At 45.6% G+C, this 57,671-nt stretch carries 57 protein-coding genes and 2 pseudogenes (2 of these 59 cut by a window edge); 25 read left to right on the forward strand and 34 right to left on the reverse strand.

Features of this window, described 5'->3' with window-relative positions:
* Both BLS15_RS24855 and BLS15_RS24860 read left to right on the forward strand, forming a co-directional pair.
* Window positions 1–291, forward strand: partial view of a carbohydrate ABC transporter permease gene (locus BLS15_RS24855; RefSeq protein ID WP_021257436.1) — the end only. It extends 663 nt beyond the left edge of the window; only the last 291 of its 954 coding nucleotides appear in the window; its start codon lies off the left edge, out of view; the stop codon is at window positions 289–291.
* Window position 292: 1 nt separating this feature from the next.
* Complete coding sequence (locus BLS15_RS24860) at window positions 293–1,120, forward strand: carbohydrate ABC transporter permease (protein WP_021257437.1); 828 nt, start codon at window positions 293–295, stop codon at window positions 1,118–1,120.
* A 233-nt stretch (window positions 1,121–1,353) separates the two neighbouring features.
* Here the strand turns inward: BLS15_RS24860 and BLS15_RS24865 are convergent, their stop codons facing one another.
* Complete coding sequence (locus tag BLS15_RS24865; protein ID WP_021257438.1) at window positions 1,354–1,914, reverse strand: NADAR family protein; 561 nt, start codon at window positions 1,912–1,914, stop codon at window positions 1,354–1,356.
* A gap of 234 nt (window positions 1,915–2,148) precedes the next feature.
* Between BLS15_RS24865 and BLS15_RS24870 the strand changes: the two genes are divergently transcribed.
* The gene (locus tag BLS15_RS24870) at window positions 2,149–2,841 is read left to right on the forward strand and encodes a Dph6-related ATP pyrophosphatase (protein WP_021257439.1); all 693 of its coding nucleotides are present in this window, start codon (window positions 2,149–2,151) and stop codon (window positions 2,839–2,841) included.
* 70 nt (window positions 2,842–2,911) lie between these two features.
* On the opposite strand, the gene BLS15_RS24875 is transcribed toward BLS15_RS24870, so the two are convergent.
* Together BLS15_RS24875 and BLS15_RS24880 are read right to left on the reverse strand one after the other, a co-directional pair.
* Window positions 2,912–3,241, reverse strand: a complete 330-nt coding sequence (locus BLS15_RS24875; RefSeq protein ID WP_021257440.1) for a carboxymuconolactone decarboxylase family protein — start codon at window positions 3,239–3,241, stop codon at window positions 2,912–2,914.
* On the reverse strand, window positions 3,222–3,650 hold the full coding sequence (locus BLS15_RS24880) for a tautomerase family protein (protein WP_090514305.1): 429 nt from the start codon (window positions 3,648–3,650) through the stop codon (window positions 3,222–3,224). Before BLS15_RS24880 ends, BLS15_RS24875 begins: the two co-directional genes overlap by 20 nt.
* 115 nt (window positions 3,651–3,765) lie before the next feature.
* Here BLS15_RS24880 and BLS15_RS24885 point away from each other — a divergent pair, with 115 nt between their 5' ends.
* Complete coding sequence (locus tag BLS15_RS24885; protein WP_021257442.1) at window positions 3,766–4,668, forward strand: LysR family transcriptional regulator; 903 nt, start codon at window positions 3,766–3,768, stop codon at window positions 4,666–4,668.
* A gap of 71 nt (window positions 4,669–4,739) precedes the next feature.
* Here the strand turns inward: BLS15_RS24885 and BLS15_RS24890 are convergent, their stop codons facing one another.
* On the reverse strand, window positions 4,740–5,228 hold the full coding sequence (locus tag BLS15_RS24890; protein WP_021257443.1) for a cation:proton antiporter regulatory subunit: 489 nt from the start codon (window positions 5,226–5,228) through the stop codon (window positions 4,740–4,742).
* Between the two features lie 24 nt (window positions 5,229–5,252).
* Window positions 5,253–6,473, reverse strand: a complete 1,221-nt coding sequence (locus BLS15_RS24895; protein WP_021257444.1) for a cation:proton antiporter — start codon at window positions 6,471–6,473, stop codon at window positions 5,253–5,255.
* A 185-nt stretch (window positions 6,474–6,658) separates the two neighbouring features.
* On the opposite strand from BLS15_RS24895, the gene BLS15_RS24900 reads away from it, so the two are divergent.
* Genes BLS15_RS24900 through BLS15_RS24910 form a run of 3 tightly spaced genes read left to right on the forward strand, consistent with a single transcriptional unit; the run spans window position 6,659 to window position 9,525 of the window.
* On the forward strand, window positions 6,659–7,792 hold the full coding sequence (locus BLS15_RS24900; protein ID WP_090514308.1) for a DUF418 domain-containing protein: 1,134 nt from the start codon (window positions 6,659–6,661) through the stop codon (window positions 7,790–7,792).
* Window positions 7,793–7,807: 15 nt separating this feature from the next.
* A complete protein-coding gene (locus BLS15_RS24905) occupies window positions 7,808–8,923 on the forward strand; it encodes a sensor histidine kinase (RefSeq protein ID WP_090514311.1) in 1,116 nt (371 codons plus the stop codon).
* Window positions 8,920–9,525 (forward strand): response regulator transcription factor, encoded by a 606-nt coding sequence (locus tag BLS15_RS24910; protein WP_090514314.1) that lies wholly within the window; start codon window positions 8,920–8,922, stop codon window positions 9,523–9,525. The genes BLS15_RS24905 and BLS15_RS24910 overlap by 4 nt, the downstream gene beginning before the upstream one ends.
* Before the next feature lie 7 nt (window positions 9,526–9,532).
* On the opposite strand, the gene BLS15_RS24915 is transcribed toward BLS15_RS24910, so the two are convergent.
* The 4 genes from BLS15_RS24915 to BLS15_RS24930 all read right to left on the reverse strand — a co-directional run bounded on the left by BLS15_RS24915 (window position 9,533) and on the right by BLS15_RS24930 (window position 14,130).
* A complete protein-coding gene (locus tag BLS15_RS24915) occupies window positions 9,533–10,117 on the reverse strand; it encodes a GNAT family N-acetyltransferase (protein WP_090514317.1) in 585 nt (194 codons plus the stop codon).
* A 116-nt stretch (window positions 10,118–10,233) separates the two neighbouring features.
* Window positions 10,234–11,877, reverse strand: a complete 1,644-nt coding sequence (locus tag BLS15_RS24920) for a glycoside hydrolase family 13 protein (RefSeq protein ID WP_090514320.1) — start codon at window positions 11,875–11,877, stop codon at window positions 10,234–10,236.
* Between the two features lie 121 nt (window positions 11,878–11,998).
* Window positions 11,999–13,009, reverse strand: a complete 1,011-nt coding sequence (locus BLS15_RS24925) for a LacI family DNA-binding transcriptional regulator (RefSeq protein ID WP_090514322.1) — start codon at window positions 13,007–13,009, stop codon at window positions 11,999–12,001.
* A gap of 167 nt (window positions 13,010–13,176) precedes the next feature.
* A complete protein-coding gene (locus BLS15_RS24930) occupies window positions 13,177–14,130 on the reverse strand; it encodes a LysR family transcriptional regulator (RefSeq protein WP_081819955.1) in 954 nt (317 codons plus the stop codon).
* A 125-nt stretch (window positions 14,131–14,255) separates the two neighbouring features.
* Between BLS15_RS24930 and BLS15_RS24935 the strand changes: the two genes are divergently transcribed.
* A complete protein-coding gene (locus BLS15_RS24935; protein WP_090514325.1) occupies window positions 14,256–15,461 on the forward strand; it encodes an MFS transporter in 1,206 nt (401 codons plus the stop codon).
* 35 nt (window positions 15,462–15,496) lie between these two features.
* On the opposite strand, the gene BLS15_RS24940 is transcribed toward BLS15_RS24935, so the two are convergent.
* From BLS15_RS24940 to BLS15_RS24955, 4 genes are all read right to left on the reverse strand, one after another.
* Window positions 15,497–16,084: a chloramphenicol phosphotransferase CPT family protein gene (locus BLS15_RS24940; protein ID WP_021257453.1), complete on the reverse strand. Its 588-nt coding sequence runs from the start codon at window positions 16,082–16,084 to the stop codon at window positions 15,497–15,499.
* Between the two features lie 390 nt (window positions 16,085–16,474).
* The gene (locus tag BLS15_RS24945) at window positions 16,475–18,574 is read right to left on the reverse strand and encodes a TerD family protein (RefSeq protein ID WP_175460837.1); all 2,100 of its coding nucleotides are present in this window, start codon (window positions 18,572–18,574) and stop codon (window positions 16,475–16,477) included.
* 370 nt (window positions 18,575–18,944) lie between these two features.
* On the reverse strand, window positions 18,945–19,697 hold the full coding sequence (locus BLS15_RS24950) for a suppressor of fused domain protein (RefSeq protein ID WP_021257455.1): 753 nt from the start codon (window positions 19,695–19,697) through the stop codon (window positions 18,945–18,947).
* A gap of 144 nt (window positions 19,698–19,841) precedes the next feature.
* Entirely contained in the window at window positions 19,842–20,729 is an 888-nt protein-coding gene (locus tag BLS15_RS24955) for a LysR family transcriptional regulator (RefSeq protein ID WP_090514330.1), read from the reverse strand.
* 126 nt (window positions 20,730–20,855) lie between these two features.
* On the opposite strand from BLS15_RS24955, the gene BLS15_RS24960 reads away from it, so the two are divergent.
* The 3 genes from BLS15_RS24960 to BLS15_RS24970 all read left to right on the forward strand — a co-directional run bounded on the left by BLS15_RS24960 (window position 20,856) and on the right by BLS15_RS24970 (window position 24,283).
* The gene (locus BLS15_RS24960) at window positions 20,856–22,046 is read left to right on the forward strand and encodes a coenzyme F420-0:L-glutamate ligase (RefSeq protein ID WP_021257457.1); all 1,191 of its coding nucleotides are present in this window, start codon (window positions 20,856–20,858) and stop codon (window positions 22,044–22,046) included.
* Window positions 22,047–22,272: 226 nt separating this feature from the next.
* A complete protein-coding gene (locus BLS15_RS24965) occupies window positions 22,273–23,028 on the forward strand; it encodes a spr1630 family ClpXP-sensitive toxin (protein ID WP_021257458.1) in 756 nt (251 codons plus the stop codon).
* Between the two features lie 40 nt (window positions 23,029–23,068).
* Window positions 23,069–24,283 carry a spr1629 family repressor/antitoxin gene (locus tag BLS15_RS24970; protein WP_021257459.1) on the forward strand — a complete coding sequence of 405 codons (1,215 nt, stop codon included), beginning with the start codon at window positions 23,069–23,071 and terminating at the stop codon, window positions 24,281–24,283.
* A gap of 141 nt (window positions 24,284–24,424) precedes the next feature.
* Here the strand turns inward: BLS15_RS24970 and BLS15_RS24975 are convergent, their stop codons facing one another.
* Window positions 24,425–25,684 (reverse strand): MFS transporter, encoded by a 1,260-nt coding sequence (locus tag BLS15_RS24975; protein ID WP_139170721.1) that lies wholly within the window; start codon window positions 25,682–25,684, stop codon window positions 24,425–24,427.
* Window positions 25,685–25,805: 121 nt separating this feature from the next.
* On the opposite strand from BLS15_RS24975, the gene BLS15_RS24980 reads away from it, so the two are divergent.
* The gene (locus BLS15_RS24980) at window positions 25,806–26,384 is read left to right on the forward strand and encodes a TetR/AcrR family transcriptional regulator (RefSeq protein WP_021257461.1); all 579 of its coding nucleotides are present in this window, start codon (window positions 25,806–25,808) and stop codon (window positions 26,382–26,384) included.
* A gap of 267 nt (window positions 26,385–26,651) precedes the next feature.
* Entirely contained in the window at window positions 26,652–27,374 is a 723-nt protein-coding gene (locus tag BLS15_RS24985) for a DUF4386 domain-containing protein (RefSeq protein WP_021257462.1), read from the forward strand.
* Between the two features lie 7 nt (window positions 27,375–27,381).
* Here the strand turns inward: BLS15_RS24985 and BLS15_RS24990 are convergent, their stop codons facing one another.
* From BLS15_RS24990 to BLS15_RS25005, 4 genes are all read right to left on the reverse strand, one after another.
* Window positions 27,382–27,966, reverse strand: a complete 585-nt coding sequence (locus tag BLS15_RS24990) for a Crp/Fnr family transcriptional regulator (RefSeq protein WP_028533274.1) — start codon at window positions 27,964–27,966, stop codon at window positions 27,382–27,384.
* Window positions 27,967–28,067: 101 nt separating this feature from the next.
* Window positions 28,068–28,844, reverse strand: coding sequence for a CPBP family intramembrane glutamic endopeptidase (locus BLS15_RS24995; protein ID WP_021257464.1), 777 nt, complete (start codon window positions 28,842–28,844; stop codon window positions 28,068–28,070).
* Window positions 28,845–28,973: 129 nt separating this feature from the next.
* On the reverse strand, window positions 28,974–29,783 hold the full coding sequence (locus BLS15_RS25000) for a MerR family transcriptional regulator (RefSeq protein ID WP_021257465.1): 810 nt from the start codon (window positions 29,781–29,783) through the stop codon (window positions 28,974–28,976).
* A gap of 36 nt (window positions 29,784–29,819) precedes the next feature.
* Window positions 29,820–30,254 (reverse strand): Lrp/AsnC family transcriptional regulator, encoded by a 435-nt coding sequence (locus BLS15_RS25005; protein WP_021257466.1) that lies wholly within the window; start codon window positions 30,252–30,254, stop codon window positions 29,820–29,822.
* 160 nt (window positions 30,255–30,414) lie between these two features.
* On the opposite strand from BLS15_RS25005, the gene BLS15_RS25010 reads away from it, so the two are divergent.
* On the forward strand, window positions 30,415–30,903 hold the full coding sequence (locus BLS15_RS25010) for a VOC family protein (RefSeq protein ID WP_090514333.1): 489 nt from the start codon (window positions 30,415–30,417) through the stop codon (window positions 30,901–30,903).
* A gap of 57 nt (window positions 30,904–30,960) precedes the next feature.
* Here BLS15_RS25010 and BLS15_RS25015 read toward each other — a convergent pair.
* A pseudogene (locus tag BLS15_RS25015) lies at window positions 30,961–31,086 on the reverse strand (BBE domain-containing protein); the annotation flags it as partial.
* A complete protein-coding gene (locus BLS15_RS25020; RefSeq protein ID WP_090514336.1) occupies window positions 31,080–33,641 on the reverse strand; it encodes a discoidin domain-containing protein in 2,562 nt (853 codons plus the stop codon). The pseudogene BLS15_RS25015 and the gene BLS15_RS25020, both read right to left, overlap by 7 nt.
* A 311-nt stretch (window positions 33,642–33,952) precedes the next feature.
* Between BLS15_RS25020 and BLS15_RS25025 the strand changes: the two genes are divergently transcribed.
* From BLS15_RS25025 to BLS15_RS25055, 7 genes are all read left to right on the forward strand, one after another.
* Entirely contained in the window at window positions 33,953–34,555 is a 603-nt protein-coding gene (locus BLS15_RS25025) for a DUF4062 domain-containing protein (RefSeq protein WP_090514339.1), read from the forward strand.
* A gap of 134 nt (window positions 34,556–34,689) precedes the next feature.
* Window positions 34,690–35,202: a GNAT family N-acetyltransferase gene (locus tag BLS15_RS25030; protein WP_021257470.1), complete on the forward strand. Its 513-nt coding sequence runs from the start codon at window positions 34,690–34,692 to the stop codon at window positions 35,200–35,202.
* Window positions 35,203–35,218: 16 nt separating this feature from the next.
* Window positions 35,219–35,944, forward strand: a complete 726-nt coding sequence (locus tag BLS15_RS25035) for a response regulator transcription factor (protein ID WP_021257471.1) — start codon at window positions 35,219–35,221, stop codon at window positions 35,942–35,944.
* Window positions 35,945–35,963: 19 nt separating this feature from the next.
* Window positions 35,964–37,067: a sensor histidine kinase gene (locus BLS15_RS25040; protein WP_021257472.1), complete on the forward strand. Its 1,104-nt coding sequence runs from the start codon at window positions 35,964–35,966 to the stop codon at window positions 37,065–37,067.
* 147 nt (window positions 37,068–37,214) lie between these two features.
* Complete coding sequence (locus BLS15_RS25045) at window positions 37,215–38,150, forward strand: ABC transporter ATP-binding protein (RefSeq protein ID WP_021257473.1); 936 nt, start codon at window positions 37,215–37,217, stop codon at window positions 38,148–38,150.
* A gap of 27 nt (window positions 38,151–38,177) precedes the next feature.
* Window positions 38,178–39,302, forward strand: coding sequence for an ABC transporter permease (locus tag BLS15_RS25050; RefSeq protein ID WP_021257474.1), 1,125 nt, complete (start codon window positions 38,178–38,180; stop codon window positions 39,300–39,302).
* Between the two features lies 1 nt (window position 39,303).
* Window positions 39,304–40,455 (forward strand): ABC transporter permease, encoded by a 1,152-nt coding sequence (locus BLS15_RS25055; RefSeq protein ID WP_028533270.1) that lies wholly within the window; start codon window positions 39,304–39,306, stop codon window positions 40,453–40,455.
* Between the two features lie 3 nt (window positions 40,456–40,458).
* On the opposite strand, the gene BLS15_RS30095 is transcribed toward BLS15_RS25055, so the two are convergent.
* The 5 genes from BLS15_RS30095 to BLS15_RS25075 all read right to left on the reverse strand — a co-directional run bounded on the left by BLS15_RS30095 (window position 40,459) and on the right by BLS15_RS25075 (window position 44,057).
* Window positions 40,459–40,602: a BBE domain-containing protein gene (locus BLS15_RS30095; protein ID WP_139070685.1), complete on the reverse strand. Its 144-nt coding sequence runs from the start codon at window positions 40,600–40,602 to the stop codon at window positions 40,459–40,461.
* Window positions 40,603–40,617: 15 nt separating this feature from the next.
* A complete protein-coding gene (locus BLS15_RS25060) occupies window positions 40,618–41,244 on the reverse strand; it encodes a type 1 glutamine amidotransferase family protein (RefSeq protein WP_028533269.1) in 627 nt (208 codons plus the stop codon).
* Window positions 41,245–41,354: 110 nt separating this feature from the next.
* Complete coding sequence (locus tag BLS15_RS25065) at window positions 41,355–42,320, reverse strand: helix-turn-helix transcriptional regulator (RefSeq protein ID WP_028533268.1); 966 nt, start codon at window positions 42,318–42,320, stop codon at window positions 41,355–41,357.
* 36 nt (window positions 42,321–42,356) lie between these two features.
* Window positions 42,357–43,064 (reverse strand): DNA alkylation repair protein, encoded by a 708-nt coding sequence (locus BLS15_RS25070; protein ID WP_021257478.1) that lies wholly within the window; start codon window positions 43,062–43,064, stop codon window positions 42,357–42,359.
* A gap of 156 nt (window positions 43,065–43,220) precedes the next feature.
* Entirely contained in the window at window positions 43,221–44,057 is an 837-nt protein-coding gene (locus BLS15_RS25075) for an AraC family transcriptional regulator (RefSeq protein ID WP_021257479.1), read from the reverse strand.
* Between the two features lie 131 nt (window positions 44,058–44,188).
* Between BLS15_RS25075 and BLS15_RS25080 the strand changes: the two genes are divergently transcribed.
* Together BLS15_RS25080 and BLS15_RS25085 are read left to right on the forward strand one after the other, a co-directional pair.
* Window positions 44,189–45,166 carry a Gfo/Idh/MocA family protein gene (locus BLS15_RS25080; RefSeq protein ID WP_021257480.1) on the forward strand — a complete coding sequence of 326 codons (978 nt, stop codon included), beginning with the start codon at window positions 44,189–44,191 and terminating at the stop codon, window positions 45,164–45,166.
* Between the two features lie 18 nt (window positions 45,167–45,184).
* A complete protein-coding gene (locus BLS15_RS25085; RefSeq protein WP_028533265.1) occupies window positions 45,185–45,967 on the forward strand; it encodes a TIM barrel protein in 783 nt (260 codons plus the stop codon).
* Window positions 45,968–46,128: 161 nt separating this feature from the next.
* Here BLS15_RS25085 and BLS15_RS25090 read toward each other — a convergent pair whose 3' ends face one another.
* Window positions 46,129–47,187 (reverse strand): ATP synthase beta subunit C-terminal domain-containing protein, encoded by a 1,059-nt coding sequence (locus BLS15_RS25090; RefSeq protein ID WP_090514342.1) that lies wholly within the window; start codon window positions 47,185–47,187, stop codon window positions 46,129–46,131.
* Between the two features lie 290 nt (window positions 47,188–47,477).
* Between BLS15_RS25090 and BLS15_RS25095 the strand changes: the two are divergent.
* Window positions 47,478–47,648 (forward strand): annotated as a pseudogene (locus BLS15_RS25095) (agmatine deiminase family protein); the annotation flags it as partial.
* 82 nt (window positions 47,649–47,730) lie between these two features.
* On the opposite strand, the gene BLS15_RS25100 reads toward BLS15_RS25095, so the two are convergent.
* The 8 genes from BLS15_RS25100 to BLS15_RS25135 form a co-directional block, all read right to left on the reverse strand.
* Window positions 47,731–48,045, reverse strand: coding sequence for a cupin domain-containing protein (locus tag BLS15_RS25100; RefSeq protein WP_028533263.1), 315 nt, complete (start codon window positions 48,043–48,045; stop codon window positions 47,731–47,733).
* A 39-nt stretch (window positions 48,046–48,084) separates the two neighbouring features.
* Window positions 48,085–49,068, reverse strand: a complete 984-nt coding sequence (locus BLS15_RS25105) for an ABC transporter substrate-binding protein (RefSeq protein ID WP_090514346.1) — start codon at window positions 49,066–49,068, stop codon at window positions 48,085–48,087.
* An 86-nt stretch (window positions 49,069–49,154) separates the two neighbouring features.
* Window positions 49,155–49,982, reverse strand: a complete 828-nt coding sequence (locus BLS15_RS25110) for a helix-turn-helix transcriptional regulator (protein WP_021257484.1) — start codon at window positions 49,980–49,982, stop codon at window positions 49,155–49,157.
* Between the two features lie 191 nt (window positions 49,983–50,173).
* Window positions 50,174–51,730 carry a hypothetical protein gene (locus BLS15_RS25115; RefSeq protein WP_090514349.1) on the reverse strand — a complete coding sequence of 519 codons (1,557 nt, stop codon included), beginning with the start codon at window positions 51,728–51,730 and terminating at the stop codon, window positions 50,174–50,176.
* Between the two features lie 238 nt (window positions 51,731–51,968).
* Window positions 51,969–52,658 carry a lysoplasmalogenase gene (locus BLS15_RS25120; RefSeq protein ID WP_090514352.1) on the reverse strand — a complete coding sequence of 230 codons (690 nt, stop codon included), beginning with the start codon at window positions 52,656–52,658 and terminating at the stop codon, window positions 51,969–51,971.
* 372 nt (window positions 52,659–53,030) lie between these two features.
* On the reverse strand, window positions 53,031–54,299 hold the full coding sequence (locus tag BLS15_RS25125) for a cytosine deaminase (RefSeq protein WP_090514354.1): 1,269 nt from the start codon (window positions 54,297–54,299) through the stop codon (window positions 53,031–53,033).
* On the reverse strand, window positions 54,274–55,554 hold the full coding sequence (gene codB / locus BLS15_RS25130; RefSeq protein WP_090514357.1) for a cytosine permease: 1,281 nt from the start codon (window positions 55,552–55,554) through the stop codon (window positions 54,274–54,276). Before codB ends, BLS15_RS25125 begins: the two co-directional genes overlap by 26 nt.
* A 334-nt stretch (window positions 55,555–55,888) precedes the next feature.
* Window positions 55,889–56,242 carry a thioredoxin family protein gene (locus BLS15_RS25135; RefSeq protein WP_090514360.1) on the reverse strand — a complete coding sequence of 118 codons (354 nt, stop codon included), beginning with the start codon at window positions 56,240–56,242 and terminating at the stop codon, window positions 55,889–55,891.
* Window positions 56,243–56,578: 336 nt separating this feature from the next.
* Here BLS15_RS25135 and BLS15_RS25140 point away from each other — a divergent pair, with 336 nt between their 5' ends.
* Window positions 56,579–57,671, forward strand: partial view of a methyl-accepting chemotaxis protein gene (locus BLS15_RS25140; RefSeq protein WP_090514363.1) — the 5' portion only. Its footprint extends 653 nt past the window's final position; 1,093 of the gene's 1,746 nt are visible here — the first part of the coding sequence; its start codon is at window positions 56,579–56,581; the stop codon falls past the right edge of the window.

Genomic DNA, 57,671 nt, shown 5'->3' on the forward strand with positions numbered 1-57,671 from the left:
GGACTGTCACCTATTATCCTCTTCCAGCTCATTATGGGCTTGATCGGATCATTTCAGATTTTCACGGAATCGTACATCCTGGCTGGCGGGAAAGTAGACGGGGGCAAATCACTCGGCGGGCCGGATCAATCCCTGCTGTTCTATGCAGTTAATCTGTATCAAGAAGCATTCGTGTACTTGAAAATGGGCTATGCCTCTGCTCTTGCCTGGATTTTATTCATCCTTGTCCTGTTCATTACATTCGTGCTCATGAAGACCTCGGCACGCTGGGTCTATTACGGAGGTGACTGACGTGGCCGCGAAGCTTCGAAAATCGATTTTGCCGCATGCCGTGCTTATTCTATTCTCGTTTCTGTTTCTATTTCCGTTTCTATGGCTGGTCATGACCTCCCTAAAGACACCGGATGAGATCTTCCAGCTTCCGCCTAACCTACTGCCGGACACTTTCCAATGGTCCAACTATGCAGCCGCCCTAGAAACCATCCCCTTCGCCCGGTATATGACCAACACGCTCATCATCTGTACCGTCAATATTATCGGACAATTATTCGCAGCGCCGCTTGTTGCGTATTCCATATCAAGAATACCGTGGAAAGGGCGCGGCATCATCTTCTCGATCGTTGTTGCCACGATGATTTTACCCGCACAGGTTCAGTTGATCCCGCAATATATCATCTTCACAAAGCTTGGGTGGGTGAATACGATTTTGCCGTTAACGATCGGAGCTTTCTTCGGGGCGCCCTTCTTTATCTTCCTGTTGCGGCAATTTCTAATGGGTATACCGACAGAACTGTCTGAGGCGGCTAAGATAGATGGGGCTTCTGAGATTCGAATTTATATCCGAATTATTCTGCCAATCCTGAAGCCCGCCCTCGTTACCGTGGCATTGTTCTCTTTCGTATGGGCGTACGTGGATTTTATGGGGCCGCTAATTTATTTGAACGATTCAGCCAAATGGACGATAACGCTTGGCCTGCAAGGCTTCCAGCAGGATCATGGGGCACAGTGGGAGAAGCTCATGGCCGCCTCCACCATTATGACACTGCCGATGATCGTCCTCTACTTCTTCGGGCAGAAATATTTCATGCAGTCTGGCTCAGCATTAACCGGGTTTAAATAAGTGAGGAGGGAATTCGAATGAATCGCGCCGCAACGATGCATAAGCCGCATACGAACTACATGGCAGGGATATATGCGCTCGCCTTACCGGTACTACGATAAAAATGGAGCTCCGCATGTATGTATCGTGGGCAATCTATCGTTATGGTTGACAAGGAGAATCACTAACGGTTAAGTAAATAGGCTGCCCCCTGCCTTCTAACATTAGGGGCAGCCTATTTGGCTGTGGCGGCGTCACTCCGTTCCATTCGCCAATAACTGATCTCGCACTTCGGTTAGAGCGAATCCCAACAAATTATCGCCACGCCATTTCATCGGATTCTCCACATCTGGATGATCCTTAGCCATTCCAATACCCCAGATGCGGTCAACTGGGCTTGCCTCCACTAAAATCCGCTGCTTGCTCGCCTTGAGAAACGCACACAGTTCCTCATTTTGCGAAAATTTCGCGAAGTTGCCTCGCTTCACGATGTCATAACATTCGCGGCTCCACACCTCGTTGTCAAAACGTTTCACAGCACGTCCGAACGCCTTCATTTGCTTCGGGTGCTTCGCGTTCATAATGGCTTCCAACATCTCGTTATCACCGAACAGCCTTGCCTTTTCTGCCATCATATACTGCTCCGTGCAGCTATATTTATGGCCATCTACTGTAAAGCTAGCTGTCCACCATTGGCTGAAGCAGCTCTGATTGATGCTTCCGTCAGCAGGAGGCGTATGCCCCCAGAAGAATAAGTACTTGAGCTTCTTCCCCGCTTGGTGCGCTTTCTGTAACGCTTCAAGATTATATATCATCTCTATCACCTCAACTTGGTTCATCCTACCATTTTACTATAATTGCAATCAAAAGGCGGTCTCCATCGAAGGTTCTCATGCCTAAAATCGGAAACGCCTACTATTGCATTGCGCATATTCCTTCACACGTAATAGTGTTAAAATAAAGTATCCAAATATAAAACACATGTCGTGCGACATTCTTTTATCAACCGAGCCATATCTACCATGCATACAACAAAGGAGCGTACAACCATGACAGACGCAACAACTTGGAAAAACGGTGCTCACGGACATAAATTTATTGCTTCCTTCAGCGGAGGAAAAGATAGTACATTGGCACTTTATAAGGCCATGCAGGGCGGAGAAGCAGTCGGCTTAATTGTCATGCTTGAAGAAGAGGGCAAGCGTTCCCGCTCCCACGGCATGCCGCCTGAGCTTATCCGTGCACAAGCCGAGGCCATCGGGCTGCCTATATTTGCAGGTGCGGCAAGCTGGACGGACTATGAGTCTGTCTTTATGGGGCTGTTAGCACATGCGAAGGAGCAAGGTGCAGAAGTGCTAGTGACGGGGGACTTGGATGTACCGGAACACGGCTGCTGGCATGATCGAGTAACGAAGAATGCAGGGCTAGGCTTAGGAATGCCGCTCTGGGAAATGGATCATCTGGGGGCAGTTCAGGAATTCATCAATCTTGGATTTGTTACGATGCTGGTGACAGTCAATCTGTCGAAGGGCATGAAGGAAGAAGATTTAGGACGTGTGCTGACTCACGAGTTCGTGGAGGAGCTTCTCGCACGCGGAATTGATCCATGTGGTGAAGGCGGAGAGTTCCATACGACCGTGATCGACGGCCCTCTATTTAAGCACCCGATTCCGGTTCGCAAATGCGAAATCGTAAGAGACGGAGATTATGCATTTTTGCCTTTGGAGTTACAGAATTCGTAATTCAGCAATATTGAACGTAAAAAGCACAGTACTTAGCTATTCGCTAGTGCTGTGCTTTCTCTATCCATGATTACGCCATTTTCCCGAAGATCGCCTCTACCACCTGCAGCGCCGAAGCTGCACGCGGCCAGCCTGCATAATACGCAAGGTGTGTTATCACTTCCACGATTTCTTCCTGCTGCAGTCCATTCTCTACCGAGAGTCGCAAATGATAAGGTAGCTGTTCCATCAATCCGCCCGCAACTAGCGCAGAAATCGTAATCAGACTCCGATCCCGCAGCGATAATTGCTCCCGTTGCCACAGGTCTCCGAACAACACATTCTCCGAATAATCAACAAATGCCGGAGCTAATTCTCTTAACGACTCGCTTACATGCGGTTTAATTGCTCGATGTGCCATGCCATTCACCCCTCTTTGTCTGACGATCCAGCATTTGAGCAATGCCATTGCCGAACGACCAATCATCGAATTCATTATCAACAAGCACAACAAATACATCTTCTTTTCTTATACTCACCGTGTTCGACAACTCCTCAGCCAGCATCGCATAAAAGCTTGTTTTCTGCTGTTCCGTCCTCCCCGATTTAAGTGTGATATGGATATAGAGCAAGCCATCGCTCCGTTCAACATTCAAGTAATTCTTGCTGTAGAAAAATCCCCCCGCCCTATGGGCATGAAAGACTTGAAAATAATCATCTTCCGGCACATTGAAATGCCTTATTAAAGCGCACATGATTGACTTACTGATTTGTTCAAGTTGGCGGGTGTCATATTGCTCCTCCATGTAACTAACTCGAATGAATGGCATTTCCGATCGACTCCTTCTCTGAGATGCCTCCATTGTACGCCCGCTAATTCCATTTGTATAATTGAATAAAATCATGATCTTATTCGATTATTTCGATAGAGGTGACAACAAGCAAATGGATCTCAAAGAACTAACCGCATTCAAAACCATACTTGAAGAAGGGACTTTCTCCCGAGCAGCCGAGAAGCTGAATTACGCACAATCTACCATTACGAGTCAAATTCAACGCTTGGAAAAAGAGCTGGGCATACCATTGTTCAACAGAGGCTGGGATGCGGAATTGACCCGTGCCGGCCACATGCTGGCAGCGGAGATTGACAGTCTCATTCAGCATTGGAACTATATCTCGGAACAGGCGAAGGCATTGCAGCAGGACGAAATTGGGTCTGTACGGATTGGAGGAATTGAATCCATGATGGAGACGGTATTACCGAACGCATTGCGGAAGTTCCGAGCGCATAAGCCGAACATGCAATGTCACGTTGTGGCGGGAAACACCGATTTCCTTTCCCAATCCATCCTGCAAAAGGAGCTGGACTTTGCCATCTGCGGCGAGCCTTCCGACGCGTCTCCCTTCTATTTTCAGCCGCTGTATCAAGAGAGGATCACGTTCATTGCAGATCAGGCGCATCCTTTGTGTAGACAGGAGAATATCCCATTGGAAGAGCTTCTCCATTACCCGATCATAGCTGGCGGGCCAAACTGCTTATATTCGCTGCGTTTATCAAAGCATTTCGCCAGATTCGAATTATCGCCTAACTTGAGCACCGTAAGTCAAATATCCTCGATTCCACACTTTGTGAAGAATACTTCTGCCGTGGGCGTCGTATTGGATACCACACCACTGATGAAGGAAGTCGCAGCAATTGACGTCAACATCGCCGATCCCCTGATTCAAATCGGCTTCTTGCAGAGGCGAGGCGGCCAGGAATATATGCAGTCGTCCTCTGCTAATCTGCTCATGCAAATCATTAGAGGAGAAATGGAGGGAGGCAGCAAACACGGCAAACACAGCTAGTCTTATCTCAGCAAAACAAAAAAGAGCACCTGCTATTATCCAAGCAGATGCTCTCCGACTACAATTATCCGTTATCCTTGTGCGAGCAGCTCTTTGAGCTGCTTGATTTGTTTGCGCTCTCCTGCAATGACGAGTGTCATATTGGGCGTAAGCTGTACCTCAGGATCGGGATTGATATACTGCTTTCCTTTTTCAATAGCAGCCAGGATTGTTGCTCCCGTGCGCTGGCGAATTTGCAGCTCGGCAATGGATTTATTGATGCATGGAAAGGACGGCCCTACCTTGCACCATTCAATGACGAGTTCATCAAGTTCCACTTGGATAGTATCCAATGCCTTCGGCTTATAGCTCATGCCGCCGATAATAGACGCAAGCTGTCTTGCTTCTTCATCCTCCAGTGTCACTTGGGAAATGCTCTGCTCTGGATCGTCATCTTCGAAATGGTATACTTCTCTTCTGCCATCATCATGGATAACGACGACGACTTTATCCCCCGACGCAGCTTCCATCTGATACTTTTTCCCGATACCCGGTAGTTCCGTTTCCCTTATCGTTGCCATATGGCCTGACATCTCCCTTCAATCCTATTTATTTGGTACGTTTGCTTTTTCTTTGGTATTGCTCCATTTGAATATGCGGTTCAGACCGCTATACACATATTTCGACTCTTTCGCCAGCAGTGGGCCAACTATAGCCAGCACGAGTACATACAGCGCGGAGAAAGGTTTAAGTAAAGGCATCAAACCGGCTGATATACCTAAGTTCGCCACTATAATGGTGAATTCCCCCCGCGCCATAATAGTAAGTCCAATATTCGTCGAAGCCTTATAGGATAATCCTGCCTTACGTCCTGCCATCCAGCCTGCAACCATATTGGACACCACCGTGAGCAGCACAGCCCCTAGAGCCATCCATGCAGCATCACCCAGCGTCAGCGGATCTATGCTTAGACCGAAACTGAAGAAGAATATCGCACCGAAGAAATCCCGGAAAGGAACAACCAGATGCTCTATTCGCTTGCTGTGCTCTGTTTCTGACAAAGCAAGTCCAAATAAGAGCGCACCGATAGCCTCAGCTACATGCAGGGTTTCCGAGAACCCGGCAATAAAGAATAGCAGGGAAAACACGACTATAATAAAGATTTCGTTCGATGTGATATTTAACAGCTTGTTCAATACTGGCGGCCCCACTCTTGCGATGATGAAGAATACGAGCATATACCCCATGGAAATCCCTACGGAGAGCAGAACTCCGCCAATAGATGTGGCCCCCCCAAGCAGAAGGCCGGACATAACGGATAAGAACACGGCCAGAAAGAGATCATCGAACAAAATCATGCCCAATATCAGCTCTGTTTCGGAGTTGCCTGTACGTCTAAGATCGACCAAAACCTTGGCTACGATGGCAGTGGAGGATACAGACATCAGCCCTGCAATGATTAACGTTTCATACAGCGGAAAATTAACTAAAAATCCGTAAGCCATTGCCAGCACAAAGTTCAGTACGACATATACGGTACCACCAAATACTATATTGCGCCCAGACTTAATTAACTTCGAAACCGAGAACTCTAGACCAATGTAGAAGAGCAGGAATAGTACTCCCATCCGCCCGAGAAAAGCTATTATGTACTGACTCTCTATAAAGGTTAAGTCGAACAAGCCGATCACTGGAGCATGCGGTCCGACCAACATTCCGAGAACGATGAGGAAAGGAATGATCGAAAACTTTAGTTTCCCAGCGATTAGCGAGGCGGCGGTAACTAACAGCAAGGCGGTTCCAACCTGAAAAATCATATGATCCATATGGCGGCTATCTCCTTCTTTCAAAATCCTGTAGCCTTATCCTGCGCAACAATATTCCTTGCTATCCAAATTCGAACAATATGACACCTGTCATCCTAATTCCTTTACAGCTGTGAATATTCCACCGCCCCTCTTCCCCACTACAATAAAGCTGCATGATGAATATGAGGGAAGGATGAGTACATGTGGAACAACGTCAGGAGAGAATCCGTCTGCTCGATATTTTGCGGGGATTTGCAATTCTAGGCACATTGGGGACAAATATTTGGATATTTGCACATCTAGGAGATTTATCTTATCTCACCACGTACGCGTATACGGGCTGGTGGAAGCTCGATGATCTGCTCCGCATGATCGTATTATTTTTCGTAAATGGCAAGATGCTCGGCTTATTAACGATCATGTTCGGAGTAGGCATGGAAATGAAGTATCAGCAGGCGAAGCGTGTGGGCAAGGCCTGGCCGGGCGTCTATATGTGGGTGCTTCTTGTTTTGCTATTGGAGGGCTTGCTTCATTTTATTCTCGTAATGGAGTATGACATCTTAATGAGCTACGGCATAACAGGCATGATTGCCGCCTTAATTATTCGTGGTGGCGATCGCGCCATATCTATCACGATGAGAGTGATTGGCAGCGTACATGTCATCGCAATTTTGAGTATCCTTATGCTTGGGTTAATGGGCGCCAATATGTCACTAGGGAACTTTGATCAGGTGGTCACTCTCTACAAGGACGGTTCATGGCTGGAGCAAGTCCAATATCGACTATCTCATTTCGTACAGCTTCGTTTTGAGCCCATTTTTGTCATTCCGTTGAATGTGTTTCTGTTTTTACTCGGCGTTCGCCTTATGCGCTCCGGAGTGTTCGCTCCAGATGAGAATGGGCAGCGACAACGCAGCAAGCTTTTGAAGCTGGGCATCTACGTCGGGGTGCCGTTGAACCTGCTTATCTTCATACCCGGCGGCATTTTCGACATGCCCGTCCGCTATTTATTTGCTCCCTTTCTGTCGATTGGGTATATAGCACTCATTGGTAAAATGGTACAATATAACAAATTGGATCGACTGTGGCGCATCCTTGAAAACACAGGAAAGATGTCGTTAAGCTGCTATGTTATGCAAAATGTGATTGCTTCCGTGCTCTGTTATGGCTGGGGCTTAGCATTAGGCGGCAAGTTGAATTCGTTAACCATTATCGCAATCTGGGTTGAGATCTCCGTGTTCCAGCTATGGTTCGCTTCAAGGTGGCTGCGGATCTTTAAGCTTGGCCCTATGGAGTCTGTTCGCAAGCGTGCGGTAGGCATTTTTCAGTCTAGGTGAATCTGGAGGCTATCGATGAAGATCTACCCAAGAGATCAGATGAAACAGTTTCTGCTCATAGATGTAATTGCAATCGTATATTTGTGCTATTTTGTCCTGAGCACGCGTTCCGATCTTGGTCTCTTGGGATCCCTTATGATCCTAAGCTTATTTTTGATTTCCTTCTATATTGCATTATGGCATCGGAATATCTATCTGCTGGCAGCTGTTGTATCTGGTCTCGGCACGATTGCGGTACTCAGTATCTTTATTGACCCCAATCTTCTCATGTTCGGATTTATATTCGCCGATCTGCTGGGCAGATCGAAGTCCAAATGGCAAATCGGCGTCGGAACTGCAGCCATAGCCCTTATGTACGCGGTAGTCGCAAGATGGGGAGTAAGTGATTTCTATGCCAGGTATATGATGCATCTCCCCATTATCATTATCCAGATACTCCTGCCTTCTATCTTATACATAAGAGCGCGAGCGGCCAGCCTGCAAGGCCAGCTGGATTCTGCCAATGAACAGCTTGAACAATATGCCCTGCAGGAGGAAAGGCACCGCATCGCACGCGATCTCCATGATACGCTGGGACAAACCTTAACGATGATCAAACTGAAAAGCGAGCTGGCTGCTAGATGGGTAGATAAAGACCCTAAGCAGGCCAAAGAAGAGCTGAACGACATCCTCAACACCTCGCGAATTGCCCTTAAGCAAGTACGGGAACTCGTTTCCGAGATGAAGTTCATTTCACTGACAAGTGAGCTGGCGCATTCGCGCAAGCTGCTTCATACGGCTGGCATTGAGCTTGAAATTATAGAGCATGGCTCTCCCCCACTGCTATCCAGTGTCGAGGAAACGATGATTGCTCTCTCTGTGCGGGAAGCAATTACAAATACGATTAAGCATAGTCAGGCGCAGCACTGCACGATACAGCTTCAGGTAGTAGATAGCAGATATACCATATGCATAACGGATGACGGTGTCGGGCTGAATCAAAAAGAAGGTGGAAATGGCATCCTGTCAATGAAGGAACGAATGCACGCGCTGAACGGCACTCTTACAGTGAAATGCTCGCCTGCCGGAGGGACTGCGGTTGCAATGATGCTCCCCCTCCATCATCTCGGAAAGGAGAATGCAGCTACATGATTCGCGTTGTGATTGCTGAAGACCAGCAGATGCTGCGAGGTGCCTTTGCCTCATTGCTGAAGTTCGAAGATGATATTGGAGTATTGGCGGAAGTGGCGGATGGGAAGCAGGCATGGGAAGCCATACAGCAGCATAAGCCTGACGTATGCGTGGTAGATATTGAAATGCCGCACATGAACGGCTTAGAGTTGGCAATGCAAATTAGAGATGCCGGCCTTCCCTGCAAAATTGTGATCGTTACCACCTTTGCCCGACCTGGTTATTTGCAAAAGGCAATGAATGCCCAAGTGAATGCCTATCTGCTTAAGGATGAACCGATCGACTATCTCATTGAATCCATTCGTAGGGTCATGGCTGGAGAACGGCTGATCAGCACCGATCTGGCTGCAGTGCTCTTCATGAACAATGAGAATCCATTAAGCGAGAGGGAAGCTGAGATGCTGCGGCTTACGAAGGAAGGCTTGACGACAAGCGAAATCAGCAAATCCCTCTTCCTGACGATTGGAACGGTACGAAATTATCTGTCTTCTGCCATTCAAAAGCTGGATGCCGAGTCGAGGCAGCAGGCCGCGGCCATTGCCGAGGAGAAGGGATGGCTTTGAACCATCCCTACAGAAATTGCCCGACAGGGAGATCAAGATGGATCGTCGTGTTGCGGAGTACCTTCTTATGGGCAATAGCCTTTGCCGAAAACAGGCGCATCAGCACAGCGACCTGCAGCGAGTCACTCGTTAACGCCCCTTCATCACGACTGCCAATAAGGCTTACATCGGGCACAGCCGGCCAGGAGCCGGCTCGATGGTAGAAATCAGCGAGAGCTGGATGGCATGTAAATATGCCGAGATCGACTCCGCTCTGCTCCATCCATCGGGTAGCGGCGGTGACTGTTTTTAGCCCATAGCCCAAACCACGATAATCAGGGTCAGTCGCTACACAGCTAAGTCCTGATAGCCTGAACCTCTCTCCCTCATGCTCGATCGCTTTGGAGACAACTCCCGTATAGCTGACTAATTTTCCATCTGCATAGGCGTAGAAGGAACGCGCATTCAGCGCTTCATCGTGGGCAGTCGGAATCGTATCCTCTGGCAATCCATCCTCCTCTGGCCATACGCGATGCAGCAAGACAGCAATCTTCCGCCGTACGGTGTCGGGCATTTGATTGTAATAAACCGATTGTATGATATCATCCGCCAATAGTAGCACATCCTTTACGTGAAAGGTCTGGAGGCGACAAATCCCCACTCCCACTCTATTATCCACAAAACAAAAGGCCCACACAAAGGATGTGTGAGCCTCCATCACATATGCGATTATAATTTTACCGCGAACACCTCATATGGCTTCATCGAAAATGTAGTAACGTCGATTTCAGCGCGGTCATAGTTGCTCATAATGATCTCTGATACTTTCTCGTCAACAGCAAAACGCTGCTCTTGTTCAGAAATGTTCGCTGCCACGAGCCATTTCTCTCCTTCATAGATGCGGTAGTATGCAAATACCTCTTCAGGTGTATGCTCAATCAGTTCGAAGTCGCCCCATACAATAATCGGATTCTCTTGGCGCAGCTTGATTAAGCGCTGGTACGTATAGAAGATCGAATTCGGGTTGTCGAGATTACGCTGCACGTTAATCGTCTTGTAGTTGTCATTCACATGCAGCCAAGGCGTACCTGTCGTAAAGCCTCCGTTCGCGCTGTCATCCCATTGGATTGGCGTGCGAGCATTATCTCTTCCTTTGGCATTGATCGAGGCAATAATGTCCTCTGCCGCGTATCCCTTGGACAAACGGTCATGATACATATTGATGGATTCAATATCCTCTACCTCATCGATGCTCGACACAGGGCGGTTCGTCATCCCAATCTCTTCACCTTGATAAATGTAAGGTGTCCCCTTCATCATATGGAGAAGAACAGCGAACATTTTGGCGCTTTGCTCATGGTATTCCTTATCGTTGCCCCATCGGGACACGATGCGCGGCAGGTCATGATTGTTCCAGAACAAGCTGTTCCAGCCCTGGTCCCCTAGCGAAGTCTGCCACTTCGCCAGCACTCGCTTCAATTCGGCAATTTCCAGTGGCTTCAGATCCCACTTATCCTTGCCCTCCTGTTGATCCAATCCGACATGCTCGAATTGGAACACCATCGACATTTCCTTGCGTGCCGGATCGGAATACAGCTTTGCGATTTCCGGCGTCGCACCCCAAGTCTCACCAACCGTCAAGACGTCATGGGAGCCGAATGTCTTTTCATGCATTTCCTGCAAATACTCATGCAGCTTCGGTCCGTTGCCCGTAATTTCTTGATCTGGAATTTTGCCGATGAGATCGATGACATCCATACGGAAACCGCCGACACCTTTATCCAGCCAGAAGTTCATCATGTCATACACTTCTTGGCGAACCTTCGGATTCTCCCAGTTCAGGTCTGGTTGGCGCTTGCTGAATAGGTGCAAGAAATACTGGCCGCTCGCTTCATCGAACTCCCAAGCCGGGCCGCTAAATATAGAGCCAAGGCCGTTCGGAACGCCTCCGTTCACCGGATCACGCCAAATGTAGTAATCGCGGTACTCATTGTCCTTGCCTTTTTTCGCTTCAATGAACCATTTATGCTCGTCAGAGGTATGGTTTACGACAAGGTCCATAATGATCTTGATGCCCGCCTCATTCGCCTTCGCAATCAACTCATCCATATCTTCCATTGTACCGAACTCATCCATAATATCTTGATAATCGCTAATGTCATAGCCATTGTCATCGTTCGGCGATTTATATACCGGAGACAGCCAGATTGCAGTAATGCCAAGCAGCTTCAAATAATCGATCCGATTGATGATCCCTCTCAAATCACCGATGCCATCTCCATCGCTGTCTTGGAAGCTGCGTGGATAAATTTGATATACAACGGCGGTCTGCCACCATTTCACGTCTTTTGCTTGTTTCATTGTTTCACTCATCGGATACCAATCCTCTCGGGTTGAAATATGAAGCTATCTGAACTAAACGTAAACGTTTACGTAATACGTAAAAGTCATCTCTATTTCATTGACGTGCAATTGCACATGGATATACTCGTCATTACTTTGCATTTAATGATTTGACCGACTTGCGTACCACTAATTCATGGGGTATCACTTCGGACTCAATCTTTATCCTATGCTGAATCGCATCAATTAATTTCCGGCAGCCTTCTCTTCCCATCTCATACAAGGGCTGCGCAACTGTCGTTAGTGGAGGAATCGACATACGTGACACCTTGGAATTATCGTAACCGACCACGGATAGCTCCTCTGGCACCCTAATGCCGTGCTCAAAGCATGTCGATATAATGCCGAGTGCAGCCTCATCGCTTGCGCAGAATACTGCGGTAATATCGGCTTCCTCTTCAAGGAACTCCTGCATGGTCTGTTTGCCGGATTCGAAGCTGAAGTCTCCGGGCTTAATCAGGTTCAAATCTACCTTGATCCCCAGATCACGCAATGCATGCGTATATCCATCGATTCTCGGGGCACCAGATATCGAATCTCTTGGATTGGCTCCGGCCATCCCTATCTTCCGGTGACCATGCTGGGTGAGATACTGAACTGCGGTATATGCAGCACGGAAATCATCCACTTTGAGATAAGGTACATCTTCCCTATCCGACTTGGTAGATAGCAAAATAAAGGGAATACCCAGTGATGACATAGCGTCGATTGCAACCTCTTGCAGCTCGATGGACACGATAATGAGTCCATCTACTCTGCGCTCTCCCATCAACTTCAGGCAGTCCTGAATGCGGGAGCCATGGCTGCCGGCATGAGTCAGAATCACGCTGTAACCACGCGCATACGAAGTGTCCTCAATCCCTCTAATAATATCGCCATAAAAGGAAGTCGCCACATCCGGCATAATGACACCTATCGTATTGGTCGACTTCTGCACCAAGCTTCTTGCATTTTCATTTTTTCGATATCCCAATTCCTTGGCAACGGCGATAACCTTCTTCTCCGTCTCTTCGTTATATCCGCCAAGATTATTGATAACTCTCGATACGGTTGCGGTAGAGACACCGGCAACTCGTGCGATGTCCTTGATCGTAGCTGCCATCTAACCACCTCTCGTAGGTAAACATTCTCGCAATAATTCGAAACTGAATAAGATCAGCGAACATCCTTTTTGTTAGTTAAACGTTTACGTAACCAATACTAGTTCCCTCTCGCTATTATGTCAATGCTTTTTTAAAGCGTTTTCAGTCTATACATTCTGTGTTCCTCTCACCCTTTTGCCAAGAAACCGGACATCTCTGTGTAGGCACATTCGTCATCTATCGATCCCGATCCTTGAGCTTGCTCTCCCGTGCGCGCAAACATTGTCTTTGCGACAGTGAAGAAGGCTTGTACGGCTGGCGACGTGCATTGGAGAGGAGGACTGGCTAGGGCCACTTTACGCCAGCTCGATTGCTTCAGATTACCAATACCGATGTTGGGCTGATTTTTGAACGACAGCTCAGGACCGATGGTAACGCCAAGCCCTTCCTGCACCATACTGGAGATGGTATTACAATCCTGCACCTCAAAGCGTATGCGGGGAGTAACTTGAGCTTGCTCGAAAATTTCCTCTACATTTGCGCGATAAAGCCCTTTCGGCATAATAAAATCTTCTTCCTGCAGATCATGCACATCAATTACATCTTCACGTTGAAAGCGATGATCTGCAGGGAAAGCGACAACCATCTTATCCTTAACTAAGGGTACAATATGCAAATTCAGTTCTTTGTTCTGCTGAATGACGAAGCCGATATCAATGACCCCTGTCTCGAACCATTCCAAAATCTCCTCATAGGTTCCTTCATAAAATGTAAAGGCAATATTGGGATGCTTTTGATTGAACTTCGAAATGATGCTTGGCAAAATATTAGCTGATGCGCTGGGAAAACTGCCGATCCGGATCGTGCCTGCCTCCAGATTGGAAGCCAAGGCGGCTTCTTGCTTGATGATTTCCATTTGGTTCAATATTTCTCGCATCGGTATCAGCATCTTCTGGCCAACCTCTGTCAGCAGAAGACCTCTTCGACGATCACGAATTAATAGTGCAACGCCCCACTCCGATTCCAGACTAGCTACTGCGTGACTTACGGCAGACTGGGTCATATTCAGCTTTCCCGCTGCTTTCGTAAAGCTTCCCTGCTCCACTACATGGGAGAAAACTTCAAACCTGGCTATTGTCATAAGTAAAACCTCATGTCATATATGAATAGGATTCGTTTGATTCATGCTAACACGGGATATATACTGATGCAAGAAATCGATATTCATACTTGGCGCGCGCCCTGACAGTAAAGGAGACCAAGTTGATGAATCGTGTAGGCATCTATTTATTGGCGTTAGGCGCTTTTATTATCGGAACAGTGGATTTTATCACGGTGGGGATTTTGAATATGATATCTGCGGACATGAATGTGTCCATTGGGATGGCAGGCCAGCTTGTCACTATTTTTTCTATTTCATTTGTTATCGGATCATTGATTCTCGTTGCGTTGACGATCCGATTTGAACGCAAAAAAGTATTGTTATATTCCCTTGCCATCTTTTTGGTTGGCAATCTTACAGCGTTTCTAAGCACCCGATTTGAAATTCTTATGGTCTCACGCGTTCTTTTGGCTGCGAGCGGCGGTCTGTTCACTGTGATCGCTACCGTGTTCGCTGCTAAGCTGGCCTCACCTGGCAAGCAAGGTGCTGCTATTGCTACAGTGACTACTGGCTTTAGCGCTGCACTCGTGTTCGGAATGCCCATTGGCACGCTGCTAACATCATACATGGATTGGCACTTCATTTTCCTTATCATGGGTGCAATCACGGTGCTTCTCATTATCATGCTTGCACGGATGATCCCAACCGTTCCAGGACAAACGCCAATACCGTTAAAAGAACAGCTGCTGATCATCAAGGATAAACGAGTATTCAGCGGTTTATTGACGACATTATTTTGGATCATCGGCTATACGATTACGTTTACTTACATTTCACCGCTTTTACAGGAGATAGGGCATTTTTCCGTTGAAATGATTAGTACGGCACTCCTTATCTTAGGGATATTTGCCTTTTTCGGCTCTCGCTTCGGCGGCTATGCATCTGACAAATGGGGCGCAAACGTAACGATTCGATCCAGCCTCGTCCTGCACGTACTGGCGCTAATTGCTTTGCCTGTGGCGCTTGGTTCGACTTGGGGGGCTATGGTCACGATCATGGTATGGGGATTCTCTTCTTGGACGACAACCACGGCCAATCAAATCTATCTCATTTCCTTGAAATCTTCCGCTTCCGAAATCATATTAAGCTATCAGACAGCCGTATTGAACATTGGCATTTCCTTAGGCGCGGCCGTAGGAGGCGTACTAGTTGAACGAGTGCCGATTTTCCACTTCGGTTGGATTAGCAGTGTAATGGTGCTTATTGCTTTCGTTACAGCGTCCTATTCCTTCCTGTTAAGCGGGCGTATGAAGAATCGAATGGAGAAACTCGACTTATGCTGTGAATGTCCAAACAAAATAAAGTATTAAACTGCCGCTGTTTTGTTAACTGAAGGATACGGCTTTTATGAAACACCAACACTTCTTTTATTTAACTTCTTAAAAGCAGAGTATTCACGATTTGATCTAATAAAATTTAATATCAAATTGGCGCATTCATCTGGACTCAAGGTTTCAGTATTTAGTTCAAGGTCATACTCATTAAGGCAATAAACTTTATCATACTGAGAGATTGCTAAACCAATCTCTCTATCTCCCCTTAGTTTTTCTCTCCTAATAAGCTCCTCTTTCGAGCATGTTACTCCTACAAGCAGTACAGGATGATCCATTAATAAACCTAGAAATGTATTAAATCGATCGTCAGTATCATTTACTGTATCTACAACTATATTCGTCCCCATTACCGACATAAATTTAATTGTTGAATAAAACAAAGTAATCAATGGTTCAATAATGATATGGGTTGGGCCTTGCGCATCTTCTGCATATTTGGTGTTAATGAAATCAATGTAGTCATGAAACAATCCATTAAAAAAATCATCAATTGATAAATGATAAAACGAGATTTCATTTTGGTTTAATAGTTCAGTCGCTATGGAAGTCTTTCCGGAACTTGAGGTTCCATTTAGAAAAACGATTATCCCTTGCTTCAATTTAATCGCCCCTTCAAAAAATAATCATTGCGTTTGCGCATCTTCTCTTCCAGATAACGTCTTTTTTGCAAACATAGTAAAATCCGTCATATCTAAGGTATTCGTGTAGTGATTAAGCAAACCTGCCCGTTAGCTTAGCCATCGGGCGCCAGACTACAATTTTATTTTCTTAGTCTAATACTTTATTTTCCCCTGACAGTGAAATCAAATAAAAACATACAGAAGCCCACATAAGCTGTGTTCAGCATATGGTGGGCTTCATGACCTTTTATAACCTATATATGCATGGACTGCCGAAATCGCCTCACTATTAAAAACAAGGGCGGCAAGCCAAGATTGGATAACCGATGTCCTGACTTGCCGCCATCTATAGAGCCTAAGCATGTGCACTCATATAAGGTATTCCGCCATAATCTGCTCGATATCGTAAGGAGTAACTCCTTCGTCTACCGAGAAGATCGAACTTGCTTGATCTGCCGTTGCAACAACTTCCCCTCTTGCTTGGGCATGGAGCATGAACAGATCGTACAGATTCGGCTTTTGCAGCGTAGTCATCGCCTTGCCGATCAAGACCATCCCTTTTTGATTCCCTTCTACATTGTTGCAGTAGTCTGGATGTCTTGTCAGCGAGAGATCGGTCCAAATTACAGTTCGCTCTACCAAATCCAAAATAACAGGAATTGCAATCCTCGTATCAGCTGTGACATCAATTTTATTTGCGACCGTTGCAGGCTCGAATATCTCGCCGGAACCCGGCTTCTTGCGCATCATCCAACCTGCGAAGCACTCCGGCAATTCGCAATACGGCTGCATCGTAAAGGAATGAAGCGAAGCGACAATATAACGACCGCCATAATCCACAATCGATGGAATGTGCAGATCAATAAATTCACAGGCTCCTTTTGGTGCGGACACGATGTCGCCGCTATGCACAGCCCGGTACTTCGAGGATCGCAAATTCGTGTATGAGATATGCTCAACATACTGCCAATTGTGATCGTACATGACAGCGGACAGATCGATATCCACACGGCCGGTAGGAATGCTGTTCACCGTACCTTCCTTCCACCAGGTGAAGAAGCGAACCGTGTCCCCTTCCTCCATCGGCACGCGGCTTCCCCGAACGATCGTGTGCAGCGCCTTACTCGCCGAACGCTGGGAGAACGGAACATTATACCGCTTCATACGTTCATCGACATACACCTTTCCGAGCGATGGAAGCGCCGAGAACCGCTCCATAAGCGTCTGTTCACACAACTGCACAATATCTTGGCATACCGCTGTATCGAGCGCTGGGAGCGTATTGGGAATTGCTACAGCCTTGGCAACATTCCCTTTCGGGAAGAAGGTACGAAGCTCCTTAGGCTCGTTGCGATGGGTGAAATGGGACTTCACTTGCATGAGCACAGGTGTCGACACCTGATTCGCGATTTCGCCGAATGCCAATACCACGTACTCCGCTTGTTCCGCAATGCGCAGCAAGTGATCGAGCCTTCTGGCGAACTCGCCTGGGCGCTTCGTCAACAGATCAATTAGCGTCCACACATTCTGATATTGGAAAGCAAGCTCCACACTACTGTTATAAGTCGTAAAGGGCTTCTTATTGCGCAATATATCAAAGGCTTCCTTACTTCTCCCAAATTGCTGCTTATATTCCGATGGATGCAAAATCTCGCCTAACCGAATCCAGCGCTGCTTATATCTCAGCATATCCTCGGTAATCGCTCCGCATTGTTCAAGCAGACCAAGCAGCAGCCGTCTCTCCGGGCGCTTGAACTTGCGGAAGCGCGTAGGCTCAGCCAGACTAACGTCGCCAGACGACCAAGCGACAGCGAGACGCAGGACATCGGTAGCCGTCTTGAAGTACGGCCGGATCACATTCAGGCTCGCCTTGTCATGCTTCAATAAGGAGCCGGCCACGAAGCCGACATTCTCCTTGAATGGAATCTCGTCAGGGAGAATATCCCCCAACTCATCTGCATCCGCATCTTCGATAGCGGCGTCGATATCGTTCTGATCTGTCTCGGAAATGGATCCCTTAGCCTGAATAAGCTGGCGAATCATCCAATGGAATTCTGCTCTGCTGCCCAGGTCAATAACCTTCAGGTCGATCTGATCCAGCAGTGGCGGTCGACTTGCTGCCTCGTAGCGTGGCACATCCAAGGTCACATAATGATAAATCGCATTCAGGTACAGCTCCACGTCATCTTCCTGCATCACCTGCTCCGGGAAATCCGGATACATCGGTGTGTATGCCACATGGGCACCTACCATTACCTTAAGATCGGTGACCAGTTCCTGATAAAATACAGTGAACTGATCCTTGGACAAGGTACGGACAGCATTGATTAATGGCTTCGAGAACGTATACCCAAGCTGCTCTATGTTCTTCAACGCTGTAGCCAAATGGGCTGCAGAGATTCGATGATCTTCTTGCCCTTGGTTCACAATCAATTTATTCGCTCTTCGCAGATAGATGGTATTCATCATCATAAAAAGACTCCAGGAAAGCCATATCCCTAATTTCAATGGGAGATTCAATAGAAGGAAGGAATATGATAGCCTGGATGCCCCCTTTCCTAATTAACATCTTCAGGAGAGCTGCGACCCTAATTCGCCAATGAGTTAGAAGGAAGGATCGCAATAGCCTGAAGGTCAAAAGCTCAAAGCCAAGTGGCTTCAAACCTTTGATGCATCCATCTTCACATACTTCACACCGCGCGAACAGGGTGAAAGTATTACGACTGCCGCGATTTGGTCATACAAAATGGAAGATACTTAACCTAAAAAAGTCGCCAGCTCTCTCAATGATGTGAAAGAGCTGGCGTTTTAGATTCTAGACAAGAACTAGAATTATTTATTATGACTTGCACGTATTGATTCGTTTTGGATTTAACTCGAACAAATCATCTTCCAACTCTGATAATTTGTCTATTAATGCATCCATACCATGCTCTAACTTATAATCCATTTCCTCTTTGTACAGAGGGATCAGGAAATATGTATGAACTTGATTGCCATCCTTGGTCGGAATGACGCTGACTTCCTCTGTTAATTGATAAAATACAACCCCATTCAAGCCTGTCCCATCGGCATAAGGTTCATAGTCTTGAAAATTCGGGATCGTATGTCCATATCCCAGCCACGTGTTATATTCATGTGGAAAACGAGCCATCTGCTTCATAAGCCGGATCGGCCAGTAATTGTTGTCATCCTTAAAGGCATTTTCGGTCAGCTCCCACGAAGCCGGCAGGAACATCATCACTTCCGCCCGATCGTAATTTCCATCCATTTCTGCTCGTATCTCATCTGGAATCGTCATCGGCAAATCACTCATGCCGGTCGTGTACAGTACCCAGAACGGTTCTTCTTCCGTAGGCTCCATTATATTAACATCAATATGTACAATATCGGATATAAGCTCATGAAAGACACCACTGTTCCTCCCCGGAAATACCTCTTCGAAATGGGCAACGATTTCTTCCATGTATTCCATCGGTGCAGGCGGCTCATAACCATCATTGGCGCTTTCGCCATATGTGTAAATTGTAGTGCCGTCATTCGCTTTCTCCCCATTATTCTTGCCGCCGAATACCTTCTTCAGAAACCCCATCTTATCCCCTCGCCTCATTAGTAATTGGTAAATATTAATAACACAAGTCTACCATAGGACAGGCCTCTCCTCCATTCATCTACTCTCTTATTGCAGCTTCATTTTGGAGTTTTGTAACAATTTCGCCGCATATAGAGCATATAATCAAAGTCTCTTACTTTCGATAATCTCAACGAACTTCGTTGACGCTGGAGACAACGATACACTTTTCAAAAAACATATGCCAATGCTTCTCTTCGGGATCTCCTCCACCAATTGAACCTCCTGCAAAATCCCCTTGTCCAAATACTCCTGCGAGAATTCCCTCGTCACACAGGCAACACCTAAATTAATTTTGGCAAACTCTAATAGCAAATGGTGTGAACCCAGCTCAAAGTCCGGCGAAATCTGTATGCCTTTTGACAAGATATAATCCTCAACATACTTTCTGGAATTGGACTTCGACTCAAGGAAAATCAGCGGCAGCTTGACGATTGTGTCTAGACTGACTGGGCCAGTTAACAGACGCTTGAATTTTTCCCCATATACAAAAATATCTTGAATGTCCGCACACGGTCTTAGCTCCAATGCAGGATCCTCCAGCGGAAAATTGCATATGCCGATATCCACCCCGCCTGACTTGATCAGCGCACATATTTCAAGGGTAGTACCGTTAATAATCTTGAACTTAATATTGGGATACCGATTATGAAATTCCTCCAAATAGGGAAGCAAAAAGTATCTCGAAATCGTATCGCCAACCCCTATTTTTAACTCGCCTGTCGTTAAATTTTTTAACTCCAGCATTTTTTCCTCGCCAACGTGAATTAGATTCATCGCTGAATTCGCATATTCGAATAGGAGTCGGCCTTCGTTCGTCAAAAATACCCCCTTCGATGTCCGCGTGAATAGACGAGTATCCAACTCCCGTTCCAGCTGCATGATCGCTTGGCTGACAGCTGGCTGCGTCATATACATATCCTGTGCCGCTTTAGAGAAGCTTTCACGTTTCGCAACCGTACAAAATACCTTATATAAATCTAACTTACTCATTACATAAGCACTCCTTATACCTAATATTCGATATATTAATTTCACTTATACCATTAGACGGGTGTATAGTACAAATAGGAACGCCATGTCATGTATTCACTATAAGCGATCTAAGGAGCGATTATATTGGAAAGAGTCGTTGGAACTGTAGTAAGAGGCCTTCGTTGCCCCATCATCAATCAAGGTGACAGCATCGAGGATATTGTAGTAGATAGTGTGTTGAAGGCATCCGAAGCGGAAGGCTTCCACATTCAAGATAGAGATATCGTTACGGTTACGGAATCCATCGTTGCTCGTGCGCAAGGCAACTATGCGACAATCGATCACATTGCGCAGGATGTACGTGCTAAATTTGGAGATGCAACAGTTGGGGTCATTTTCCCAATCTTGAGCCGCAATCGCTTCGCGATCTGCCTTCGCGGTATTGCGAAGGGAGCTAAAAAAGTTGTTCTTATGCTCAGCTATCCATCGGATGAAGTAGGCAACCACTTGGTGGATCTCGACCTGCTCGATGAAAAAGGGATCAACCCTTGGACAGATGTGCTGACAGAGCAGCAATTCCGTGATCTGTTCGGCTATAACAAGCATACCTTTACCGGTGTCGATTATATCGATTACTATAAATCGTTGATCGAAGAGTACGGCGTGGAATGCGAAGTTATTTTCTCCAACCATCCAAAGACAATCTTGGAGTACACGAAAAACGTGCTGACTTGCGACATTCATACGCGTTTTAGAACGAAGAAGATTTTGAAGGCCAATGGCGGGGAAAACGTATATGGTCTCGACGACATCCTGACTGCCTCGATTGACGGCAGCGGATGCAATGAATCATATGGCCTGTTAGGCTCCAACAAATCTACAGAGAATAGCGTGAAGCTGTTCCCGCGCAATTCTCAGCCTATCGTTGACAATATCCAGCGCGTGCTCAAGGAAAAGACGGGCAAGCAGGTTGAAGTCATGATTTACGGGGATGGAGCGTTCAAGGATCCTGTGGGCAAGATCTGGGAGCTTGCTGACCCAGTTGTATCGCCAGCCTACACAGCAGGACTGGACGGTACTCCGAATGAAGTGAAGCTGAAATACCTTGCCGATAACAACTTCGCTCATCTAAAAGGCGAAGAGCTGAAGCAAGCGATCTCCGAATACATTACCAATAAAGGTGCAGATCTCGTCGGTGCGATGGAAGCGCAAGGCACAACTCCTCGTAGATTGACCGATCTCATCGGCTCTCTGTCCGATTTGACTTCCGGCAGCGGAGATAAGGGCACACCGATTATCTTTATTCAAGGGTATTTCGATAACTATACGAATTAATGTGGAATGAACAGCCTCTCCGCCAAAATGGTGGAGGGGTTTTTGTTTTTCATAGACTAATTCAGGAATACTATTTATAGAAAGTGAGAATAATTGAATCATTAACTATAAAAATGAATAAAGATATGCAACTTAACTTTAAAAATAATAAAAAAAATCATTTCTTTACACTCCTATTTCGTTTAAACTATAACTGTCTTCATAACATTGAATTGGAGTGTTTAAGATGGATCAATACAAATTCAGTCCCGAACATAATCAAATGATTGTTGATGCTATTGTCGTTGGTTACCGTGACTATATTGAACATCGTAAAGAACGCAAATCGAAAATGAGGATCAGCTCGGCCTTTTCTTGGACGAAGGGGAATTTTATTGAAAGTAAACTTGCTGAAGAGTGCCTTGATCACGGCTTTACATACAAGAAGTCGAAGGCAGGTTTAACATGGGACTACCTACAATTTGTCCATGGCGATTCTAAGATTCTCTTCCTTATTAAAAACGCTGCTTATTTCAATGATGATTGCTTTTCGCAAGCAATGCTGCCCAACCAAAGCGGAAAAAGAGGCCCGCGGCGCACCTACCTTCACGAACTCTCTAAAATCAATACAAGCCTAACATTTCCATCCACACAACAAGCCTCAATAGGTGGAAAAATTACAAAAAGGTATGAGCAGATTTCTTGGTTCATTGCGGAAAATGAAGTGAAAGACGAACTAGAAAAATTCACATCATCCTACAATCAATTTCATATACTCACATACAGACTTGATGATGCATTTCAAATATCTGAAATCATGCATTACTTGCCTAATCCGAATGATAACGTTGCTTACCTCGTAGAGGATCTATCCGACCTTATCTCTGGAGCTGAATTGACGGAAGAGGATCGGGACGTAGTAGCACCTGATATGAACGATGAGGTCATGGATCCAGCAGCATTCGATATCGGGATATTTGACGAAGAACAGCAAAAGCTATAAACAAACAGAAATGTGTTAGGAAATTTAAGGAGGGACAGGCATGTTCATTGGCGATAATCTAGCCAATTTACGGATCATGCACGGATATTCGCGCAAACAGCTCTCCGACATGTTAGGTGTTACCGAACAAGCAGTCTGGCAATACGAGAACGCGTATACTACACCGAAGATGCAGATCGTGAATGAATTGAAACGAATCTTTAACGTAAAAAGCAAATACTTTTATTCGAAAGACATGCTTGCAAAATATAAGTCACCTGCGAATGTCGACGTCATGAATATTGCGTACCGTTCCAAGGTGTTGAATGTCATCTCTAAGACACAGGCGGAAGCCATGCATCTCGAGTATTTAGATTCATTTGTAAACTATATAACGGCTAATGTAAGCCATCCGACCCTCAAAATCATCAAACTTCGGGACGAAGTGATGGAGTATGTAAAGCATACAGATGATGATAGAACTGCCCAAATCAACCGTGTTGCTCATTTAGCGAGGAAACGGCTCGATTTGTCGACATCTAACAATGATGATCTCTTGTTCCAAATCGAGAAAAGCGGCGTGTTCGTGTTTGAGAAGGCCATTGGCGAGGAAATTGATGCTTATAGCCTGTGGACCCGAAATGAACGCCCCTATATTATGTTAGGAAATATGAAGCGATCCGCCGCTAGGCGAAACTTTGATCTTGCCCATGAACTCGGGCATTTGCTACTTCATTACCAGCTCGAGTTCGCTAACTTAGACCGAAAAGAGCACAAAAATATTGAAAATGAAGCAAACATGTTTGCCGGAGCTTTGTTATTGCCGGAGGAAGAGTTCTCACTAGACATGAAGGATATCTTCCGTCCTACCAATCCAGATGGCTATGTAGATTTAAAGAAGAAATGGAAAACCTCCCTGCAAGTGTTAGGCTATAGAGCCGCAAACCTTGGAATCATTGAGGCCAAAGAACATCGGAATTTCTACGCGTCATTGCACCGCAAAGGTTATTTGAAAATGGAGCCGCTTGATGATATCATTCCGATCCAGAAACCAATGAAAATCAAAACAATCATTGATTTCGTTTCAAAAAAGGGAATAGTGGATATTGGATACATGATCGAACACGATTGGAAGGTTGAAGTATCCTTCTTTCATCATTTGACAGGAATTGACCCAAGCTTTTTCGAGAAGTATATGGCTAGAAACTTGGACTTTGGTCTGCAAAATGTTACTGAAATTGCAGAGCGTATTTCTGCTAATAAAATAAAAGCATAGATATGAATCAGCATCCCCTTTACGCACTCAACGTGAGATCAGGCCGCCCTGAGCTACGAGTGAACGGAAAGGGGATTTTTTTATGGGACAGAATGTAAAATGTTTACCCTCCCCCCACTGATCGAATGAGTCATCGTCCCCCTACTTCTTCTCTGTAACAAAATAAAGGATGGCAGCAATCGGGAATGCCATTCCGATCCATAACGCGGCACTCCATCCTCCCGTGGCGTATATCCATCCTCCAATTGCGGATCCGATAGCACCGCCAAAGAAGAAAATGGCCATAAAGAGCCCATTCAGACGACCACGAATTTCCGGGTTCAACGAAAAGATTGCGCGTTGTCCGAGTACCAGATTTGCAGATACACCGGCATCCAATAATATGGCTGAAACGACGAGAACAGCTACTCCGATTGGTGAACCCGTATGGATCATAAGCGGCAACAGAACCGAAATGATGACAGTAACAAGTGCAATCCCTGTCGCGGGTTTAGTCCAGCCGCGGTCGGCCAAACGCCCTGCCACAGGCGCAGCTACTGCACCCGCAACTCCGACAAGCGCGAACAATGCGATTTCTTTCTGAGAAAAACCAAAGATCGGGCTGGATAGAAGCAACGGAACTGTTGTCCAAAATAAGCAAAAAGTCGCAAACACACATGCATGATATGCAGCCCGACGGCGTAAGATCGGGGTTGTTCGCAGTAAATGCCACATCGAACCAAGCAGTGCTGTATAGGGAGTGTCTAACGAAGGCTTTCTTGCAGGCAACACCTTCGACAGCACGATCGCCAAAATAAGAATAGCTGCAGCGGACAAAGCGAATACGGCATGCCAGCCAAAGAAGTCAGCTACCAGGCTAGACACAGGGCGCGCGAGCATGATTCCAAGCAACAATCCGCTCATGACATTGCCGACAACACGACCGCGTGAAGATTCGGGTGCAAGGTATGACGCAAAAGGTACGAGCACTTGTGCAGCGACTGATCCTACACCGATTACAAACGAAGCGGCTAAAAACGGCAAAGCTTGCTTTGACAATGCCGTAATGGCAAGGGCAACCGCTGTAAGAAGTAAGGATACGACAATCAGCCTTTTATTTTCAACAATATCTCCCATAGGTACGACAAATAGCAGCCCGACTACGTAACCAATCTGCGTTAACGTCACGATAAATCCGGAACTGTTTGCAGACAACCCGATTGAAGAACTAATTACCCCAACTAAGGGCTGCGCATAATAAAGATTAGCTACAATGATACCGCATGCGGCAGCCAGAAACATGATTAACCATGTCGGGATATGCTTCTCGACTGTTTGTTTTTTTGAAGCAGACAATTTAGATTCCTCCCCTTTTTTTAAATACTGAACGTATAGTTTATAAATTTGATAACCAAATAATATACTGAACGTTTAGTTTTGTAAATAGGTGACCTCAACTTTATTTTTTATTCATAATTGGTATACTGAACGTATAGTTTATTTTTCTCGGACAAGATATGTATGGATGAAAGGTGATGATTAGATGAATGGAAAAAGAGGTAGGCCGCGTAATGTAGAAGCGCAAATGTCTATCCTTTCCGCATCTTACGATTTATTGTTGGAGAATGGCTTTCAAGCCGTAACAGTCGATAAAATTGCCGATCGTGCCCAAGTCAGCAAGGCCACAATTTATAAATGGTGGCCTAACAAGGCTGCCGTGATAATGGATGGCTTCCTGCACGCCGCCACGGCCAGATTGCCTGTGCCTGATACGGGTTCGACATTTCAAGATATTCAAATTCACGCTACAAATTTAACCCGGTTTTTGACAAGTCGGGAGGGTATCATCATTACGGAGTTATTAGGCGAAGGTCAGTTTGATTCAGGGTTGGCGGAGGCCTATCGAGCTCGGTTTTTCCGTCCCCGTCGACTTGAAGCAAGGGGTATTTTGGAGAAAGGGGTTCAACGCGGAGAATTGAAAAAAAATCTCGACATTGGTATATGCATTGATCTCATTTATGGTCCAATTTTCTATCGCTTGCTTGTAACAGGCGAAGCGTTGGACGAGCCCTATGTGCAACAATTGGTGATCAACGCATTTGAAGGAATCCGATCAATCTGAATCGAATTTGCTACAACATCCAATTAGTAGCGATCGAACAACATTCTATGATCGTTTCTTTCATGCTTTCCATGAACAGCCCTAAGCCTGTGGTGGATCAGTGCGGGGCAAGGACATTAAGCGCCTAAGCCGAAGACTTCTTTCCTTGGCTTAGGCGCTTAAACGTTCTCTTAGGTACTTTTCATTTCCTCTTGATTTAAGTCAATGCTCCATCATCACCCTCTGCTTACAATAGGATTCATAACGAACACCTGGAGGGATTTGATGATGGTTACGACACACATGCAACGAACCGATCAGCGTACAGCTGCCCTGACTGCTGGCATAGCGCTGATCATCATGACGCTAGCTTCCTTTTTCTCATATGGCTATGTCCATGCTGGCCTTGTGGTACAAGGAGATGCCAGCGCCACCTTTCATAACATTCTGTCATCCACCATGCTATTCAAGGCTGAAATCTTTGGTTGGCTGTTGATCCTGATAGCCGATATCGTGGTTGCCTGGGCTTTCTATATGGTTCTAAAGCCTATCCATCAAGGACTTTCCTTGCTCGGCGCATGGTTCCGACTCATCTATACAGGAATACTTGCGATCGCTATTCTAAACTTACTATTCGTGCTGTTGCTCACGGGCAGTCCAGATCATTCTGCAATCTCCGATCAGCTTCAGACGCAAGCGATGTTGTATGTACGAGCTTTTGACGCCATCTGGTCGATTGGGCTAATTATTTTTGGCGGGCATCTGTTGATTGTCGGTTGTGTGGCCCTGAGATCTGCCAACATATCGAAAATCATCAGTATCTTGCTGCTGCTTGCCGGTACAGGCTACATCCTCGTTCACCTATGCAACGTGTTTTTTCCACAATATGAGGCGATCAAAACCATACTTACCTATGTATTTACGGTACCGATGATCGTCGGCGAATTGGGCTTAGGTTTATGGATGCTGTTCAAAGGTGGAAAGGACGGAAAGACCCCTATTGCGGCCTGACTATTGATTATTCCTTGTCTTGATGGACGCGCTTCTTGATTCTGCTTAAAGACTCTGGCGTAATGCCCAGATAACTCGCCAGCTGGTGCTGCGGCACACGATCGATTAGTCCGGGCCGGTTTTGCAGCAATGCCTTGAAGCGCTCTTCCGGCGTCGAGGCGATAAACGCAGCATATTCATCTTGGACTTGGCTAAACTTTTCTTCCACCATCTGACGCGTTAAGGATTCCAATTGACCATATTTTCGAAACATGTCCTTTTCAACAGCCAGCTCGCCAACAACTAACACGGTATCTTCCAGACAGGTAAAGGTATATTCGGACGACTTATCTTGTTTGTGAGCATTGATGCTGGTGATGGCTTGCTCCTCGGTATAGAAGTTGATCGTGACCTCTTTGCCCGATTCATGAATCAGGTATTGCCTTACACATCCCTGTAATACAAAATAGCAATTCGTAGGGACATCTCCTTGTCTAAGGAGCACTGTTCCTTTTTTATATTCCTCTAAATAAATATCTTCAAGAACAGCCCGCTGTTCCTCTTCAGTAAGGGATGTATATTTCGCCATGTACTTCACCAATAATTCCTTCATGCTTCTCCCACCTCGTAGAAAAGGTCATCTCCATTTCACTTTACCATTTCTTACAAAAAGGTTCACCCTTCAAGTCATGACGGAACCTGTATGTCCCTCACTTATTTGTACAAGCACTTTCTATCATTCACTACAACCAAACCTACAGCAACGATCAAATAGAATGGAGCCGTAACGACAATAATACGCAAAGGTTCCCCCAATTGAATCGCCATAAAGTAGTTAAAAAGCTGATGAATGAGAATAGGGATCATGAGATTATGATTCAAATTATAGAATACCGTTATCATGATCGAGACAGAGATAATGGAGACCAAGAAGCAGACAATATACAGCACTAAATCCATTCCTGAAAAGCCTGTCATCAGCCATAGCGGCGCATGCCAGAATCCCCAAGTGACCCCAACGATCAACGCAGATGTTAACGGACTGAACTTTTTTTGCAATTCATCGAGTACAAATGCACTCCACCCCAACTCCTCCCCTAGTGGCCCCAGAATCAGATTATAGCCAAATACGAGAAGCAGTGTCGTCCAGGAATCAGCTAATTGCTCGCGTATGGGCACATTCCAAACTGCAGTTACTACGGAGAGACTCCCTATTAAAACAAATAATTGGAGCAAAACAACGCTCAGTACCGTTGATAGGCGTATCCTTGCACGAAATTGACCCTTTATAAAATCCATCAGGTTTTCTTGAGGCTTGATTTTACGGAACATCGCGATGAACACAAAGGTAGCCGTCCAAGCTGATAGCACTTTTACCACTTCGGCTAATGGTTGAGATTTGATAACCAACATGGATAACCCGATGAGAAGAAGAAACACATAGAATATGCCATAGGTCCATAGAATATATCTTTTTAGTATGCCATTCATATTAATCCCCGCCTGTAACTAGTTTATAAAACAAAAAACCAATAGAACAATTTGCGCGCTCATGCTCCACTGGTTTCCAAATATAAACTATGGTGTTACACCCAGGTCAATAGATCGATCATAAAGTCCCTATTTTCCCTCGACAGGAATATAAATTTCTAAAAATACGCGCTCCATGTTATCCAGATACGTGATCAGACGGGTATTCACAAAAGCGACTCCTTTGGGTGCAAGCCCCTGTTCCCGTCCCCATGCTAACGTATGTTCAAAAACCTGATGCTTAATATCCCCGCTCCCGTTTTGGAACCTGCCATCCTCCACAATCGTGTAGATGCATGTGGGGAACTCCAAATAGCATCCTTCTTCTGTTGGCTTCGCTTCAAGCTTCTCCACAATGTACATCTTCGTATCCAGAAATCCCGTTTCATCAAACGTAAACTGCCTCATAATTTTACTGAGAATATCGTCCTTCATTGAGTCCATATGCTCCAATATAACTGGATACTCCTGAAAGGCTGTGAAATCAGAAATCTCCCCCATTACTTCACAAGCGGGGAATTCCCTAATAGAATATTGGTTGAGATGTTGTTTGATATCCTTACAGAATTGTTGGGTTTCCTTTATTTTTTGAAGCATGTATGCATTCAGCCGTATCGTTTCTTCTAATTCGCTGGCTTTATCCCCTAATATAGCTCCAAGCTCTTCGATTTCGCTGCCTACCTGCAGCCTTTTTACTTCTTTTATCGATAAATTTCTCTTTTTATAAAAGTCAGCCACCATCAAGGTATAGATATCATAATAGTCATATTGCCTATAGTGATTGGATTCATTTTGCCTCGGATTCACAATCCCTTGTTCCTCATAGTATCTCAGGGCATCCCTAGTCACTCCAAGGATATCTGATAACTGGCTTGTTCGGTATGTGTTTCGTTCCTCCATTTCAAGTAGGCCTCCTGATGTCCGTACTTTCCTCTATCAGAGCAATACCCTGTTCTCTAGAATGTTTTTCATACTAATATGAGATTTTGAAACTCCGATTTTTGCAAGAGCATCTTGAAACTGGGCAAGCTCCTCGATGGATGCTGTTTGTACCTTGATCAGATAATTGTATTCACCGCTAATGCGATATAAATCCGTTACTTCCTTGGCATGTTCACAAAAATCAACGACTTCTTGGCACCGTTCCGTTTTTAACAAAATAAACGTGGTCGTCCCTCTGTTCAAATTCCGCAAATTAAATTCAGCCGTATATCCGGAAATGATATTTTTTTCTTCCAGCTTAATCATTCTTTCTTTCACGGATGGCTGCGACATGGCCACTTCTTTACTGATTTGGGAAATCGACATTCGTGCATTCCGCTGAAGTAATTGCATGATCTTTTGATCAATATCATCGAACCCATTTTCCATACGATGCACACCTCAAATACGAGATTTTAATAAAATAAACTCCTCAGCCTGCATAACCTTATATTCACATGCATTCTACTACATGTTCCTCACTTTTCGCATTCATTTTACGAATTCATCCCCCTATAATTAGAACCATCTCTGAAGAGGAGGCTTATAAATGAGTATACAAGGTCTTGCCCATGTGGCAATCCAAGCCAAAGATTATCAAGCAATCATTGCGTTCTATACGGAAGTATTAGGGTTCAAGATCGGCCATCACTGGAGTCTGCCATCCTTTCAAATTAAAGAAGCCTCCATGCTGATTTCACCTGACCAAAGAACTTGTATTGAGGTCTTTGATAACGACGCGGTCATTCCTGCTCAAGGCAAGAAAGCACAGTCTGATGATGAGGTGGCTCATGGGGCATTATTACATCTCGCCTTCTATGTCCAAGATGTTGAGGATATGTACCAGAGAGCACTCGCATATGGAGCCAAGCCATTTATAGAACCGGCGAGTCTGTCCCTTGGCGAACCGCCACTTGTAGTCAGAAACGCTCTCATCCACAGTCCCAATGGTGAGGTTATCGAATTTATTGAAGATGTAGATTTTGATATGTCCACAAAAAAACACCTCCAAGGTTATCTCCCCTATCTTACGATATAGGGGCATTCCCTTGAGGGTGCTTTCTTCTGTTTTCTAGTATAGGGGAAATTCCCCTCCCTAACGGTGAGGCGGCTTCCCCACCGGAATACTTTGGGCAAAGCGAAACACTATATCGGGATCATACTTGCGTTTTACCTGCTTCAGTCTAGGAAAGTTCACACCATATGGCCAGTGGATCAGTTGCCGTAGACTTCGAGCTCATAAAGCGAATACCAGTAGCCGGTACCCTGGTTCGTTGCATACATGCGGACATACCTCGCATTTACTGGTTCAAAATAGATATCGTCAATGCCGCCATCGCCCGTTGATGTCGTATACATATCCGCCCAATTGAGGGCATCGTTCGACACCTGAATCCTGTAGCCCTTCGCATAGGCAAACTCCCAGTTCAATTTGACCTGATTGACGCGATATTGTTGTCCAAGGTCTACGTAGATCCATTGCGGGTTGGAATATAGACTGGACCATCTCGTCGTCGGATTGCCATCTACCGCTTTATCAGCCGTGTATGCGGCTGTCTCGTTGGAGGAAGCTGTTGCCGATTTATTTAGCGCTAGATTTGGCTTGCTGCCATAAACCTGGAATTCATACAAGGAGTATCCGTAGAAGGTGTAAGCCCTTTGCGTCCCGTACATTCTTACATACCTTGCATTCACCGGTGTAAAGAATATATCGTTGATGCCCCCATTACCCGTTGTCGTGGTATATACATCCGTCCAGTTGGCCGCATCATTGGACACTTGGATTTTGTAGCCTTTTCCATAAGCAAGCTCCCAATTCAATATGACTCGATTAATGTTATACGACTGACCGAGGTCAATCGCTACCCATTCTGAATCTGTAAACTGACTAGACCATCTTGTCGCCGTATTTCCATCCACCGCATTGCTCGGCGTAAGGGTTGCGTCTTGGTTGGAAGACGACGAAGCTGTCTTATTTAACGCTAGATTCGCTGTGGTGGCGGACCCAACGCTATCCCCATATACCTGAAACTCGTAAAGGGAGTACCCGTAGATGGTCCCTCGTTCCGTCGCGTACATTCTTACATACCTTGCCGTTGTTGGCACAAAGCCAATATCGTCGACTCCGCCAACGCCCGTTGTGGTCGCATAGACATCCGTCCAATTGGTTGCATCGTTCGATACTTGTATTTTGTAACTCTTGCCGTATGCGGTCTCCCAGTTCAGCCTAACTCGGTTAACGTTATAGGCTTGCCCGAGATCGACGTAAATCCACTCCGTAGTTGTATATTGCTGGCTTGACCATCTGGTGCCGAACTTATTGTCGACCGCCTTATCGGCGGATACAGAAGAACTTTGGCTGGAAGAGGCTACAGCCGTCTTGCCGCTTGCCAGGTTTCCTGGAATCGTGTACGTTCCTTTGGTGAATTTGTAGATGTCTTCGTACATTTGTCTACCGTCATAAATGCCGCTTACGCCGTTGTTGTTCTTGTTCTTATAGAGGTTATATATTCCGAAGATATCTTGGTACCAGCCTTTGATCGCTCCTGTCATGTACCCGTATTCTGCGCCAGCCTTTAAGTAATTATCGAACCGGTTCTTAAAATCGGGGTCAGACATCGCTCTCTCGTCAAATTCCATTTCCATGCCTTGATTGTAGGTTTGAGCTTGGGTAGTAACAGCGGTCATTCTCGAATAGTCTGAACTCGGGACGAAGTAGTGGTTGGGCTGCTGGATACTGAAATCAAAGGTATAGTTATGCGCGTTTTTGCTTTGCCCGGCACCAAAGTATGGAATCCAGCAATATTTCAAGCCAAGCGAGTGCAGATAGTTTCCAGTGTTATTGATCGCATTAACCTCACCCTGATTGCCGGTGTCGATATCTTCGTGGAACCAATAGAAACCCTTTAATTCAAGGTTGCTGTAATTGGCTTGGCTCCATTTGCTTCGTACAGTGTCGATATACCATTTGGTCACCTTGGTCAAGTTGCTGGGATTGGTTTTTAAATTTTCACTGATGCCGTCGTTATCGACATCCCCGAAATTGGTTATTCTACTGTTGGGATAAGGTATCATAATATATACCTTGGATTTGTAGTTTGGTTGGTTTAGCGTGGCTGCAACCTGCTGGGTAGCTTGATTCAGGGCGTCCAGCTGTTGATTGGCAGTGAAAATACGGTTGATGTACCACTCCCAATCCGTCTTGTAGGTAAACTTGGCAGGATCCGCCGAATCGCCGAAATCCCGATAATCAGGCGTATTGATTCCTAGGAAGAGGAACGAGTCAAAAAAGGTGTCGTCCATCACATTATTGCTGTTGTAGTGCGCCACATAAGGCAACAATGTATTTTTGTCATACGTGCCGATTTCTTTTCCCTCGTATGTCGTTCGTCCGCCGTAATACCCGGTGTACAGCAAGGCCATATTTTTCACGTTTCCAGATGCCGCGGTGTTGGGTGGAAAATATCCCGTCGCAGTGGCAAGGTCAAGAGGCTGCTCTATGGCAGGCTGTGGCTGTTGCTCGAGATCAGATTGGGGCTGTTGATTGAAATCAGGCTGTGGCTGTGGATCGGGATCAGGCTGAGGGATTCCCCCTTGCTCCGGCTGAGTAGGAGTTTCAGGCAAAGGCTGTTGATCTCCCTGCCCCTGCGTAACCTCCGGCGGTATATCCCCCTCTGCATTCAGTAGCGATGGATGGACAGAAAAAACAATCGAGAAGATTAGCACAAGTGACAACAACAACGAACTTTGTCTTGGATACCTTTGACTCTGCTTCATTTTTCATCCCCATTTCTTAGATTGAAATGACAATTACGTTTGTACAAGTCTGGTACATGAGCCTGACCCTGACGCCCAATTATTCCAAGTAGCCTCTTCACCATAGATTTTATGAGACATTCTTATGTGCAGTAATAGATAGTTGTTTACTTTGATATACACTTCTTTACATCCCAAAATCACGATGACGATGTACCCCTCTCTCTCGTTTCCTTCACATGTAACCTACACAGTATCGTTAAATATTGACACATAAAGTAATGTGACGGTATGATCCATATTAATTTCATTTCAATTCATAAAGGTGGCCTATGAAAAAAAAACTACAAATCTACATATCGTCTACTTTTTCTGATTTGGTTGAGGAAAGATACACCGCTGTAGAAGCCGTGCGTAAAGCTGGGCATATTCCTGCAGGAGTTGAGCTATTCTTCAAGGAAACTCCGATGAGCATTAGGAAAAGATGGATCGATGAATCCGATATATATATTCTAATTCTCGGAGGATTCTATGGTTTAACGCTTCCTGATGATGAATCAAAGAGTTATACGCATTGGGAATATGATTATGCGGGCGAAGCTGGTAAACCCAGATTTGCTTTTGTAGTCACAGATGAAGCATTAAGACAAAAGCCATATGACTTTGTAGTAGGGGAGTATTATGAGAGGCTCCAAGAGTTTAAACAATCCGTATTTGAGGAAGTACCTACCTATTATGTTGAAGACATACGGCACATTAAGATGGTTATGCGCGATCAATTGCCAGAGTATGAAAGAAGAGATGATCTGCACGGCTGGATTTCTGCCAAGGATGTCCCAGACGTACAAAAGTTATTGGAAGAGAATGCGAGTTTATTGAGAGAGAATGCTAAATTACAAGCTGAGCTGGAGAAAAATAAAAGAGAAAATCAGTGATAGGGAAGTACAGTGCTTCATCGTCAGATGGGGGCTGTACTTTTTTTCTTCCCATAAAAATATCCTTTGAGTACAATAAATATCAAAAGATCTGGGGATAGGCCCATGGAATTCCATTAAGAAGGAGATAAAACATGAAATCCGCATATGAAATTGAAACCGAGCGTCTTGCTCTGCGCGTTTTTGAAGAAGAGGATGTTGAGGCTGCTAAGCGGTTTTGGGGCGATGAGGAAGTGATGCGATACTGTCTTGGTGCCGCCGCCCATGAGAAGCTGCCTTTGAGTCTTACAGCTTACCGTGAATGTCATCAGGCAAAAGGATTGTCCGTCTATGCGGTGGTGGAAAAAGAAACGGGCATGGTCATAGGAGCCGGCGGTTTTAATATATCGGGAGAAGTCCATGAGGTTGAACTCATTTATCATTTTGCCAAGTCAAGCTGGGGAAAAGGATATGCGACAGAAGCGGCAAAGGCTTGCTTAGAGCTTGCCAAAAATCATGGCGGCGTGAAGCGAATCCATGCTTCTGTTGACCCTCAAAATGCGGATTCCAGCAGGATTCTTGAAAAAATAGGTTTTACATACGCCGGCACGGAATGGTTCGAAGATACACAGCAGGAAGAAGCCGTTTATGAAATCACGCTGAAATAAAGCAAGGAGGCGTATGATGAAAATTCGCGTACTAATCGCCGATGACAACTCATTCATCCGCGAAGGTATGAAGATTATTTTAACCACATTCGGGGAATTCGACGTGCTTGCCACAGTGGAGGACGGCCGGGAGGCCGTTGAATACTGCCAGGCTCATGAAGTAGATGTTGCCTTGCTGGATGTACGGATGCCGAATATGAACGGGGTTGAGGCCACCAAGCTGATTAGCGAGCAGACGGCGACCAAACCGCTCATTTTAACGACGTTTGATGACGATGAATATATTCTGGATGCCATCCGCTTCGGCGCAAAGGGATATCTGCTGAAAAACACCGACCCGGAGCGGATCCGCGATGCGATCAAAAGCATACACAACGGGCAGAGCGTCCTGCAGGATGTGGTGCTGGAAAAGCTCAAATCCCAGATGTCAGGGAGCCGGGAGTCGACGGAGAGTAAAATGTCCGCCCCGACTGCATCCATCGGAATGCAGAAAGCAGGAATCAGTCCTGAAAGGGAGCAGAGTTCCCCCAATGACGGGCCTTTCGACCGCAGTTTGTTTACGGAACGAGAGCTGGATGTCATGTCGCTCATCGCGCAGGGCCTATCGAACAAGGAAATTTCTAAGGAAATATTTATTTCCGAAGGAACGACGGCAAATTATATCACAGCAATTTTGAATAAGACCGGGCTATCGCACCGGACACAGATTGCGATTTATTATCTGACGGGCAAAACCCGTTAGAGAAGGGAAAGGCTATCGCATGGAAGTTTGGACGGTTGGCAATAAAATGATCATGCTGCTGTTTGTTGTCATCGCTTCTTATTTTACGGCGGCAGCGGCGGATCCATGGTTTGTATTCTATTTTCTAATTTTTTTGGCGCTGAATCTAGTCTTGCATATCGTGAAGAAGAGCGTCACCAAGCAGATAATTATTTTGGGAATTATCATCTATTTGGTCGGTTGCACGGTTCACTATCCGTATTTTGCACTGCTGCTTCCGTTTAGCATGAATGAGCTGGCGTCCTTTCATCCACGAAAAAACGGTTATTTGCTGATCGCCGTATTTCTTCCGATACTGCTTTTGCGCGGTGAAATGATGATTTTGTATGTCTTTGTAGCTGCTTGGAGTTTCTTCGGTTATGTGATGGTCCGTCATTATATGGGGAGAGCCATCAAACAGGAGGATGAGCTTGAACGGATGCGCAAGGACGTGCAGAAGCTGGCGAAAAGCCTCAACGAAAACCGGGAATACGCCAGAGCCTCGGAATATATGGTCAAGCTGGAGGAGCGCAACCGACTGGCTCAGGAAATCCATGATGGCATCGGGCATGCAATGACCGGCGCCCTAATTCAGATGGAAGCGGCCAAACGCCTTCTGGGCAGCGATGCGGCAACGGCGGAGACGCTGCTGCAAAACGCGATCGGCATCTCCAAGGAAGCGATTGAAGAAATCCGGATTACGCTGAAACATAACAAGCCCCCCATGGAGCAGCTTGGGTTTAGCCGCTTGAAGACTGCGGTTGAAGCTTTTGCAGGCCAAACGGGACTTATGACCTCGGTCGTCCATGAAGGAAACATCGATCAGATCACACCGCTTCATTGGAAAATTATTTATGAAAATGTCACGGAGGCTTTGACCAACAGTGCCAAATATTCCGGCGCTTCGGCCGTTCATGTGGAAGTCCGGGTATTGAACCGTTTTATTAAAGCCGTCGTCGCCGATAACGGCAAAGGTGCCTCCAAAATCGTCAAGGGCCTTGGCTTGATCGGGATGGAAGAGCGGACTGCACACGTCAACGGGACGGTCGTCGCCGACGGTACCCGCGGTTTTAGCATCACGACCCTGATTCCGTACGGTGACTAATGAAATTTCTCATTTGCCGTTAATCCCTCTCCTAACAAAATATGAATTTTCTCATGTAAAAAGGATGAACTTATGCACTGATATAAGAGCATCCTTTTTTATTATGATAAAGACATCAAAAGCACAACGAAACGGAGTGAATGATAGATGAACGTATTGGAAATCCGGGGGCTTACAAAGAAATTTGGCGATTTTATCGCTGTTGATAATATGTCGCTGTCCATTCGGGAAGGCGAGATTTTTGGTTTTCTCGGATCCAACGGAGCTGGCAAGAGCACAACGATCAATATGGTTTCGTCGCTGCTGCGTCCAACTGGTGGGGAAATCCGGATTCTGGAGAAGGACATCATGAAGCATAGCCGCTTTGCCAAAATGAACCTCGGCGTTGTCCCCCAGGATTTAGCGATTTATGAGGATATGACTGCGTATGAGAATGTAAGCTTTTTTGCAGGGCTGTACGGTTTACGGGGGACCGAGCTGAAGGAGCGGACAGAGGAAGCGCTGACGTTTGTCGGTCTCGGCGACAAGGCCAAAAGTTTCCCGAAAAATTTCTCCGGCGGGATGAAACGTCGCCTTAACATCGCCTGTGCCATTGCGCATAAACCAAAACTGATTATTATGGATGAACCGACCGTGGGGATCGATCCCCAATCGCGCAATTATATTTTAACCTCGGTGCGAAAGCTGAACGAATCCGGCTGCACCATTATTTACACAAGCCATTACATGGAGGAAGTCGAGGAGATTTGCTCCCGTATCGCTATTGTGGATCACGGAAAAATCATCGCTGAGGGAACCAATGAGCAGCTGAAATCGACGGTCACCGACGTCAAGGATATTCGCATTGAATTGAAATCGTCCCAAGGCGGGGAAAGCGAAGGTTTAAAGACCATTCCGGGGGTGCGTAATGTACTTCAGGATGAACAGGTAATTCGAATTCAGAGTGATGCCGCGGTGGATAACCTGAACCGGATATTGAAGCAGCTTATGGATAATGGCAAAGAAATCCGCGCGGTTGAAGAACAGGAGCCTAATTTAGAAACGGTATTCCTTACATTAACCGGGCGCAATTTACGGGATTAATAGATCGCGGAAAAGGAGGTTGCCACGGTGAATATATTATCGATTGCATTAAAAGAAATAAAGCAGGATCTCCGCGATCGGCGTACGCTGGTGTTCATGCTGGGTTTCCCGATCGTTCTCATGTTAATCCTGGGTATGGCGCTGAGCAATGCATTCAGTTCCGATGTCAAAATCGGAGATCTGAAGGTTTTGATAAAGGATTCAACCGGCGGCGGAGAGTTGTCTCAAGCGTTTAACGCTTTTACGAAGGAAGTAAGCAAAACGGGAGTGAGATTTGAGTCTCTTCAGCCTGGGATGGATGGACGGACGGAAGTTGAAAATAACCGTTATGTGGATTATGTCGAGTTGACTCCGCAAGGAATTTCCCTCTACGGCAGCAGTCGCGATACGATCGCAAGCAATATTGTGCAGGGGATGCTGGCGTCTTTTACGGATAAATATAATGCGGCTGTGGCGGTAGCCAAGATCGATCCGGACCAAACCGAGGCGGTGTTCGCAAGCAGCGGAACAGACTACATCAAAGAAATGTCCATAACGCCGAACCGAACGCCAAGCTCCGTCGATTATTATGCGCTCGCCATGACCGTGATGGTCGGTATGTGGGCGGCCATGTCGGCAGGCGGGCTGATCCAGAGCGAGATCAGTCGCGGCACAGGGAATCGACTTATTATAGCTCCGGTAAGTAAAAGCGAGATTTTTACGGGCAAGATTTTGGGCGGAATGATGACGAATGTATTGTGCGTGGCAGCGATGATCCTGTTCAGCAAATATGTGTTTAAAGCTTATTGGGGCAGCCATATGGGGATCGTTGCCATCGTTCTGCTGTCAGAGGTCATCATGGCGATGGGCCTTGGCCTTGCCTGCGGCTATATGATAAAAGGCAGGGCGGGCCGCAATGTCGTCAGCTTGATCGTTCAGCTCATGTCTTTTTTCGGAGGAGCCTATTTCCCCATCGGCAATGATTCTGGCAGCGGCTTGATGGGATTCCTCATCAATTTGTCACCCATCCGCTGGGCTAACCATGGTCTGACGCAAGTGATTTACGGAAATGACGTATCGGCAGCCTGGCCGGTTGTTTGCATAAACATCGGCTTCGCCGTATTGTTTCTAGGTGCATCAATTATCGTGATGAGACGCCGGGAGGGATTGTAAGATGTGGAGTGAGATCTGGTTTCTAGCTACCAAAACGCTGATTGCGACATTTCGCAAACGCAGTGCGCTGTTAATATACTTCGGTCTGCCGATTATCGGTATTTTGGGTTCCATACTGTTGTATGGCCAACAAGGGCAGACACAATTACGGGTTGGCGTGGTAAACGATGATCAGGGTCAACAGATTGCGGTGGATACGATCGGTTTTGTGCAGCGTCTCGATCATGTGCAAATCGTAAATGTCACGGCAAGCGAGCTCAAGGAACAGCTGGCTGCGAGCAAGTTGGACAGCGGCTTGATTATCGACTCGGGTTATTCGGAGAGCGTGCTGAACGGGAATCCGGGCCATATTTCCATCGAATCCGTGAAAGGGGCTCAAGTAACGGCGTACATGAAATCGATGCTGCACGGATATATCGATAATGTCGCGGCAATGGCGAAAATATCTGGAGGCGACCAAGCCAAATTCCGGCAGCTGTATGATGCTTACCATTCCTCGGACTTTAAGCTGACGTCCCAATCCGTAAATGATACATCTGTAACCAAAGCAATGTCGTTTCAATCCATCGGGTTTCTGCTCTTGTTTATGATGAACTCTGCGACCGGGCTATCGGAGCTGATTTTGAAATACCGGGAGAACCGAACCTATTACCGCATTCTTTCTTCTCCGATCAATGCGAGGACCTATGTGCTGGCGAATGTTTTGGTGAATATTATCGTCATGATCGCGCAAGTTATCGTCGCTTTGTTCTTCATGCGGGTCGTGTTTAACCTGGATTCAGGAATCTCAATGGGGGAATTGCTTCTCATTCTAACGCTTTTTGCGCTTGTATCCGTCAGTGTGTCGCTGGTGATCGTAGCTTTCTCCAAGAACTCGGCGATGGCCGGAGCACTTCAAAATCTGATTGTGACTCCAACCTGTCTGCTCGCGGGCTGCTTCTTCCCGAGAAGCATTATGCCTGAAATGCTGCGCCGCATCTCCGACTTCATGCCACAGAGTTGGGCGCTGCAGTCGATCGACAAACTACAGTCCGGAGAAGCGATGGGCAATATCTGGTTTCATCTGACGATTTTATTCGCCTTTGCGGTTGTTTTCTTCCTGATTGCAACGTACAAATTCGGACGTAACAATGATACGAGAAACTTCGTTTAGCTTTCATGGTTTGCAGTGAAATATATTGGGGCATAAAAATAGCAAAAGAGGTTGTACCTGGGTAAGCCAGCGTGCAGCCTCTTTGTCTTGGGCAAAACGAAACATATTATGCGGATCATACTTTCGTTTCACCCGAAGCCGATTTATTTCATGCTGATACCTTTATTGGATTGAGTTCATCAACTCAAAGAAATATTGGGGTTTATGGGTCTTATTTAGACTATACCAAGCATCTAATGTTGTTTCTGAAAACACATCTAATGCTCTCAAGATGTGTGCAGAAAATTCCAATGGTGCTACTCCAGATGCGGTAATCAATTTCCCATCCGTTACAACTGACTCCCTCCTGTAATGCTGTTCGCCTGCATAAGTGGGACAGACCATCTTCAGGTATTCCAGATCATTGCTTGTGTGCTCGCGAGAATTCAACAATCCTGTCTGGGCCAATCCTATCGTAGCACCGCAAATCGCGGCAACCAGTATACCTTCCTCTACACATCTCTGGGCAACTTGTAAGATCGGTTGGTGAATGGGTGCTGTCCATGTATCTCCACCAGGCAAAATCAATGCATCGGTACTTGCCATGCTGCACTCCTCCAGACAGATTTCAGGGAGTATCTTCAATCCACCCATCGTCGTCACAGGAGTCTTTTCATTCCCTACAGTAACTATTTTTGAGGGGGACATCCCCTTTTTATAAAATCTTCCCGAATTCAATTCGGCAGTTACATAACCGATCTCCCAGTCTGACATTGTGTCAAATACATACAGATATACCGTATTACTCATGTGTACGTTCTCCTTCTCTACCAAATATTCAACGGATTCCCATCATCTATCGGTAATCCATGATTGTCTTCATCATAAAATAACTTCACTGACAACTGCTGTCAGTGAAGTTATTTTCGTTGATAATATTCCATTAATTCCGATGCAACAGCAATAAGTTTATCCTTCAACAGCTGTGGCTCGATAACTTGAATCGATTTCCCATAGGATAAGAGAAGATGAGGAACATAAGTATCCATTGATTCTTCCTCAAGTACAAAGATTGCTTGATTTGCCGTCCTCTCTTGCAAATAGTGCCCCAAGAACCCGTGCAGACATAAGTCGTCCAATGCCTCTGCTCTGCCCTCGATAATTACAGAAAACGCTCTGTCATTGCCCACCAAATCAGGCAGCAAGTTTTGCTTAACAAACTCACGAGCTGAAAAGGCTTCGGGACGCTTAAATCGGATGGACGTACGCTTGATTTGTACAATCCGTTCTGCCCGGAAGATGCGGAGCTCATTCCTTAGGTGGCAAAATGCAACGGTATACCATTTATTATTCCAGTTCACTGTCCCATAGGGGTCTATGACCCTATGCTTGGGTTGCTCCTCCCGGACTGTGCGGTAATCGATTTCTAGAGAGCATTCCTGTTCTACAGCCTGCTCCAATTCCAGCAATACCGGCTGAATAGAAGGAGCTCCCCCTTCGTTGATTACTTCAAACCCTGCTAACTGACGATTAAGTGTGCGTTCCTGCTCCTGGTTCGAATACTTTTTCAACTTCGATGTCGCATTGTCTAATACTTCGCTCAGAGGATATCCCGCTTCTTTTGCAAAGATGGCAGCATGAAGGAGTGCCTTTTTCTCCTCCATATCAAATAGCAGAGGGGCTCTGATAAAATGATTGAGCAAGCTATATCCGCCATAATGACCTGAATCAGATACGATAGGCACTCCACTGGCACATAGTGCATCAATATATCGATAGACAGTCCTAATATTTATTTCTAACTTTTCGGATATTTGTTTGGCAGTCATTTTGGCGCCCGAATTCAGCAACCACAATATTGCCAGCATATTATCGTTTTTTGGCATCGCATAACCCTTCGTAATTCACTCAAGATTTAAGAACTAACACCGTACATATTTCCGTTTGAAGCCGATCTGCCCCTTCTCTACCGCCTTTTGAATATTCACGGATGCATTTAAGAACTTGCTCTTTCCAGAATCGCGATTGACCTCCACCGGGCCTACTTCCTTTGCGATCTCGACTGCCTTATCATGAAGCGGCTGATAGGATACGCCCACGGTGTAGATAAAATTATTCATCGCGTACTTCGCACGTTCAGGAGCATCATGAATCGTATTTTTCACAAGTTCCAGCATTTCCGCAATTTTGGCTTCAGAGAATTCACTGTCCGGGCGATTCCCAAGCATCCAGCAATAACAGCTCCAGCCTGCTGACATTTTAAGCTCTATATCGCTTGCAATCCATTTATCGGAGACTTCCTGCGCAATATCTGTCTCGGCCAGCGTTACGGCCACCACATAATCCGATAGCATATAGAAATAGGCTTGATCAATCCACCGCTCGAAGTCCGCCGCAGTCATTGCCTCAGGATCCGCGATTACCCCTGCAAAGTACATCGCATCATAATTTCCTGTAGCATAGAGCTCCTCCGCTAATGGCTGATTGCGTTTTATTTTCCGGTAGATAGGCTTCATCTGACCTGTAGCTACTCCAAAAAGTGGCTCGTGCGCGCCATTGGATAGGTATATTTTCTTGGTGCGTTCCTTGCCGAGAGCTTCAAGCTCTTGCATGACCGTCTCTAGATTCATGATTCATACTTCCTTTGCAATGGGTTGTCTTACGGAATAAGCTCTTATTCACTTCAATATATCATAAAGCAGCCTGAATCCAATGAAATCAGAAAGAGAACTATCTCATCCGTTATCACTGGGACTTGTACAGTATTCCCCATTATTTGGCTCCACCTATTCCCCATATTGCGCTCGAAACTGTAGCGGTGTCATGCCGGTCACTCGACGGAACGTATGGACGAAGTGACTATCGCTTTGGAAGCCCACAGATGCAGCAATCTCCTTCACAGTAGGGCATCTCCAAGAGAGGAGCATATCCTTCGATTTCTGAATGCGGAATTGCAGTAAATATTGATAGGGACTTATTCCCCAGCTCTTGCGGAATAGCGTATTCAAGTATTGTGGACTGACCTGCAGCGTATTCGCCATCCGTTCCAGCCCGAGATCAGGGCTCCCGTAAGCTTCTTCAATGAGCAAATAAATAGGAGCGAGCCTCTCATGACCTTCAGATAAGGAGGGTTCACTGCCAGCTTGTCCGAACTGCTTGATAAGCGTCAGGAAGGTATATACCTCTAGCGAACCGTTAACCCCGGCCAGATCGAAGCTATGATTGCATTTATGATCGTATTGCTGGTGGATTTCTGCAAGCGGCGAGTCGGAACCCCAGCTCAGCGGCTGCATGTGTTGTAGATCAAGTGACGCTGTGATGGGATTGGCGAGCGCCCCGTCGAAGGTCATAAACCATGTCGACCAGATGCTAGTTTCCGCACGATAACTGTGGCTTACGTTCGGCTTGAGCAAGATGCCCTGATTCGGATACAACTTCACCGTTGTGCCGTTCACCGAGAATTCACCGACTCCCTCTACCGTATGCAGCCAGTGGAAAGCGTGATAGCCGTGTTCCCGATAAATGGATCCCTGGTGCGTCATCAAGCCGACACTGCCCAGGTGAAGCGGCAGCCCCCGGTCACGCTCCGTTGTTATGAAATGCCTGCCATAGCTGATATCCATAACCGCTCCTCCAGTTTCATTTTTCGATATTGAAAGCGTTATATCTGATATTTTATTACGGATTGGGTTCGATTAGAATAACTTACAAAGTTGATATTTGTTATATCCTTGTAACGGGAGTGATCACGATTATGACGGTGAAGCTTGGATTTATCGGAACCGGGGGAATCGCCAATCATCATATCCGCAGCTTAGCTCAAATCGAAGGCGTATCCTTGACTGCATTCTACGATGTTGACCTTGGCCGTGCACAGAAAGCGGCTTCAGAGCACAATGATGCGAAAGCGTACGCGAAGCTGGACGACATGTTGGACGACAGTAAGCTCGATGGCGTCTACATTTGCGTTCCACCGCTGGCCCACGGGGATGCCGAACAGCAATTGATCGAACGATCAATCCCTTTTCTTGTAGAGAAGCCGATCGGCATCAACCGCGACACCCCCGCCGCCATCAGTCAGGCGATCAAGGACAAAAAGCTGATCACGTCCGTCGGGTATCACTGGCGATACAGCGAAACGGCACACTTAGCTAAGAAGCTGTTGGCTGAGAGGACTCCCGGCATGGCACTCGGATACTGGATGGGCGGAATGCCGATGGTGCCTTGGTGGAGAGTGATGACAGGATCAGGCGGACAGTTCGTCGAACAGACTACGCATATCGTCGACATGCTTCGCTTTTTGTGCGGCGAAGTGAACGAAGTATATGCCGCATACGCGCTTCAAGCCATGGGCAAGAAAGTCGAAGGAACCGATGTTCCCGATGTCGGGACGGTTACGATGAAGCTTGCGAACGGCATGGTTGCCACCATTTCCAACACCTGTATGATGCCCGTCAGCCACCACGTCGGACTCGATATCTACACGGACGAAGGTGTGCTTGAGGTGCGTGACACCTCATTGAAGGTGATCGAGACTGAGGGCGTTCAGACCCACTCCAATGGGATTGATCTCACAATCGCTGAAGATGAAGCGTTCATCCATGCGATCCGTACTGGCGATACCTCCCGCATTAAGTCCAATTATGAAGATGCCCTCCGAACTCACGAAATTACGATTGCAGCCACTGAATCTGCCGTCTCGGGAAAACCTGTATTGCTTGGTTCATACTAGTGATTGGAGGGATCGACTGTGAAGTTCTCATTGTGCATCGGCGCTTATAGCGGGAAAGATGTCATTTATCATTTGGAGAAAATTAAGGAGCATGGCCTGCACGGATTGGAGTATTATTCGTGGTGGAATCTTGATGATCTGAAACAAATCGCGAAGGAGCAAGAGCGCATCGGGGTTGGCATCAGCGCAACATGCACGAAGTTCTTCAATCTAGTTGATGAATCATTCAGAGACGATTATATCGCTGGGATACGCGATACGATTGAAGCGTGCAAGATTCTGAATGTCACTTCAATTATTTCTCAGACAGGCAACGAGCTGGAAGGCGTGCCTCGCGAGATTCAGCGATCCGCAATGGTGGAGACGCTCAAACGCTGCGCGCCACTGCTCGAAGAAGCCGGAATCGTCTTGGAGGTGGAACCGCTCAACGGACTTGTGGACCATTACGGACATTTCCTTCAGCGTTCGGATGAATCGGTGGAAGTGATTGATCGGGTAGACAGCCCGAACGTCAAGCTCGTCTTCGACGTCTATCATCAGCAGGTCACGGAAGGCAATGTCATTCGCAACGCCACCCATTATATCGACCGAATCAATCATTTCCACATTGCAGACAATCCAGGCCGCAATCAGCCAGGCACGGGCGAGCTAAATTACGTAAATATTTTGCGTGCAATTAAAGAAACCGGCTTCTCCGGATTTGTCGGACTGGAAGGCGGCTATACGATCGACACCGATGATGCGATTGGGCAATTTAAGCGGGATATTGTTACGCCAGTGTTCGGAAGCTTGCAGTCATAAGCATATCGGAATCGGCACGAACCTTCCCCACACTTTAATTTTCGACGTCATTTATGGTACAGCTCTCCGCGCTGTCTGAAACGGCAAGTTTTTTCACTTCAAAATGAGAGCAAAGTGGGCCAGTCAAAAATGACTGGCCCACTGTCCTACCCTAATCAAGATTACTGCCTAACCTCCAAACGACCTCTAAAAAATAACTCCGATGTTCCAACCTGATCCAATTCACCATCTAATATCCGTTTAACATCTTCCAATGTTTCATAAAGAGTCAACCATTCACCTGTCTTCTTAGTGAACGGTTCGGAGACAAAAAAGGGTTGTGCAAGAAAAGATTCAAGCCTCTCCCCCCGATTGTAAAGTTGCAGATCTAATTCAGAAATTTTGTCAAACCCTTGTGTTGTCACAAGTGATCTCAATTCTCGGTAACGGCGAAGTAGTTTTCGAGCACGTTGTTGAGTCGAAAGGTGAACAGCGTCTAAATGTGCTCCTTCCAGGACTGTAGATGTTGACGCAATGGGATCAATCGGTGGGTAAATGTTGCGGCTAATTAATTCTGCGTCAAATTTCCAGAGTGTGTCCAAAGGACCGTACGCACCTTCATCGTCGACAACCTCACATTTTGTGTCGACAAGAGCAATTGTAATTGGTCTAGCCCCAACCTCTTTAAGACTCTCTCGCAAAGACAACAACTCACCGGATAATACCTTGCTCCGATCAACCCCGAGGAGAATATCCTTTTCTTCACGAAGATTCACAATGCGTTGATATACTTCATCTTTTGTTGTGTGATTAAATTCGGATTGTGCTTGCACATGGTTGATGCCAGGAGTATCAGAGCCCGGGTCCCAAAAGACAGTTGCAAATCCCCGTCTCTTCATTCGAAGCATAAATTCCGCTAATAACACCAACTGACCCATGTTTGGTTTTGCCACAAAGCCAACCGTTCCTCCACGCGCGACCGGAGCAAGTAAATCCAAGGCTTTGATCCCCGTCTCAATCATTCGCACTCCACTCCCCCTGATAATGAGTTCATCAAGACTACATCCTGCTAAAGAAGCAAGGGCTACCAAAGTTCTAACTTCAGCTCGACCAACTGGTATTTTCCCCGTACAAAGATTGGAAACAGTCGCAGCTCTAAGCCCAGCTTCCCGTGCCGCAGAAGTAAGATTGGGAACTCGACGTCGCAACAGCGGAACGTTAAGCTGTAACTCTCCATCCATATTTTAACACCCCCTTACTCTGTATAGTAAATTAAATTACTCTATAAAGCAATAGCGTGTAACTTGAAAATGTGAAAAAAATTTTCCCACCCGCAGACTCAAATTGAACAATGAGCTTTTCAGATATTTATTATTTTTTTGAAATCTAAGACAGCCTTTTCTAGGGGGTGTGCATTTTGAGATTAATTAAGATTCAGCAGGACATTGACACGCTGCACCGCGCGGAAGAACTGCCTACTGCGCTCCTCGTCCAAGTAGAGAACTACTTCAACCAGGTTATATGACTATGGAGCATCGTATTAGTACCAAATTATCATGATCCGAATGACAAAATCGCAAACGCTGCAATTCAGAAACTATACCCTGACCGTAAAGTTATTGGAATTGACGTGAGAGAACTTTATAAAGATGGTGGAATGATCCATTGTGTGACACAACAACAACCCGCTGATGTAAAATAATTGAGCTTGTCTGTAACGACAAGTTTTAGGGCCAACCTTAGCGGATGGCCCTTTACTCTGTTTATTTCTTGTGACTCAAAACTTATCCAGCCGCCTTAGGTTCTATCAACATGATATGGCATTCCTTTTCGGTGAAAGGCTTATGCTCGGCTCCCCCCGGGACAATAAACATCTCACCCTTAGAGATTTTCACCTGGCCATCACGAAAAGCAATGAACATTTCCCCTTCGAGCACCATAAATACCTTATCGGCACCTTGATGCTCGTGCCATATAAAATCCCCATCAATCTTAACGAGCTTGAATTGATGGTCATTTATTTCACCAACGAGTTTAGGAGACCAGAGATCGTTGAGTGTGGATAGCTGCTCCTTCAGATTAATAGCTTGGTAATGCATATGAATCCCTCCTTGATTTCAATGATATGCTCTCGACTTTTAGAGTTTATGTAAGGCAGTTGTTATATTTCGCAAAGCGTATTCGATAGCTAATGGGCCACCAGTAATAGCGGAACTATCCATTAAATAGACATTGCCCTTCTCTACGGCATTCAGTTTATTCCATACATTACTTTGTTTTAAGTCATTCATTAATGTTTCCTTTTTTGTAATGTCACCTATAAGGAAGATATGGTCTGCTTGAACCGTTGAAATTCCTTCAAATGTATTAAATTTATTAATAGAACCTTTAAATGAATCATCTGGTGTAAGTCCCAGTCCCTTTTCTTTATCGAACGCAAGTGTATAGACAGGATTCCCTTCACCTAGAACATTGAAAGTTTTTCCATCCCAAGACAATATAAATGCTACTGACTCTCCTTGAATCGACTTTAATGCTTCGCGCCCCGTTGTGATTTTTTTCATCATTTTATCAATAACGTTTTCCGCTTCATCTTCTTTACCAATAATCTCGGCCACTGTACGGAGTCCATATTGCCAATTTTCATAAATGTCCTTGTATTTAAGCAAAATAACTGGCGCAACTTTTTCTAGTGAATCATAAATTTGTTCATGTTGTTCGGTTGCTAAAATATAATCAGGCTCAAGAGCTAAAATTTTCTCAATACTAGGAGACACCTTATCCCCTAACTCCTCTGCTGCATCGAGCTTCCCTTGTAAATAAGTTAAAGTCGATAGATACTCTTTCTCCGTAGTAGCAACAGGCGGCTCACCTAATGCAACTAATATTTCAGGGTAAAAGTACCACAACGAGGCTATTTTTTCTGGTTTTTTCTCGATAACAATTTCTTTGCCTAAGGCATCTTTAAATGTTCTCGGCCAATCCTTTGCAGCTGACTCAACAGCTGTTGTAGATGCACCTTCTGCAGTCGCTCCTTTATTTTCAGCAGGTGTTGCATTACAAGCCGCAAGTATGACTACTACTAATAGCATGGAGAGTAATAGTCCTATCCTCTTTTGCATACGTAAAGCCTCCAACATTATGTAATCTTTCGTTTGCCATTAGTATAGTAAAGTCAGTTGTAGATTAGAATGGATGCCTGTTGAAATTAGCATAGATTATTGATGAACTTCGCTCGATATTCAGTAGGAGAAACACCAAATTGCTTCTTGAACACTCGACTAAAATAAAAGGGATCAGCAATCCCAACCGTTTGCGCAATTTGTTGTATAGGCACATCACTTGTAAATAGCATTTCTTGCGCCATGTTTATCCGATATTTTAATATATATTCTGCCGGCCCCATACCTGCATGTCTTCTAAATACGTAAGAAAGTCGATTTCGATTAACATTACTAAGCTCTGCAAGTGATTCTATGGTAAGACTTTGATCATAGTATTCATGAATATAATTCGATACTCGTTCGAATAAGGTTTGTGATTCACAGCTATTCTGCCTATTAGCCACACATAATAAAGCTTCATTCAGTACATCGCGAAACAGCATTTCGGTCTGAAACATCGGAATGCCTCCGCGCTGATTATACACATGCCACAGGCGCATAATTAATTCGATAAGACGAGGGGATTGTCCCGTTGATAATTCAAAATGCTGATGGGAAAAGCTTGACTCTTCTAGTTCTGAGTGACATATCCGGTATTGAACAAGGATATACTCCCAGTTGGTGTTGCCAAACAACTTTTGAGCTAGTTTCATGTTGGCACCCCCATGCACAACTTTCCCTGGCGACAGGATATAAGGCGTGTCATTAAAATGAAACTGCACCTTCCCGGTAAGTGGAAACACGAATCCAGGAAAAGAATCTGTATAGTCAGCGTGAGGCACACCTGGATTTTTAGCATATCGATATACGCCTTCTACTTGAAAAGGAGTGTGAGCAAGATGCTCTGCTAACTGATTAACGTCGATTTTCACATTGCATCCCTCATTTCAAATAGTAGTTTTTTCAGTAAATAGGGGGGTATCATTTCTATCTCCACATTATTGATAACGATTATCATTGTCAACATTTTTAGGTGATAAAAATGCCGCTACCCGGCAAATGTTCAAACAGCCGGGTAACGGCATCCAATTGTGATGCTCTCACAAACAGGGGGGCGTGAGAATTAAAAATCGCGGAGCTGGTCGGTATATTCCCACAGCGCATGTTCATCAATTTCGAGCTGATTCGCCCGCAATTCCTCAACAATTCCGGATACAAGTGGAGTCACAGCATCAAAAATCTCCTCCCGTTCCTCGGTATAAATAAACACCTTGCGCTTGTCGAGTTTGTTAAAACCTTCAATATAGGTAGAAAAGATGTGTTCGAGTTGCAACTGCACGTCCTGGGATGACATATCACCTGTTTGTGCCTGAGCTGCAAGATCCCGTAGTTGCCCGCGTATTTGTTTGTAAAGCGAGGCAGCCTTTTTCGCTTGCGCAGGTGTAATTCCTTCCCGACCGTCCCACGCCCGAAATGGATTATCGAGATTGTCGACGAGCCATTCCGGCTTACGCGGTTGGCGAATGTACAAATCCAGACCTTGCTTGGCTGCTTGCTTGTAAGCTTGCTTGATCGTCTTAGCAGCATCATCCGGTAAGCTGGTCATCCATAACGTATGCAGCTGCGGCAACTGATCCGGGCGTGGGAATTGATCTCCTGAAAAGCCAAACATGTCTATCGTCGTGAACATTTGAAGCTGTTCGAGCTTGTACAACTGCTCAATCCCACGGATATAGCCTGGGTTGCCGCCCACACGTAGGCTCTGTAGCGAAGGAAACCTATCGATGACGTCTCCTAAATCGATGTCATCGACAGCATACAGAACCAGATCAGACAAATGCGCTAGTCCCGATAAGCAACGATAGGACTTCACCGCCTCGCCATTCAATTGAAGCATGATGCCGTGCCCTTCCTGCTCGTGCTTGATATGGACATCATGCTGCAAACTTCCCTCAAGTATGATCTGGTTCATGTCGTTAGGCAAAAGCAGCTCATGTATTATGGGTGGCTTTATTGTAATATCAGTGATGAGCGTGTGCTGCAAATCGATCCTTTCTACTTCTGCCTCGAGATTTATTTCCAGCTTATAAATAAAATCATGCGTCCTTACATAGTCCTCCAGTGCAGAACTCCAATCGAAAACCTTCAAGGATGTCAGACAAGGCAGACGATCCAATTCTGTGTAGTCAGTTAGATCCGGAACCTCATCCAGAGAAATGGATCGAAGACCCCATGGCACCTTGACTCCAGCAATTTCTACCTGCTGGCTTCCGTCCGCCTTACTGGCCGCTTTGAAATTATGCCGTTTGTTCTCTGGAATGCGTTCCCACTGCAGTTGACGATACTGCCTGTTCTCGCGATCCCAGTCTCCGTAACTTCTCGGCTGCTCCTGCACAAGGACTTCGAAATTCCCAATATAGGTATAGTTCGGAGGAATCGGACCTTCACTAATGAGATGATCCAGCTCATTCCAGAAATAATAGTTTAATTCAAATGGCTTTACCTGTTTCAACTGATCAATGGAAGGAAGCTCCACTCCGGTCCAATGCAGCATCAATGCGGCATAACTGTCTTCCTCATCTGGTTGATTTGCTGGAACAATATGCGTAATCTGGCATGCAACATAAGCGTTCAATAATGAATTCCAGAATCCGAATACGTCCCCTGGTTGTATCGTCATGTATTGCTCCTTTCCGTGTTCATGCGATCAAGGGCAAGTTCAATCCAAAGTAGTGCAGAGTCCCCGTCCCTCTCCATTTCTCATAACAAATCATTGTAATAGTCCTCAGCCTTCAACATCATTATACAATGGAAATGGGAAATATTATCTTCTCGCTGCAAACCTCTATACCTTCCCCACACTTCTTCGACGTCATTTATGATACGGTTCCCCGCATGCGATGTTTAAAGTGTGCCACCTACATCCTCAGGGCGCGGCCCTTCGACAACTGCTTGCCACCGAATACATTCGCAATGCTGCCTGCAATAAACAACTGCGCGGCGAAGTACGTCAGCATAATCCAAATACCTGATGCCGGCACGTTACTGACGAACTTATTCCAGGCCAGAATCGAGTCCGACACGGCGAACAAAATCGCCCCGACCGTAGCATGCCAGTTCCTACTCATGATGGCAGTCCAGCACATGACGGAGATAACGCTTACATAAATGGCGACTGACAGCCATAATGCGCTATTATTGCTATTAGTCATGATCCCATTGTGCAGCTGCCAACCGATAAGCCAAGAATACAAGCCGATCGGTACCACGCACACCAACGTTAACAACGAAAATTCCCAGCGCCTTATCATGGCCGCTACATAAAACAGATGCCCTACCAAAAAAGACAGCAATCCGAACATAAACCACTCATTTCCGTTGTTCAGTAGCAACGCATCCCCAGCTATGCTAAAAATTAATCCACTCACGATCAAAACCTTATACATCTTCAACTTGTCCGCAGGCTGCGAGCTGACAGCGAGCACGATGATCAGCACCATCGGCAGAAGCTTGAAGATCCAGTTTAGTACGCTACTGTTCAAGGACAGCGTTGCCAAGTGAATCATACCCGTTACGATAATTGCAAAAACCAGCCATTTCCGAAGCATAAATCAAGTCCTCCCCATCATGTTGGGTATTTGCTTGCTTGAAACTTCCGATTCTGAATAATACGTATGCCTATTTCTACGCCCACATTACTCAATTAGCCGTTTAGTGCAATTTCAATGCTATTGGATACAATTACATGGAAAGCCCTGTAAGGCAAAACTCACATGGGGCTTTTAAGGCTAGTAAACCTTTATCGAGTCTACAAGATGCGCTTGATATACATAGCGAAGCGAAAATTGATGCCTAAATTAGGCTCAAATGCTATTTCAATGAAACAGAATTGCCACTAGGCAGATCATACCATGAATTGGAAAACATTGTGCCTCTTGCATATATAAAAAAGAAGCAGACCCTAAGGCCTGCCTCTTATTTTACTTTTGAAACGTAACTATCTCACTTACACTGCCCAGCTTCACGCTCGTCTCGCTCGGTTTTGTCTCGGCAATAATCTTACCGTTACGGAACGAATATCGTACTGCAGCCTGCTTGCGAATGGCCTCATACTCATTCTCCGCATTCAATACGATAAAGTTGGCTGGCTTCCCTGCCTCAATTCCGTATTTATCCTCAATTTGCAGCGTAGTCGCGCTGTTCTTCGTAATTATATCGATGCTGTTCACGATCTGCTCATAGCCCATAAGCTGTGAAGCATGAATACCCATATGCAGAACTTGGAGCATATTTCCCGTTCCAAGCGGATACCATGGGTCAAAAATATCATCATGACCAAAGCACACATTAAGTCCTGCTTCTTGAAGCTCTTTCACCCGTGTTAAGCCTCTGCGCTTCGGATACGTATCAAAACGTCCTTGCAAATGGATGTTCACAAGTGGATTGGATACGAAATTGATGTTCGACATCTTCAGCAGACGGAACAGCTTGTACGCATATGCATCGTTATAGGAGCCCATCGCTGTGGTATGGCTGGCCGTTGTACGTGCACCGATGCCGCGTTCGTAAGCTTCCTTGGCCACTACCTCAACGAATCTGGACTGCTCATCGTCAATCTCATCGCAGTGGATATCGACGAGACGATCATATTTTTCGGCGAGATCAAATACGATTCTCATCGAATCTACGCCATACTCGCGTGTAAACTCAAAATGCGGAATGCCGCCTACCACATCGGCCCCCATTTTCATCGCTTCTTCAAGCAGTTCTACTCCATTCGGATAGGAGAGAATCCCTTCCTGTGGAAACGCAACAAGCTGAAGATCCACATAAGGAGACATCTCCTCCTTCACTTCCAGCAGCGCCTTAAGCGCTACTAGAGTAGGGTCTGTCACATCCACATGGGTTCTCACATGCTGGATGCCCTGAGCGATTTGCCATTTAAGCGCAGTCTTCGCTCTCGTTTTGACATCCTCAACTGAAAGAGTTTCCTTCCGCTGCGACCAGCGCTGGATGCCTTCAAATAGCGTACCGCTCTGATTCCACTCTGGCTCCCCTGCTGTTAGGGTTGTGTCTAAGTGAATATGTGGCTCAATAAAAGGAGGAAGCACCAAGCTCCCTTTCACATCAATGACCTCATGTCCTTCTGTGGGAAGCGAACTTTGGGTAATTGTCTTGAATGCTCCATCTACAATCTCGATATTCCATAAACCTTCGCGACCTCTAAGCTTCGCTTGTTGAATAATCACGGTTCATTCCCCTTTTCTCGTTTTCGTTAAACTGTTTTTCCGGGAAACACTTCATACCTATAACATACAGCACAGCTGTACCAATCAAGCCATTAATAGGCGGGATGCCAGGGACGAACTGAGCAATCAGAATACCACCGATCCATGCCAATATCGCAATCCAGTTCACGGATTTGAAGCTCATTTCTCCGAATTTCTTATAGGATCCGCGATTCAGGATATAGAAGTCCGCTAGCAGAATCGCGCCAATCGACGGCAAAATCGAGCCAAGTACCGTCAAGAAGCCTACGAAGTTATTGTACAGCCACATCGCCATGATCGTACCTACTGCTCCATTAAAGACAACAATGATATTCTTAGGCAGCTTCGTAATATTGGCAAAGCCCAGGCTGGATGCATACAGCGCATTTTCATTTGTCGTCCAAATATTTAACCCTAGCACAATGATAGCCGGCATAATCAAACCTTGCAAAAACATAACATCTGAGATATCCGCTTTTCCATATACAATCGCGCCTACTGCTCCAAATAGAAACATTAACGAATTTCCAAGGAAGAAGGCAATGACTGTCGATACAACCGCTGATCGAGTTGTTTTTGCGAATCGTGCAAAATCCGGTGTTAGCGTACCACCACTGATGAAGGAACCGATACAGACGGTCAATGCTGTAGCAAGACCCATCATTTCCTTCGGCTGATAATTCATTAATCCTTGCAATCCGCCTGCTGTTGAAGTCGCTTCGAAGACTGAATAGCTTCCTAATATCGCAATCGACGGTACAGCTACGATGCCGAGTATCGCCAATGCTTTAATTCCATAGATCGCGGTCACCGTCATTAGGATTCCTGCAATCGCAATCAAGACGTACACGTTCATTCCCGTTACTTTCTGAACTGGAACTGCGAACATCGCTACCCCTACACCAAACCAGCCTACCTGCGTAAAACCTAGCAATCCTGAAGATAAATAGGAACCTTTCGTACCAAACGCATATTTCGTCAGCAAGTGAGTCGATAAACCCGTCTTGGCCGCAATATACGCAAGCGCTCCTGTATAAACGCCCAAGATCAGATTCCCTGCCAGTACAATTCCGATAAAAGCGCTGAACGTTAAGCCATTTCCTAGCGCTCCACCTGACCACATGCTTGCCGAGAAGAACGTAAATCCAAGCATTACGGCGAGTATTTTCCAAAATCCATTCCGATGTGCTTGTGGTACAGGTTGCAATGAGAATTCCAAATCCACTTTTTCCATTATCCATCCTCCAGATCGTCTAGATACCGAGTATGCTCAAGCAGATGGAACAGGCGGGAATGATCGGTGGCTTTCAGGAGCAATAAAAAAGGCTTATTGCCCAGTTGCCCTGACAATAAGCCGTTTACGATCGCAGTAAAACAATAGGTACACATGCATATACACACGTATCCCTATAAAGATCATACATTCCGCTGTCCTTGTCAGCCTCACGGGACTGAATTAAAGGTATCTTATTAAATTGTCACTATTATAAATAAATATATCAGTATCAACAAGTGTAAATATTGGAAGTTATGTAAGCTGCGACGGGCAGGACATCGATGATTGGCTGTCATTCCCCTCCAGAAGATGGTTCCGTCACTAAATCATAGATTTTGTTGATTTTCTCGTCCAACAGATCCAGATGCACGATCCTCGCTTCACGTATATATTCTTTCCCCTCCACGTAAAGCAATAAAACGGGCGCGGTGAAGACAGAAAAACTCCCAGCCACCGCCGGAACTTCTTGAGCATTGATCGTCGCCAGTTGAATATCCGAGTATTTCGTCAATAATCTCTGCACCTGCGGCTGCAATGCATGACACACACTGCAGCTTGTCATGCTGATATAGAGAAACGCTAATCGATGATGCCCTATAAATTTATTCGCCGATTCGACACTCATTAATTGCTCAAATTCCCTCATTGGTACCTCCAAGTGTATGTTTTTGTTATTCACTGTTTCCGATGGTTTATCCGATAACTTATTTGAAGCAATTTCTTTATCGCTATACATACTTTTATATATATCACCAAGATAAAAAGATAAACAGCCGTTTGCTGTCCCCTAATAAAAGAGGTGAGCACTATTATAAGTATTCCAATCAATATGTAGAGAGTAAATACATTATCGCAAAGGACAAATGGAAATTCGACACCAACAAAACAGATGACTTTCTAACAAAGGTTTTTTATGTCGTATCTAGAATACTATATTTTGTTTAGTAGACCATTACCCAATATAAGAAAGGGAGCCTAAACTATGGGGGAAGGAAAGAAGAAAACCGCAATATCCTTTTTCTCGAAAACCTTGATGTTCTCTATTTCGGGAATCGTTCTAGCCTGTATGATCATGTCAGTGATTAGTTACGCGATTATGAGTCGTGCGCTTACTGGCAGTTTGGAAGAGCAGGCAACAGGGGTTGCGACATTATGGAAGAATAGATTTGAAGTAGAAGACTTGAAAAGAGGGAAGACAAGTCTTTCTTCAGATTCAACAATTCAGAAAAAGCTTGTGTCCTTACTGGATGAATTGTCAAATGGAAATGCGAATGTAGCGCAAGGGTTCATATTCGAGCCGGATCTCGTGGATGGTACAAAGACGAGGATCATATCTAACCCTACTCATTTATTAAAAGTGGGACTTAAACCTGGAGAATTATTTGATCAGCCGACTGATATGGTTAAGGCATTCCAAACATTGAAGCAAACGAAGTCGATAGTAATCCCCCCTATTTACAATGATGATATTGGATCATGGCTCACTGTATTAGTTCCAGTCCTCGATCAACAGCAACAGCTCGTGGCCGTATTTGGGATTGACGTGAATGCATCGGTAATTTCAGAACAACAGCAAAATTTGATTTGGTCTTTAGCGATCGCTTCACTGTTGTTTTTGGCTGTTGGAGTCATCATACAAATTTTTGGTCTAAAAAGGTTGTTACGTCCTATCAAAGAATTAATTCGTGGTATTGGAAAGATCAGCAAAGGTGACCTCACACAGAAGGTGGTTGTCCATTCCAATGATGAACTAGGACAATTATGTGAGAGCTTCAATGAGATGGTTCAATCGTTACATAGTACCTTGGAGCAAGTACAAGTCACTGTCGAACAAGTGGCGAGTTCCTCAGAACAATTATCAGTTAGCGCCGAAGATTCAACCAAGGCGTCTACGGAAACAGCTACTATCGTCCAGGATCTGGCGACCGGAACGGAAGTACAGGCAGGGAATATTAATCAAACGAATCGTTCTATAAACGATATATCGACAAAAGTAGGACAAATCGAATCTAATTCCCGAGCGGTCATGGATAAGGTGTTTATTGCGACTAACCTTGCAACGGAAGGAAATCAAG

The sequence above is a fragment of the Paenibacillus sp. cl6col genome (genome assembly GCF_900102125.1).
In the GTDB taxonomy this organism is placed as follows: Bacteria; Bacillota; Bacilli; order Paenibacillales; family Paenibacillaceae; genus Paenibacillus_B; species Paenibacillus_B suaedae.

Bases quoted from the DNA above. Each gene is read 5' to 3' on its own strand.
- BLS15_RS24865 (WP_021257438.1), bottom strand. From the start codon at position 1,914: ATGATATATAATCTTGAAGCGTTACAGAAAGCGCACCAAGCGGGGAAG.
- BLS15_RS24870 (WP_021257439.1), top strand. From the start codon at position 2,149: ATGACAGACGCAACAACTTGGAAAAACGGTGCTCACGGACATAAATTT.
- BLS15_RS24875 (WP_021257440.1), bottom strand. From the start codon at position 3,241: ATGGCACATCGAGCAATTAAACCGCATGTAAGCGAGTCGTTAAGAGAA.
- BLS15_RS24880 (WP_090514305.1), bottom strand. From the start codon at position 3,650: ATGCCATTCATTCGAGTTAGTTACATGGAGGAGCAATATGACACCCGC.
- BLS15_RS24885 (WP_021257442.1), top strand. From the start codon at position 3,766: ATGGATCTCAAAGAACTAACCGCATTCAAAACCATACTTGAAGAAGGG.
- BLS15_RS24890 (WP_021257443.1), bottom strand. From the start codon at position 5,228: ATGGCAACGATAAGGGAAACGGAACTACCGGGTATCGGGAAAAAGTAT.
- BLS15_RS24895 (WP_021257444.1), bottom strand. From the start codon at position 6,473: ATGGATCATATGATTTTTCAGGTTGGAACCGCCTTGCTGTTAGTTACC.
- BLS15_RS24905 (WP_090514311.1), top strand. From the start codon at position 7,808: ATGAAGATCTACCCAAGAGATCAGATGAAACAGTTTCTGCTCATAGAT.
- BLS15_RS24910 (WP_090514314.1), top strand. From the start codon at position 8,920: ATGATTCGCGTTGTGATTGCTGAAGACCAGCAGATGCTGCGAGGTGCC.
- BLS15_RS24920 (WP_090514320.1), bottom strand. From the start codon at position 11,877: ATGAGTGAAACAATGAAACAAGCAAAAGACGTGAAATGGTGGCAGACC.
- BLS15_RS24925 (WP_090514322.1), bottom strand. From the start codon at position 13,009: ATGGCAGCTACGATCAAGGACATCGCACGAGTTGCCGGTGTCTCTACC.
- BLS15_RS24930 (WP_081819955.1), bottom strand. From the start codon at position 14,130: ATGACAATAGCCAGGTTTGAAGTTTTCTCCCATGTAGTGGAGCAGGGA.
- BLS15_RS24935 (WP_090514325.1), top strand. From the start codon at position 14,256: ATGAATCGTGTAGGCATCTATTTATTGGCGTTAGGCGCTTTTATTATC.
- BLS15_RS24945 (WP_175460837.1), bottom strand. From the start codon at position 18,574: ATGATGAATACCATCTATCTGCGAAGAGCGAATAAATTGATTGTGAAC.
- BLS15_RS24950 (WP_021257455.1), bottom strand. From the start codon at position 19,697: ATGGGGTTTCTGAAGAAGGTATTCGGCGGCAAGAATAATGGGGAGAAA.
- BLS15_RS24955 (WP_090514330.1), bottom strand. From the start codon at position 20,729: ATGAGTAAGTTAGATTTATATAAGGTATTTTGTACGGTTGCGAAACGT.
- BLS15_RS24965 (WP_021257458.1), top strand. From the start codon at position 22,273: ATGGATCAATACAAATTCAGTCCCGAACATAATCAAATGATTGTTGAT.
- BLS15_RS24970 (WP_021257459.1), top strand. From the start codon at position 23,069: ATGTTCATTGGCGATAATCTAGCCAATTTACGGATCATGCACGGATAT.
- BLS15_RS24980 (WP_021257461.1), top strand. From the start codon at position 25,806: ATGAATGGAAAAAGAGGTAGGCCGCGTAATGTAGAAGCGCAAATGTCT.
- BLS15_RS24985 (WP_021257462.1), top strand. From the start codon at position 26,652: ATGGTTACGACACACATGCAACGAACCGATCAGCGTACAGCTGCCCTG.
- BLS15_RS24990 (WP_028533274.1), bottom strand. From the start codon at position 27,966: ATGAAGGAATTATTGGTGAAGTACATGGCGAAATATACATCCCTTACT.
- BLS15_RS24995 (WP_021257464.1), bottom strand. From the start codon at position 28,844: ATGAATGGCATACTAAAAAGATATATTCTATGGACCTATGGCATATTC.
- BLS15_RS25000 (WP_021257465.1), bottom strand. From the start codon at position 29,783: ATGGAGGAACGAAACACATACCGAACAAGCCAGTTATCAGATATCCTT.
- BLS15_RS25005 (WP_021257466.1), bottom strand. From the start codon at position 30,254: ATGGAAAATGGGTTCGATGATATTGATCAAAAGATCATGCAATTACTT.
- BLS15_RS25010 (WP_090514333.1), top strand. From the start codon at position 30,415: ATGAGTATACAAGGTCTTGCCCATGTGGCAATCCAAGCCAAAGATTAT.
- BLS15_RS25020 (WP_090514336.1), bottom strand. From the start codon at position 33,641: ATGAAGCAGAGTCAAAGGTATCCAAGACAAAGTTCGTTGTTGTTGTCA.
- BLS15_RS25025 (WP_090514339.1), top strand. From the start codon at position 33,953: ATGAAAAAAAAACTACAAATCTACATATCGTCTACTTTTTCTGATTTG.
- BLS15_RS25030 (WP_021257470.1), top strand. From the start codon at position 34,690: ATGAAATCCGCATATGAAATTGAAACCGAGCGTCTTGCTCTGCGCGTT.
- BLS15_RS25035 (WP_021257471.1), top strand. From the start codon at position 35,219: ATGAAAATTCGCGTACTAATCGCCGATGACAACTCATTCATCCGCGAA.
- BLS15_RS25040 (WP_021257472.1), top strand. From the start codon at position 35,964: ATGGAAGTTTGGACGGTTGGCAATAAAATGATCATGCTGCTGTTTGTT.
- BLS15_RS25045 (WP_021257473.1), top strand. From the start codon at position 37,215: ATGAACGTATTGGAAATCCGGGGGCTTACAAAGAAATTTGGCGATTTT.
- BLS15_RS25055 (WP_028533270.1), top strand. From the start codon at position 39,304: ATGTGGAGTGAGATCTGGTTTCTAGCTACCAAAACGCTGATTGCGACA.
- BLS15_RS25060 (WP_028533269.1), bottom strand. From the start codon at position 41,244: ATGAGTAATACGGTATATCTGTATGTATTTGACACAATGTCAGACTGG.
- BLS15_RS25065 (WP_028533268.1), bottom strand. From the start codon at position 42,320: ATGCCAAAAAACGATAATATGCTGGCAATATTGTGGTTGCTGAATTCG.
- BLS15_RS25070 (WP_021257478.1), bottom strand. From the start codon at position 43,064: ATGAATCTAGAGACGGTCATGCAAGAGCTTGAAGCTCTCGGCAAGGAA.
- BLS15_RS25075 (WP_021257479.1), bottom strand. From the start codon at position 44,057: ATGGATATCAGCTATGGCAGGCATTTCATAACAACGGAGCGTGACCGG.
- BLS15_RS25080 (WP_021257480.1), top strand. From the start codon at position 44,189: ATGACGGTGAAGCTTGGATTTATCGGAACCGGGGGAATCGCCAATCAT.
- BLS15_RS25090 (WP_090514342.1), bottom strand. From the start codon at position 47,187: ATGGATGGAGAGTTACAGCTTAACGTTCCGCTGTTGCGACGTCGAGTT.
- BLS15_RS25100 (WP_028533263.1), bottom strand. From the start codon at position 48,045: ATGCATTACCAAGCTATTAATCTGAAGGAGCAGCTATCCACACTCAAC.
- BLS15_RS25105 (WP_090514346.1), bottom strand. From the start codon at position 49,068: ATGCAAAAGAGGATAGGACTATTACTCTCCATGCTATTAGTAGTAGTC.
- BLS15_RS25115 (WP_090514349.1), bottom strand. From the start codon at position 51,730: ATGACGATACAACCAGGGGACGTATTCGGATTCTGGAATTCATTATTG.
- BLS15_RS25120 (WP_090514352.1), bottom strand. From the start codon at position 52,658: ATGCTTCGGAAATGGCTGGTTTTTGCAATTATCGTAACGGGTATGATT.
- codB (WP_090514357.1), bottom strand. From the start codon at position 55,554: ATGGAAAAAGTGGATTTGGAATTCTCATTGCAACCTGTACCACAAGCA.
- BLS15_RS25135 (WP_090514360.1), bottom strand. From the start codon at position 56,242: ATGAGGGAATTTGAGCAATTAATGAGTGTCGAATCGGCGAATAAATTT.